The organism is Reichenbachiella sp., from assembly GCF_033344935.1.
In the GTDB taxonomy this organism is placed as follows: domain Bacteria; phylum Bacteroidota; class Bacteroidia; order Cytophagales; family Cyclobacteriaceae; genus Reichenbachiella.
Genome location: NZ_JAWPMM010000001.1, coordinates 3,920,514 through 3,978,184, shown reverse-complemented (window position 1 = coordinate 3,978,184; position 57,671 = coordinate 3,920,514). Strand labels below are relative to the sequence as shown.

The window sequence follows — 57,671 nt, the reverse complement described above, 5'->3', positions numbered from 1 at the left end:
GTTGGCTTGGCCAATAGTAAGAAAATGTTCTTCGATGAAGACGGTATTGATCTGTCCAAGTGGAAAGATTTGCTATTAGGTAGCGATTTGAAAATGTCGAACGACGCCTTCATTCAAGCAATTCAGGACATGAACTTGCGTAATAGCGTATTCGTGGACAACACAGCCAGCGCAGAGATTGCTGGTCTGTACAACGGCATTTTGAATAAGAATATTTCGGTAGTCACTCCTAATAAGATCGCTTGTGCATCTTCTTACGAAAACTATCAAGAACTGAAAAACACAGCGCGTGAGTACAAGTCTAAATTCTACTACGAGACGAATGTAGGCGCAGGTTTGCCAGTCATCACTACGCTACAAGACTTGATTAAGAGTGGTGATAAGGTAAAGAAAATTGAGGCTGTACTTTCTGGCAGCCTAAACTTCATTTTTAATAATTTCAAGCCGGGAGTGAAGTTTGCGGATATCGTGAAGCAAGCCGGTGAGGAAGGATACACTGAGCCAGATCCAAAGATCGATTTGAGTGGTGTAGATGTAATGCGGAAGATTTTGATTTTGATCAGAGAATGTGGTGTAGAAATCGAATTGGATGACATCGTGAGCGAATCGTTTATACCTGAAGCTTGTATGAAGACGGATAATAACAATGACTTTTACGCCAAGTTGGAAGAGCATGATGCCCATTTCCAATCTTTGGTAGAGCAGGCCGAGGCTAACAATGCTCGCTTGAAAGTGGTCGCTTCTTATGACAACGGCAAAGCCTCTGTAGGATTAAAAGAAATTGGAAAATCGCACCCATTCTATAATTTGGAAGGAAGTGACAATATCGTGTTGTTTAATACCCACAGGTACGACGACAATCCACTAGTGATAAAAGGAGCTGGTGCTGGTGCAGCAGTGACTGCGATGGGTATATTTGCTGATATCATGCGAATTGCAAATAGCTAAATTATGCCTGACAAAATTAAAATATTCTCTCCCTCAACAGTCGCCAATGTAGGTTGCGGCTACGACGTATTGGGTTTTGCCCTGGCTGGGATTGGTGAAGAAATGGAAGTCTCCAAAAGAGACGATGGTCAACTGGTGATTGACGAAATCATAGGGTTTGACCTACCCAAAGATCCTACTGTAAATACGGCAACGGTAGCTGCTCAGGCACTGCTAAATGCGGCAGGGAGCAAGCAGGGTTTTTCATTCACGATAAAGAAAACAATCAATCCTGGTAGCGGCATGGGCACTAGCGCATCCAGTTCGGCAGGTGGCGTTTTTGCTGTCAATGAATTATTGGGTAGGCCATTTACTCCTATGCAGCTCGTGGAGTTTGCTATGGAAGGCGAGAAGGTCGTATCGAAAAAAGCACACGCAGACAATGTAGCGCCCAACTTGCTAGGAGGGTTTACCTTAGTGCGTAGCTACGAGCCGTTGGATATTTTGCAATTGCCCGTGCCAGAAGTTTTGTACGTGACGGTGATTCACCCACAAGTGGAAATCAAAACCACCGATGCTAAAAAGATCTTAAAAAAACAAGTGGATCTTTCGATTGCCGTAGAGCAATGGGGCAATGTTGGCGGTTTGGTGTCAGGACTGTACGAGTCGGACTACGATCTCATCGGTCGTTCCATGGTAGATAAAATAGTGGAGCCTGTAAGGAAAATATTGATTCCGCTTTACGACGAGGTGAAAGAGGCCGTACTAGATGCCGGAGCACTGGGATGTAGTATTGCTGGATCAGGCCCCTCTATTTTTGCGTTTAGTAAGGGGGAAAGTACGGCTTTGGAAATTAAAGCATTGATGCAAGCCAAATATGATGAAGTAGGCATATTGGCGTATTCATATATGTCGAAAATAGGGAAAGAAGGCGTAAGAGCCATCTAAGGCCATGTTGTACATCACTCAACTGATCTATATCAAACCTGGAAAGGAAGCGATTTTTCAAGAATTTGAAAATCATGCTATTCCATTGATGGAAAAGTATTCTGGCAAACTGGTGCAAAGACTGCGACCAGAGTCAGCGGCTTATGTCGATGGTGAAGAAAGAAAGCCATACGAAATCCATATTGTCAGTTTTGAGTCGGAAGACAAATTGAAAGAATTTATGAAAGACGATACTCGTCTGAAGTTTAAGCATCTAAAAGAAGAATCTGTAGAATCTATCTTGATGTTTAAAGGAGAAAAAATGTAATCCAATTCTAGCATAGAATTGCATAGAAAGAACACAATGAAATATTATAGCACCAATAAGCAAGTCCCAGAAGTAAGTTTCGAAAAAGCCATTTTTCAAGGTTTGCCCGATGACAATGGCTTGTATATGCCAAAGGAAATAAAGCAGTTGCCTGCTGATTTTTTTAAGAATATTCATGACATGCCATTGCATGACATTGCCTATGAAGTGGCGAAATGTTTCATCGAAGATGAGATTCCTGAAAAGGAGTTGAAGGAAATAGTGGCGGGGACCTTGGCTTTTGATTTGCCTTTGGTAGAAGTGGAAGAAGGTGTTTATTCGCTGGAGCTGTATCATGGCCCTACTTGCGCATTTAAGGATGTGGGAGCGAGGTTTTTGGCCCGATGTCTGAGCTACTTCTCTCGCCAAAGCGACAAGAAAGCTACCATTCTGGTGGCTACTTCGGGCGATACCGGTAGTGCGGTAGCTAGCGGTTTCTTAGGGATGAAAAACATCAACGTGGTGATCCTTTACCCGAAAGGGAAAATCAGCAAAATTCAGGAGCAGCAATTGACTACACTTGGAGAAAACATCACCGCGTGCGAAGTGGACGGCACGTTCGACGATTGTCAGAAGTTGGTCAAAGATTCGTTCTTGAATCTGGAGATGAAGGCCAAGTATAACCTGACTTCAGCCAACTCTATCAATATGGCGCGTCTGATTCCTCAGTCTTTTTATTACTTCTGGACCTATGCCATGTTGGGCGAAGAAAAGGATTTGGCGATCTCTGTACCAAGTGGCAACTATGGCAACTTGACCGCTGGTCTGCTGGCCAAGAAAATGGGCTTGCCGATCAAGCAGTATATCGCTTCGGCTAATGCCAACGACATTGTACCGGCCTACCTGAGATCCGGCAATTTTGAGCCGAGACGATCAGTCGAAACCATTTCCAATGCCATGGACGTGGGCAACCCGAGCAACTTCTATAGAATGAATGATTTGTTTGGTGCCGACCTCGAATCGTTTAGAAAGGAGTTGAAAGGTTATACTTACTCAGATGAGGAAACCAGCGAGACCATCAAAAAGGTGTATGCCGATACTGGATACTTGTTAGATCCGCATGGCGCAGTAGGCTATTTGGGATTGAAGGCTTATTTGAAAGACAATGATGCCGTAGGTGTATTTTTAGAAACAGCCCATCCAGCGAAATTCTTGGACGTGGTAGAGCCTATCATCAAGGAGAAAGTAGAAATTCCACAAAGACTGCAAGACTACATCGATCGCAAGAAAGTAGCCATCGAAATGAATGCCGATCTAGGGCAGCTGGAAGAGGTGTTGAAGACATTATAATATTCATAGGTCAGGGTTTAAACCCTGACCTATGAATTAGTTTAAACATTCCCCTTCCTCATAGTCAATGATGTTGGCACAGGCAGCCATGCATGCATTGCCATAGGTTTTTCCATTACAGCCGCAAACGGGTTCATACTCCTGAGTGCACCCACAGGCAGGGTCAATCTTTTCTATGCATTCCTTTTCATCCTCAGAGCAGGAGAGAATTGAGATACATAGTATTAGAAAAAGTAGGGTCGTCTTCATTAAAATCTAGATTTTTGATTCTGAAGAGAAGACACATCAAATCAAGGAATGGATGGAATGCATGCAATAAGTTTAATTCCTCAAGCCTTCGCCACAAAGAACGCCGGCTGACCTTCGTACACTTCTTGCTTGCCTAACTGCTTGAGCATGTGGAAGTGGCTTTTGACCGCATCACCAAACGAATCTACGGCATAGTACGGCAGCCCAAATTCCTTCGTGGTTTGCTGAACGATAGGAGCAATGGCCGGGTAATGCACATGGCAAATGTCGGGAAAGAGATGGTGCTCTACTTGGAAGTTTAACCCACCAACTAACCAACTCAAGACTTTGTCATTCATACCATAGTTGCACGTTGTCAAGAGCTGATGGGCCGACCAGCTGTGGTCTACCTCTTCACCTTCTATCTCATAAAATGCCGCAGATGGCACTACGTGAGCAGTCTGGAAAATCATGGCGAGCATGATACCAGTTACCCCACTCGATACCAATATCATTACCAAAGTAATCCAAGCAGGAATTGGTACCACTAGCATAGGAACGGCCACGAAGAATATGTAATAGAAAAATTTCCTAAGCACTATCGCTGCAAATTCTTTTCTAAACTCTGCCCCTGGTTTGATCAGACGCATTTTTTTATAATCAAATGCCTTTAAAAAATCTTTGGTAGTCAACCACTCTAAAAGAGGTACACAGTAAAAAATTGGTGCGTAGATGTGTTGGAACCTATGGAACCACATTTTGGGTTGGTTGTTTGAAAAACGGAAGACGAAGCGAGGAAGAATGTCTTCATCCGTGTGTTCGATGTTGGTATAGGTATGATGGATGACGTTATGCTGGATTTTCCAAATCAGAGAATCCACGCCAATGATCATGGCAGATAGGCCCATCCAGAAGTTTACTTTTTTACTATTGGAATAGGAGCCATGCAAAGAATCGTGCATGACTGCAGTACCTATGAATGCTTTCCCCAATCCCATTACTACCCAAAGACTCATCAATATGGGAAGGCTGGTAATTCCAGAAAATATGATAATAAAATAAGGTGTGAGATACCATGTGAAAAGACAGATGGATTTGATCACCATCGTGGAATTAGCATCACGATTTAGGTTGTTTTCCTGAAAATAGTTGTTGACTCTGCTTCGAAGCGTTGCGGTAAACTCCTGATCCTGCTTTTTAGAAAACTTATATCTTATCATAGCTGCTTAATTTTTCTCTGGTTAGGTCAATAAACTTGCCAAAATGGCAACCAAGGAAAAATTTTCCCGTAGGCCAATCGGCAAATCTAATGAGAATTGACCGATCTGCCTAATTCACTGTCCTTGACGAGACATGATTAAGATCACTGGAATTAACTATCTGTTTCTTGATTCTTGCCTTTCATCAAGTCCACTTGTAGGGTAAGGATGAACGCTGTTCCTACTCCAACCTTACTTCTGACATCGATATGACCTCTGTGAGTTTTTATAATATCAGTAGTGATGGACAGTCCAAGGCCAGTACCTTTGCCTGATTCTTTGGTGGTATAGAGGGGTTCGAAAATTTTCTTCTTCACATCTTCTGTCATGCCGCTGCCACTGTCTTGAACAATAGCTCGAACATATTTATTATCGATATTTTGAAGCATGATTTTGATCCAACCTTCTCCTTCAATCGCATCCGAAGCGTTGCCAATAAGATTGATGAAAATTTGATTGAGCTGCCCAGGATAGCAGTCGATCGAGGGGATATTGTTTCCGTACTCTTTGATGATCTGAACGCGGCCTTTATACTTCGACTTAGAAATAAGTAGGGCCGATTCGATAATGTCGCTGAGTTGCGCTTTTTTAAATTTCTTTTCGTCTTTTCTTGAAAAAATTCTAAGTCCATCTACAATTTCAGTAATTCGAGTAGCGCCAAATTTTACATCTTCCAGCAGATCAGCGGTATCCTTTTTTAGCACAGATACACTTTGGTTTTCTGATTTGTGAATATTGTAATTACTCTTGATTTCGTCAATATCATTCAACTGTATGATTTGCTCAAAAGTACTTAGTGTATCAAAGGTCTCAGAAATGTTCTCATCTAATATTTGAAGGCCATTGGACACAAAGCTGATCGGATTATTCACTTCGTGTGCAATACCTGCTGTCAGCATCCCTAAGGCAGACATTTTCTCTGCTTGTATCAAGTTAGCCTGCGTTCTTTTCAATTCCTCATGCGCTTTATGGAGTTTGGCATTTTTCTCCATAATGGTAGAGTTGCTTATTTCCAATTCGACATTTCTTTGATGAATGGTGTCTTGTTGTGATTTCAACAGCTTGTTGAGTTTTCGAATTCTAACATACTCAACACCTAGAATAATAGCAATAAGAAGAAAGGCTCCGCCGATGATTAAATAAATCTGTTGTCTCTTTTCACTGATTTCAGCTTGTTGCTGAAGAATGAGTTTTTCTTCCTCCGCTACTTTTAACTCCAGCTGATGTCTAACCAGACTTTCTTTGTATCTCAGGATTTCAGCCTGTCGTTCTGTGCTTTCGAACTCATGCTGTGCTACCATTAGATCTTGGTGAATGTATTCGGCCTCCAAGGCTGTATGTCCGAGTTCTCTATTGCCTACAAGCGCTTCATGTTCCAAACTTTTCAGTCTGGCTATTTCATCTTTTAAAATTTCTTCGCGTTTATTTTTCTCATCAGCCTCTTTTGCCAGCTGCTCTTCTGTAATAATGGCTCTCGAAGTTTTTTCTAATTCTCTGGCTAGTGTTTCGGCCTCCTCAAGGTCGTCCGGATGATAGCTGGTTTCTGCAGGCAATCTTCTGTCCAACGAATTGAATTGGTTTTGGTATCGATTGGATTCTGCTTTGTTTCCAAGTGCGTCGTAAGCTTTTGAAAACAATTCATAAGTGTGAGCCAATATTTTATTCCCTGCCTGGCCGGTTTGGCCAATGGATTCTGCCTGTTGTAATGATTCTATTGCTTTGTTGTTTTCTCCAGTGTTGAGATAAAGTGCCGCCATTCTATTGTGAGCATTGGCTGCCATCTGCTCACTGCCGCCTTCTGTTTCAATCAAGGATAGATAGGCTTTGCCAGTAGCAATACCTTTTTGGTTGTCCTCAGTTTTTTGATACACCTCCAATAGCCCGTCATGTGCGATCAATTTAAAATAGGCCAAATTGTCTTTTTCAGCTAAGGCCAATAACGTCTTGTAGGAGGCTAAGGCATTTTTAAGGTTGTTGGCGGTAAGATGATTCAGGCTGGCCGCCGCCTTTACCTCGATCATGCCCAGTTCGTAGTCAATTTTATTGAACTGATCGTAGGCTATGGCATAGGTTTCATTAGCCTTGGTAAAAGCACCCATGTGGGAATAGATGTTTGCAAGAGATAAGTACCCATTTGCTGACACACTATAATTGTTGACTTTTTCGGCTTGCATACTCATTTCAAGAAATATGTGAATAGCTTTCTGAAAGTCATTTTGTGTTAAATAGACCTCTCCAATCAGATTTTTTGCCTCCCAGGTCTTCTGTACATCTTCATTTTTTTCTGCCAGATCTAATGCTGCTTGCGCTTGATTGAGTGATGTACCAAGATTTGAACGATTCAGACTGGTTTTAGCATTTGAAAGCAAAGTGTTGATTCTTTCCCTATCTCTCTCATTTCTGTTTTGAGCAAGACACATCGACCCCACAAGCATAAAAGCTAGCGTAAATAGAAGTAGATATCTTGATTTTGAATGAGGTAAATTCATACAGGATTTAGATAAGTGGAATATTTGTTTTGTCCAAAATGTGATTGCATCTGACCAATCAGTTCAAACTAAGCTACTGAAATCATGCAATTCGCCAAAAAAAAATATACGAAAAGAATGGATTATTGCAATTATGAAGCTGAACGACCCTAAAAGTGGCGATTATCGCTGCAATTATTAGTAAATCTTGATACTTTCGTCGAGTTGTTGAAAACTGATTTGGAAATCACCAAAAACATCACCGATCTATCAAACAAAAACACTTTTGAAAAGGTGTTTAAGACCTACTATCAACAACTCTCAGCTTTCGCATTTCAGTATGTAGAAAGTCATGAAATAGCTGAGGAGATAGTGCAAGATACTTTCACAAACGTATGGTCCAAATCTGATCAGATAGAAATCCGAACCGCAGTGAAGTCTTATCTCTATGGTGCGGTAAGAAATGCTTGCCTGAACTACATCAAGCATAAAAAGATAGAACGAAGGTACGAAGAGCAAGAACAGAGGAAACCAGAAGGCTTTGAAACTGACTTTTTGGAGCTGGATGAATTGCAAAAGGAGATAGATGAGGGATTAGCCCAATTACCTGAAAAGTGTAGGCAAATCTTTGAAATGAGCCGTTTCGAGGACAAGAAATATAAGGAAATTGCAGAGGAATTGGGACTATCCATCAAGACTGTCGAAAATCAAATGGGAAGGGCATTAAAAGTGATGAGATCGGCATTGAGTAGGCACTTGCCAAGTTTCATATTTTGGATGATTTCGGTGCTTCAAAAAAACTTGTGGGGGTAAAATGAGAGATAGTTGTCCACATTCTAGGAGAAAATGAGTGAGAAAAACAGACATAGCGTTTCAGAGGAACTTCTGTTCAGATATTTTTTGAATGAGGTGAGTCCTGATGAACAAGGCATCGTATTGTCATGGAAGGCTGAGTCTGAGCAAAATCTAGAAGAATTTGAACGGGTTCGGATGGTGCTATTGGATATTAAAGCCATTACTAGTATTGGAAAGGGCGTTGAGAATTATGATGCGTCTTTGGCTTGGAAGAAATTTCAACAGGTAAATCATGCGCGTAAGACCTCTGGTTTTACCTGGTTGAAAATTGCTGCATCGATCATATTGATTCTAGGGGCTGGCTGGTTCACTTATGTGTCAAATCGAGTAGAAACACTTGAACTAATAGTCCAAAATGAGCAGCAAGCGATAGAACTAGAGGATGGTTCTAAAATTTCATTGAATGAAGGCAGTCAGTTGATTTACCCTGATAAATTCAAAGGGAGTAATCGGAAAGTTCAGCTGAAAGGTGAAGCGTATTTTGAAGTTGCCCATAACCCTGGACAGCCCTTTCTAATAGAGACAGACGAAGTGGAAGTGCAGGTGTTAGGCACGAAATTTAATGTCAATAATACCAACAAGGATAGTGTGGTAGTTAGTGTGGATAGCGGAAAAGTCCGCATGAGTGTTGGTGGAAAAGAAGAGATACTTACTGCTGGCTATCGAGGGGTATATTATAGAAGTACTGAATTGCTTGTGAAGATCGAAACAGCCAATACCGGTATGCATAACTATTGGCGAACCAAAACCCTCGCATTCAAAGGAGCGACAGTTTCAGAAGCCGTTGATGCCATACAAAAAGTTTATGGAGTAAAAGTAAAGCTGTCAAATCCCGAGATCGCAAACTGTAAGATCAATGTTGACTTTGAAGACGAAGAAATCGAGCATGTTTTAGAAATTATAGGAGAGACCTTGAATTTGGTTTGGTCGAATCAAGGAGATTCCTACTTATTAGCTGGCTATGGCTGTCCGCAGTAAAATTATTTTAATTATGCTCCTTTTCTGCGGGGGGTATTCCTTGCTTGGCCAAGAGCTTTCTCAGCAGCGCATTACCATTACCTTTGAGGATGTAACATTAGAGCAAGCGTTAGAAAAAATTAATGCGTTGGAGGATGTCAAATTAGCCTACAATCCTGACCAAATTCCAAAGGATAAAATTGTCAATGAGTCTTTTAAGGAAGAACCGCTGGCAAAGGTTTTAGAAATTTTACTAGGATCAGATTTTGATCTTAAGTTCAGAGGAAGTTACGCCATCATACTTCCCAAAAAGAAGGACGAAAAAAAAAAGCACTCCATTAAGCTCTCCGGATCAGTAAAGGACGCTGAGACAGGTGAAGTGATTAAAGATGCCACCGTTTATGAGGTGAGCAAATTGGATGCTACGCTTACAGATAACAGTGGAGGCTTTGATATCACGGTGCGAGCAAAAACTGACTATCTAACCTTTGCGATAAGCAGAGAAAATTATCAGGATACCATTATTCAGGTAAGGAACGTGTCAGAAATGTCAGTTTCATTGAAACCAATCAAAAAAGAAAAGGTTCGTCTTTCTGATCGGTTTGAAATAGAGACAAAAAAGCTGGTAAAATTCTTCACGCCCGATGAATCCAGAAAAAACGCCAAAAATGTGACCTTGGAAGAAGATCGATTCTTCCAATTTTCTTTAGTTCCGATGGTAGGGACGAATGGGAAATTGAGCGGTCAGGTCAGGAATAGCCTATCTATCAATTTATTGGCTGGATATGCTTATGGTGTGAAAGGAGTAGAACTGGGCGGTTTTTACAATATTGACCGAAGAGAGATGTCAGGTGTGCAGATTGGTGGGTTTGGTAATGCAGTCGGTGGTGAGTCGCATGGCGTCCAACTGGCTGGCTTTCTCAATACCACTAAAGGGTATACCAATGGTGTGCAGGCAGCAGGGTTTTTAAATGTAGTTACTGACGATGTCAAAGGAGTACAAGCAGCCGGATTTGTCAATCTTTCAAAAAAAGTCGATGGCGTGCAAGCAGCAGGATTTGTAAACTTGGCGACTCAAGACATGAATGGCTTTCAAGGTGCAGGTTTTGTGAATATGTCCAAATCGACAAAAGGTGTTCAAACTGCGGGCTTTGTGAATTTGACTAACAAGGTAGAGGGCGTTCAAATAGCAGGCTTTTTAAATATGGCTAAAGAGCTGAAGGGTGTACAATTTGGTGTCTTGAATATGGCCGATACAGTGGTAAGTGGTGTGCCCATCGGGCTGATCAATTTTGTAAAAAGTGGTTTGCATCAATTCGCTATAGAACACAATGAGTTCATGCCCTATCATGCCTATTTCAGGTCTGGAATACACAGGTTTTATAGTGTATTGTCTGCCGGTATTGATCCATCCAAGGATAACTTATGGCATTATGGACTTGGCTTTGGGACACAATTCAACCTGAAGAAAAAGTGGTATGGAAATGTAGAATTGGTGGCTCACAGCATTCAAAATCCAAACAGAGAAATAGAAGAAGATGATTTAAATCTTCTTAATCGATTAAACCTTAATCTTGGATACCAAATAGGCAAACACCTATCCATCAATGCTGGCCCCACATTGAATCTATACCTAACCAAAGTTTATGATTCAGTTACCGATAGGTATGGTGACTTAGATCGTGATGGGTTTTATGAATCCACCACAGACAATGGTGTACATCTATCTGCTTGGGTGGGGTATGCTGTTTCTGTGCGGTTTTAGATGGCTATTGAATAACCACTCCCGCCTTCTCCAAATGATCCCAATATTCAGGATAGGATTTTACAACAACTTCTGGTTCGTGAATGATGCAATCAAACTTCATGGCTAATGGAGCCAAAGCCATGGCCATTCGATGGTCGTCGTAGGTGTCGAATTCAATCACCTCCGTTACTTCCAATTTCTTTGGAGATGTAAGGATCCACAGTCCATTGTCGTGCTCTTTGAGCTTGGCGCCTATTTTAGCTAATTCAGTTGCCATTGCAGCCGTACGATCAGATTCTTTGATTCTAAGACTTTCCAGTCCAGTCATTTCTAAATCTACTCCTAAGGCAGCGGCAGCGGCCATTACCGTTTGTGCCAGATCTGGGCACGATTTGAAGTCGATGACTAATTTTTCTTGAACATCAGTTTTGCTGAGCGTGACAATTTCTCCATCAAAAGTAGATTTCACACCCAATCCTTCCATAATAGAAGCAATGGCATGATCTCCCTGGTTTGACTTTGACCTTAAACCCTTTAAAGTGATTTGAGCTTCATCAGCCAATGCGAACAAACTGTACCAATAGCTCGCCCCAGACCAATCTGATTCAATAGTATAACTATTAGATTGGTAGGATTGATGTTCAACACTTATTTGGTTGTTGTTGAACTCACCTGAAACTCCAAAGTGTTTCATCAAGTTCAAAGTCATTTCTATATAAGGTCGGCTATAAATTTCACCTTCGAGCGTGATAGTCAAACCTTCAGGAAGGGTAGGTGCTATCATCAGTAAAGCAGAAATATACTGACTGCTGATATTTCCCGGAATCGTTAATTGGTTGGTTTTTTGATTGGTGAAGGGCTTGAATAATAGTGGGGGATAGCCTTCTTCTTTTTCATACGCGATTTCAGCACCTAGCTCATTGAGTGCATCTACGAGCAAACCAATGGGACGCTGGCACATTCGAGGTGTACCTGTGATTCTTCTTTCCTTTTTTCCTATGGCCAGAAAAGCGGTAGTAAATCGCATCACCGTTCCAGCATCCAATACGTCTAGAGAGTATTCATCTGATGCCATCAGTTTGGTCATAGTGACTGTATCACGTGCCGTTGAAAGGTTTTTAAGTTCTGAATTACCGCCACCCAACTCATTCAAAAGTAAGGCCCGATTGCTCTCACTTTTCGAAGAGGTCAATGGAACATCGAGGGATAATGTTGTTGTAGGCTTGCTTAATTTGATTGATCCACTCATGTTCTTGATTGCAATTTTTTGAAGTTGCAATATTAAGGCCTAGGCAGGAATTTGAAGCGATTAGACAGGATTTTAATTTGAATATAGGCGTACTTGCTCATACTTAATTGAGGATGAACAATTGATACTTCCCCTAAACCAAAGACTTAAACAAAACAATCGTTCATCTTCAATTTTGTAAATCTATTATTCGGTTTATCCGTTGAAATAAATGAAGCAAAAACTTGAGGGATTAGATCCTTAGAGTTGTTATTACAATAGGTCAGAGAATACGATGATGAAGCAAAAAGCAAACAAAAAAAGAAAAGGAATTTTGAGCAAACTGGTTGCGGGGGCAACTGCTGGAGCAACTGTTGGGTTGGCTACTTATCTCTATTTCAAAAACGACAAAGTTGAAAATAAAAAAGTAGATGAGTTGATCGTTGCGGAAGATTCCAAAGCAGACCTTTTCGTCTAAGAGGCGAGAGGTCGACGCTAAATTGAATTAACAGGTTTGGTTCGTGATGTCACGAACCTTTTTTATGCCTTTTGAAATTTTATTTTACCCTACTTGCTTATTAAAATAGAATAAACTGTCCAGCATATCTGGTGCAGATATGGGCACATTCACTTTACTTTCTCCAATCGAACTCAATAGACTAAACTGAACAACTCCTCCTTCATTTTTCTTATCTTGAAGAGTAAGTCCAATGATTTCATCAAAGAGTGACTTGTCAATACTTACTGGGTTATAAATCTTGATCAAGTAAGCCGTAATTTCATCTAGCTCCTCGGAAGTCAGTCCGGTGAATTTCTGAGACAAATAAGCTTCGCAAATCATGCCTACAGCTATAGCTTCACCATGCAATAAACGTTGATCGGCCTTATCTAGAAAATAAGACTCCACGGCATGCCCCAAAGTATGTCCAAAATTTAGAATCTTCCTCAATCCAGATTCGAAAGGGTCAGCTTTTACCACCTCTTTTTTGATTTCGATCGATCGATCCACTAACTCCGACCAATTGGCATTTTCTAAATCTATCGTCTTCACTTTCATCCAATAAGCTTTGTCGTAGATCAATCCATGTTTGATTACTTCAGCAAACCCAGAACGAAGTTCTCTATCGGGAAGTGTAGCGTAGAAACAAGTGTCAATCAAAACATTTTGAGGTTCGGCGAAGAGTCCAATGTGATTTTTGAATCCATGAAAATCTACGCCTAGTTTTCCACCCACGCTGGCATCTACTTGAGATAGTAAAGTCGTTGGAATGTTTAAAAAGTCCATCCCGCGCTTGTAAGTGCTAGCCACAAAGCCGCCCATGTCACCGATGACTCCGCCTCCCAGGTTGATGATTAGCCCTTTTCGATCGAATCCAGCTTCAGTAAGTGCCATCCAAAGCTTTTCACAAGTACCCAGATGTTTGTTTTCTTCTCCACTGTCAATTTTGAGTAGGTAGTGCTCAGGAAGTGCATCCAAAACCAAAGGCAAACAATGCACTTCAGTATTTTCATCGCAGATGACAGCGATTTTGCTATATTTTTTACCGTCAAGGAAATTACGGATACTTTGGGTAATGTCGTTCGTGATTTCTGTTCGGTGATTTTCCATGATAATAGCTTGTAAGCGGCAAATGTAATCGGGTCAATTTTAAATTCCATTTAATTGTATATCAAAAGCAATTTCATAGGGAATTATGCGAGTCGTGATTCGTGTCTCACGAACCTAAATGAAGAAGGTCTCGTGAGGACACGAGCGTGAGTGACGGTAGCGACACCCAGCAACAATCCTACTTTCATATCTTTTTCGCTAGCTTTGCCATATGGCAGTGAGGCATGAATTAAAGGATTGGCTTCCAATCACTAAGAAGGAGTTGGAAGCGCATGGATGGGATGAATTGGATGTGGTGATCATATCTGGAGATGCCTATGTGGATCACCCTGCCTTTGGAGGTGCTGTCATAGGTAGAATTATAGAATCTGCCGGTTATAGAGTAGGCATTATTCCTCAACCCAACTGGCAAGATGATCTCCGTGATTTTAAGAAGTTTGGCAAACCCAAGTTGTTTTTTGGTGTGACTTCAGGATGTATGGATTCTATGGTCAATCACTATACAGCCAACAAAAGAAAGCGCTCCAACGATGCCTATACGCCAGGTGGAGATGCCGGTTTTAGACCAGATTATGCTACCATCACTTACACTAAAATTCTAAAAGAAATTTACCCTGATGTTCCGGTAGTGATCGGAGGGGTAGAAGCCAGTTTGCGTAGAGTGACTCATTACGACTATTGGTCGGACAAATTGATGCCATCTATTTTGGTGGATAGTGGAGCGGACTTGTTGGTTTATGGAATGGGTGAGCAACCGCTTAGAGAAATCATGAGTTTGTTGGGAAAAGGAGTGCCATTCCATCAACTGACCAATATTCCACAGACTAGCTACAAAGCACCTCGTAACGAAGAAGTGCCTAAGCATAAAGATTGGAAGGATATTGTACTCAATACCCATGAAAAGTGCTTGCGGGACAAGAAGTCCTACGCTTCCAATTTCAAGTTTGTGGAGCAAGAGTCCAATCGACTTCAAGCGGATCGGATCATTCAAGCTGCTGCTGATTATCAGGTAGTGATCAATCCGCCTTATTACACCATGACAGAGCAGGAGATTGACCAATCTTTTGACTTGCCATATACGAGGCTTCCTCATCCCAAATACAATAAACGTGGGCCTATTCCTGCTTACGAAATGATCAAGTTTTCGATCAATATGCATAGGGGGTGTTTTGGAGGCTGTAGCTTTTGTACCATCTCAGCACATCAAGGGAAGTTCATAGCTAGTAGGAGCCAGGAATCAATCATGAAGGAGGTGGATCAGGTAACGAAAATGCCTGATTTCAAAGGATATATTTCAGATCTCGGCGGACCCTCAGCCAATATGTACGGTCTGAAAGGGAAGGTGCAGGAAATTTGTGATCGATGCGTGAGTCCATCATGTATCCATCCGGTGATCTGCAGTAACCTAGATACTGATCATAGCCAGATGACCGAGCTTTACCGAAAGGTAGATAAGCACCCTAGCGTGAAAAAAGCATTTGTTGGTAGCGGCATTCGATATGACTTGCTTACCAAAAGTTATAACAAGGACGCCAACGACAGTATCGACGAGTATATGGAGCAACTGATTACACGTCATGTATCCGGTAGATTGAAGGTAGCACCCGAACACACAGCCGATGATACTTTGAAGATCATGCGAAAGCCATCCTTTAAGCATTTTCACGAGTTCAAAAAGAAATACGACAAGATCAACGAAAAGCATCAGCTCAATCAACAGTTGATCCCTTATTTCATATCTAGTCACCCAGGTTGCAAAGAAGAAGATATGGCGAATTTAGCCGCTGAGACTAAAGATATGGGCTTTAGGTTGGAGCAAGTACAGGATTTTACACCGACACCGATGACAGTTGCTACTGTGATCTATTATTCTGGCTATCATCCCTATACGATGCAGAAGTTGTTCACACCCAAGTCGGAAAAAGAAAAGCGTAATCAGCACATGTTCTTTTTCTGGCATAAGAGCGAGTATCGCAATCGAATCAAAGACAAACTACAAAGCAAGGGGAGGGAAGATTTGATCGAAAGATTACTTTACAGTAAACCTGAGAAAAAGCAGTTTGCACACAAAGAAGATGGTAAGGGTAAAACCTTTGGAAAGAAAAAACCATTCTCTGGTAAAAGGTCAGGTAAGAGTAGAAGAAAGTAACGAGAAATCTGAGGGGCTAATTTTTATGAGCCTCCAACTTCACCGCTACCCCATTCACTGCAGCATTTCCTGTGAGCAGATCTACAAAATTTTCATCTGTAAGCTCATTGATGTTGGTGCCAGGTGAGGTTGATGCTACATCAAGTTTGATTTTCCCTTTATGACCCCAGCCGTGCGGCAAACTGACTACCCCCTGCATAATTTCCTCCGTCGTTTCAAACGGAACAACTACCTGTCCTACTCTTGACGAAACCATGATGCTGTTTTTTTCTTGAAGGCCTAGTTTTTCGGCGTCTTTAGGATGTAAAAATAGCTGGCAAGAATTATTCTTAAGTAAGCGTTGGCTGTTGTGAAGCCAGGAGTTGCAAGTTCTCAGTTGTCGTCTGCCGATGAGTAAAAAATCATCGGGTTTGAAGGTGTCCAGTTTCTGTTTTACGCGCTTTAGGTCTTCTTTTACTTCATTAGGCAATAGATTGATTTTTTTGTCTTTGTGGTAAAGCGAATCAGGCATTTGTGATTTCAATGCACCCAAATCAATACCATGAGGTTGTTGTTTTAATTTCTTAATACTTAAATCATACGGTCCTCTTCTGAGTAAAATGTTGAGCATTTTTTCTGGGGAAAAAAGATGGGCGATGCCAATTTTCAAACGCTTCGACAAGGACATCTTGTTCATTGATTTCAGATAAGTCATTTTCAATGCTCTGAAAACCTCCCAATCATATTTGGCCCCTTCTGCTTTGTCAAAAAGTGCAGTAGAGTATTTGGACGTATTTCTTACCGCCAGCGTATGGAATATAATGTCGTACAAATCCGTTTCTAAACCCGTGGCAGTGGGCAAGATGATATCAGCCAACTTGGAAGTCTCATTGATGTAAATATCAATGGAGACCATAAAATCCAATGACTCAAATGCCTTTTCCAATTGGGCACCATTGGGTGTGGAAAGGACTGGATTTCCAGAGCTTATGATCATGGCTTTGATCTGTCCTTTCCCAGGCGTCAAAATCTCTTCGGCCATCACAGAGGAGGGGAGTTCTCCACCCACTTCGGGGAGGCCGCGAACTCTACTTTTCCATTTACCAATATGCCCTTTAGATATTTGTGGTTTTAAGTCGATGGCCGGGCTGGTAAACATATACCCACCTGGTTCGTCGAAGTGTCCGGTCAGGATATTGAGCACATTGACCAGCCACATGCACATGCCGCCAAACTCTTGGGTGCAGACACCCATTCTGCCGTATAATACAGCCTTTGCTGTATTTGCAAATTGTCTGGTTAAGTCTGTGAGTACATCTGATTCTATTCCAGTAATTTCGGCTGTATTTTCTGGTGAGTAGTCTTTGACCAATTGATGAAGGTCTTCGTAGCCATTCAGATGATTCTCAAATCGTGCTAGGTTTACCAGATTTTCTTCAATAAGAATATGAAGCATGCTCAGCAACATGAAAACGTCGCTACCAGGTCTTATGAACAAATGCTGATCTGACTTGGCAGAAGTCTCTGTAAATCGCGGATCGATATTCACAATCTTTCCGCCTCTATCCTGAATGTTTTTGAGTCGTTTTTTGATATTAGGAGCAGACAGCAAACTGCCATTTGAAATAATAGGGTTCGCTCCAAGAATAACCAAAAAGTCTGTACGGTCAATATCAGGAATAGGGATTTGGAGCTGATGACCGTACATCAGATACGCCATATACTGGTGTGGTAACTGATCTACGCTAGTAGCCGAAAAACGGTTTTTGGTTCTAAGTTCTTTAATGAATTCTGGAGCGGATAAGATAGCGCCCGAGTTATGTACATTTGGGTTGCCACTATACACACCTACGGCATCTGCCCCATGTTGCTTTCTCGTGTTTGCGAGCGCCTGGGCTACTTCTTCAATGGCCTCCTTCCAAGATATTTCGACCCAACCATCTGCCGTTTTTTTTACTGGTTTTTTGAGTCGGTTGGGATCTTCGTATATATCCTTGAGTGCCAGTGCTTTTGGACAGATGTGGCCTTGACTAAATTCGTCGTCTACGTCTCCTTTAATTGAGATTACTTCTTTGCCATCATGCTCGATAGCCAAGCCACACATGGCTTCGCATAGGTTGCAGGTTCGAAAGTGAGTTTGGGACATGCCTAATCTTTTTTAAAAGATAGGGGATTTGTGGTTAATGCACAATGGAAATCATTTTGGACAAATGGAGTGCTATTTTTTGACTGCTCTCGTTGGTGTTGTCACCAACGAGCCGCTTCAGGTTCTGCTCTAAGTATTCAATGTTGTCCGAGACGTCAGATGTTTGTTGGTCAAAAGACCAACAAAGGCAAAAAGGCATTTAGGTTGATTGAGTAATTGAATCAAATTCGATTAGAATTCTAATATTAGATTTCCGCCCAATAGTCAATCAATAGTGTGAGTCCTTCTATGGTTTTGATATCGACCTCATTCTTTTTAATGTAAGCTTCTAGTTTTTTGTAATTTTTTGAGTCGAGTTCTTGGAGGAAGTCTTTGTTAATAAGTTTGTATTTGGGGTTTTCTTTATCTATTTTCTTGGGTTTTTTACTCGAGTATTGGTTTGTTTTTTCGTTGTACGATATGTTGTATTCCGAACTGTTTGCCTTGTATTTGTGGATTTTATCAACTGGTCTGTAAAGAATTGGATATGGTATTGCTCTTTTGTCTAATATGCATATTCTTTCAACAAGTATTTCTCTTTTACCACTATAATGATAACCGTTTTCACTGACGACGGCATCTTCGTAATAAAAATTTTCTATATCGAAACTTAAATTAGCCAGTATAGCTGCTTTTGTATTCTTATGTTTTACAAGCAAAAACTGGTCGCTTTCATTAATAACTTGCTTCCCAAACTGAAGCCTTTCAATATCTCCTTTGACAATATGAGCAATAAACATAGAAACGTATTCTAATTTTTCTCCTTTAGAATTTTGTACAATAAATCTGTTAATGTCCTTTGCCGGGTAAGTCTTGATAGCTTCTCCAATTTTTATTTGAATGCTTTGCGAATTAAAACTGTAAATGATCTTTCCTTCTTTCTTCTCTCCTGAAGTTAAGTACGCGTATCCATCCATCCAGATGTCAGGTTTTTCAGCAAATCTTTTGTCTTGAGAAAAAGCAGAGGAGAATAAAATTATGCTGAAGGCAGTGGTGAAAAATATTTTCAATTTCTGTGCAGTTTGATTTTTAAAACCGCCAATCTAAAACAAAAACAGCTCATGGTTTTAACCCTGAGCTGTTTTTGTTAAGCAACTTTTAAAGTTCGGAACTTTGGAGAAGTTAATTGTTAGCTTATCCCCATCCCATTCTGAGTGACCTCATTGGGTTGGATCAGTCGGAGCTTGCCGTCGTGATCTTCCGCCATCAGGATCATGCCCTGAGATTCGATCCCCATAATGGCTCTTGGAGCTAGATTAAGCAGTACGGTCACTTGCTTGCCAATCATCTCTTCAGGAGAGTAATGTTTGGCGATTCCACTCAAAATCGTACGTTTATCTACGCCAGTATCTACTTTAAACTTCAAGAGTTTGTTCGATTTTGGTACAGTTTCTGCCTCCAAAATGGTTCCTGTACGGATATCCATTTTCATAAAGTCGTCAAAGGTCACTTCAGCTTTTTGTGGGGCTACTTCTACGTCTTCTACTACCGCCGGCTTGTTGGCTTCTGCTGCTTTTAATTTTTCCACTTGTTCTTCTACTAATTTGTCTTCTATTTTTTCAAACAATAAGGTTGGCTTTTCGATGTTTTGTCCAGCCAAAAGGATGCTGGCAGATCCTGCTTCATCCCATTTTTCACCGTCCATGTTGAGCATGGTGGCTAGTTTCTCTGATGTTCTTGGCAAGAATGGCTCACAAAGAATAGAAAGGTTGGCCGCAATCTGAAGGGCTACATTCAGAATGGTAGCAGTACGCTTTTCATCCGTTTTGATGAGTTTCCAAGGCTCTGTATCTGCTAGATACTTATTGCCTAACCGAGCCAAATCCATCAAGTGGGCTAGAGCCTCTCTGAATCTATATTTCTCTATGCTCTCTGAGATTTTAGCAGGAAAAGCAGCTAATTCTTTGATAACGGCTTCATCTTCTCCTTGCAAGGCGGCCGCAGGCAAATGCCCATCAAAATACTTGTGTGTAAGCACCACCGCACGATTGACAAAGTTTCCGAATATGGCTACTAATTCGTTATTTACTCTGGCTTGGTAGTCCTTCCAGGTAAATTCGCTGTCTTTCGTTTCTGGTGCGATAGAGGTTAAAACATATCTCAACTCATCTTCCTTACCGGGAAATTCATCCAGGTATTCGTGCAACCAGACAGCCCAGTTTCTTGAGGTCGAAATCTTCTCTCCTTCTAGATTTAAGAATTCGTTGGCCGGCACGTTTTCTGGTAATATGTAACCGCCGTGCGCATGCAAGATTGCTGGGAATATGATACAATGAAATACAATGTTGTCTTTTCCGATGAAGTGAATCAAACATGAGTCATCTTCATCCTTATCTTGTTTTTTCCAGTAGTCTTCCCAGTTTTTGTTGTTCTCCTTTGCCCAGTCTTTAGTAGCTGAGATATAGCCGATCGGTGCATCGAGCCATACATACAATTTCTTCCCTTCAGCTTTTGGTAAAGGTACATCCACACCCCAGTCGAGGTCTCTGGTCATAGCACGAGGCTGTAGTCCTTCTTTCAACCATGAGCTGCATTGTCCATAGACATTAGATTTCCATTCGCCTTTTTTGCCTTCTATCAGCCACTGCTCCAGCCAAGGTTGGTATTTGTCCAATGGCAAGTACCAATGTTTGGTGGTTTTTAGAACAGGTGTTTTACCACTTAATGTGGAAATGGGATTGATCAAATCTGTGGCATTGAGCGACGTTCCACACTTTTCACATTGATCGCCATAAGCTGCCGGGTGACTGCATTTTGGACAAGTGCCTGTAACATATCTATCAGCCAAGAATTGTTTGAATTCTTCGTCGTAAAACTGCTCAGATTCTTTTTCTGTGAATTCTCCTTTTTCGTACAAATTCAAGAAAAATTCCTGTGACGTCTTGTGGTGAATTTGTTCTGAGGTCCGATGATACATATCGAAAGAAATCCCGAATCGCTCAAAAGTATCTTTATTGATCTGATGATACTTGTCTATAATCGTCTGTGGTGTAGTATTTTCTTTTTTAGCTCTAAGCGTAATAGCAGCGCCGTGCTCGTCGCTACCACATACATAGGCGACTTCTTTTCCTTTGGCTCTAAGGTAGCGTACATAAGTGTCGGCAGGCAAATAAGCACCTGCTATATGACCAATGTGTAAAGGGCCGTTCGCATACGGAAGGGCAGAGGTGACGGTGTATCTTTTAAACTCTTTTTGCACGGATTTTTTTTCGGCAAAGATAGAAATATTCGAAAGCTAGGAGACGTAATTCGTACATATTTAAGTTGGCAAAGGGGTAGGTGAAAAATTATTGGTAACTTATGCGAAACCAACATCCTGTAAAATGAAACGAGAATTAATTCAGACTTTGGGTAAAAACGGTTATCGTGTTTATCAGAACGAGAATTGTTTGATTATTAGAACCAAAATTTTTGGCTCGTGGGGGCTATTGATTCTATTTTCTATTTTAGGTTTCACATTTACCATGCTTGGATTATTGATTCTTGTACTCGCGGGAAATTGGGAGGGGTTGCTCGCGTTGGGTGTCGGGATAGTATTGCTCATAGCCCCATTTTTTAATTATCTCACCGCATCCTATCGCAGTTTAGTTATTGACCGAAGTAATAAGACTATTCTATTTAGGGCAGGGCATTCGAGAGCGTATTTATTTACTGATGTAAAGGATGTTAAGTTGGAAGTTCAAGCCAAGCAGGCCGATGCTAATGCTTTTTCAGAATCAAATCAGGAATTTCAGTATACCATAACCGCATATATGAGACGGGGCGACTTAGAAGAACTCATTACCCTAAAATTCAGAAATGAAGAGAGCGAACGCTTGATGTTCGATCTCAAAGATTATTTTCAGACCATGCTTACTTATTCTTAGTATTTAAGCGTTAGGTTTTTTCGAGTCAGTACTAGAATTATGAATTCTGGGTCTTCATGTGTAATTGTTATCAGAATGTAGCTCCCACCTTGGGGTATTACAATGGCTCCACGATTTCCTTTGTGCCCATACCAGAATTTAAACTTTTTACCTTGGCTGATATTGATATCTTTATCTCCGACAAATTCTTGAATTTTTACTCTCACCAAGTCTGTAGTTAATGGTTGACCTGATGTTGACAATTGAAAACAATTTATTTTTTCTTTATAGTCATTTTCTAAGGATAAAAACAAATCAGACGGGGATTGAGTGCCGTCGTTTGTAATGGTGAAGCCATCTGGGATATTCATTCGAATGCCTAAGCCTTCATTTTCATAGACTGGGTTTTCAAAGTAGTAGGGTAAAACCTGACTAGAAACAGCGTGCTTCTTGCCCCTGAGCGTGAAGGATTGAACTTGGAGGCTTGTGATTTTCGGTATAGGCTTTAATACAAAATCATTGAAGGGTCCTCCTGACTTGCTTTTGTGTATTGCAATTCTTAAGGCAGAATTGGGTAGAATTTCAGTAGTAAGATCTATGTTCTCCCAGTAGCCATTTATCGCTATATCCACCCAGTTTCTTGGTGACCAAAACCATTGATTGTAAACATAACCACAGACCATTCGAGCCGGAATACCGGCTACTGATGAAAGCTCTAATAGGGCTAAATTTGGATGGCTTTGAATTTTCGAAAAAGACTTGATTCGCTCGATCTTATTATGGATTTGGAGTGTGTCAATACCTAATGAATCCAAGATCACCCTGGCTTTTGTACCACTCCATAACAACTTGGAGAGAGAACGATTTGTAGTATTCGAATCGAGGTACGGTTCCTTCTTTTGTTCTACAATAAGGATCAAAGTATTGCTATCCCGAAGGGTGATTTTTTGATTGTAGTGTTTGAATGTTGCAGAAGACAAACTGTCCACGCCTTCAATTTTTAGTTTAATCGTATTGATACCATTTGGGTCAGGAAATCTGATGTTTGAAAGAATATTCTCTTGTTCGAAGTAGTTGGGTTCAAAGAACTGAGGTGGGGCAGTTTTGTTTGTTCTAATCAACCTAATTTCACCAAATGGCGATGGGCTTTTGGATTCGACTAAATAGAATTGATTGTCGAATTTGTTGATCGCTGATTTGGCACCGATCGTTTCTTTCACGACTCTTAATTTTTGTGCCTTTTCTATAGAAAATCTGACGAGCTCCCTAGATACTTCTATTGTTTGATTAAGCTCGGGAGAATAAGTAGGGTAGCAAATAGAAGCTCCAATTGTATCCAATCGTTTAATGCTTAACTTCCTGATTTTCTCTGGGCCATAGGCTAATGTGTCTTTGCTAAACGTTAACGTAAAGTTTAGAGTATCCTTAAAAACCTGCGTCCATTCCACAGATTTTAAATAGCCAGAATCTGATTCAACAAAATGTACTTCTGAAAAATATTGGAGTGTATCGTTTAGGGTTAGAATTTGGAAGTCTAGTGAAGAGAAAGTGTGAGTGTTTTGATCGATCTCCACACTTTGTTTGAGACTGCCTGCCCGGTGATCGTTTATTTCAACCTGATACAGAAGGTTTTGAGCGAAGGTGAGGTGGCTAATGGATAGTATTAAAAAAAAGAAAAAGGACTTCCTCATCAATAAACTTAATTGCAAATAGTTGGTCAATATAAATAAAAAAAGAGCACTGATATGGCCAGTGCTCTTTCAATAAATGTCTTTAATGAATTAAAAAATGGTTTGTACGATGTCGTTGAAGAAGGCAAATACCATCAAACTCAATAGGATAACCATGCCTACTTTTTGCGCATTTTCTAAAAATTTGTCTGAAGGTTTTTGACCAGATACTATTTCGTAAGTCAAGAATACCACGTGTCCGCCATCTAAAGCTGGAATAGGCAAGAAGTTCATGAAGGCTAAAACCATAGAAAGTAATCCGGTCATATTCCAGAATTTGTTCCAGTCCCAAGTACCGCCAAACATTTGAGCGATACGTATGGGACCACTCAACGATTTCGAAACAGCCACATCTCCTGAGAAGATTTTGCCCAACCCTTTGATATTGGCCCAAACTACATTGAATGCTTGGGTCGTTCCAATCGGAATAGCTTCGCCAAATGTATATTCGTCATGCTGATAGTTGATCAATGGACGCGGCTGGAATCCGATTGTGCCTTCTGAAGAAACTTTGAATGTCAATGTTTCAGTAGTATTGTCAGCTCTTTTAACAGTAGCTACAACATTCGAGTCAGCATTGGATGTTAATATTTCTTTCAATTGATCAAAATAGAGGGCTGGCTCATTGTTGATTGTTAGAATTTTATCTTTTGCTTTCAATCCACCGTCTGCCGCTGCAGTACCTGCGATTACCTGTCCCACTTCATAAGGGAACCTAGGCGCAATAAACCGATCCTTGTACTTTTTATCAGTTAGCTTGTTTAAAAAGCCTTCTGGGAAAGCCAAATCAAAAACTGAGTCTCCTCTTTGCACTTTGTAAGTAGGCTGATCCGCAAACAACACATCCATGCTTCTTAGATCCGAGAAACGATCGTAGTCCTTGCCATTTACTTTCAAGATGACGTCGCCAGACTGAAGACCAATTTCTTGACCAAGCTCATAAGCAACAATGCCATGTTTGTTAAGTTCTTCTTTTGGCACAAAAGAATTTCCATTGCTATACACCAAGAAAACGAAGATGATGATACCAGTGATTACATTCACAATGATACCGCCCATCATCACGATGAGTCTTTGCCAAGCCGGTTTTGCTCTAAATTCCCATTCTTCAGGCTCTGCAGACATGCTTTCGGTGTCCAGAGACTCGTCTATCATACCGGATATTTTTACAAATCCTCCCAAAGGAATCGCGCCAAATGAGTATTCCGTTTCGCCATATTGAAATCCCCAGATCTTTGGGGGAAAACCAATCGAATATTTTTCTACCCTCATGCCGAAGGCTTTTGCGGCAATCAAATGCCCAAATTCGTGCACACCCACCAAAATGGATAATCCCAACAAAAGTTGGGCTGTCATTATTAGTCCTTCCATCAATTAATTAATTCTGTTGCTAATATTCGAGTTTCTTTATCAGTCTCTACGTAATCGTCAAAATTAGGAGTGGAGATATACGAGATTTTATTCAGACAGGATTCTACCACATCAGACATCTCCAAGAAGCCTATACGGTCTTCCAAAAATTTTGATACCGCAATTTCGTTAGCTGCATTCAATATACAAGGCTGATTGCCGCCTTTTTTTAGCGCTTCAAACGACAATGCTAAGTTTTTGAATGTTTCCATGTCTGGTTTTTCAAAGGTCAACTCTGGATAGTCCATAAAGTTGAACCTTGGAAAGTCGTTTTTAAGTCGGTCAGGGTAGGTTAGCGCGTATTGTATGGGGAGCTTCATGTCAGGCAACCCCATTTGCGCCTTAATTGACCCGTCTTCAAATTGTACCATCGAGTGGATGATCGATTGTGGGTGTACCACTACTTCGATCTGTTCGTCGGTCAAGCTGAAAAGCCACTTGGCTTCGATTACCTCCAGACCTTTGTTCATGAGTGAAGCGGAGTCAATGGTGATTTTGGCTCCCATGTCCCAGTTAGGGTGCTTGAGGGCTTGTTCTTTTCTGACATTCGTCAAAAAGTCACGATCCTTTCCTCTAAAGGGCCCACCAGATGCCGTCAATATTATTTTCTCAATTGGATTTGCATATTCGCCCGTCAGGCATTGGAAAATGGCCGAGTGCTCAGAATCCACCGGTAGAATAGGTACTCGTTTCTTTCGGGCCAAAGTGGTAACCAATTCACCAGCGACTACTAAGGTTTCTTTGTTGGCGAGTGCAATGGCCTTACCTGCTTCTATGGCTCGGAGTGTTGGCTTCAAGCCTGCGTAGCCTACTAATGCAGTCAATACCACATCCACCTCTTCGAGTTCGGCCGCATGGCAAAGCGCATTTTCTCCAGCATAAACCTTGATATCCAAATGATCGAGTGCATCGAAGACCTGTTGGTACTTGTCTTCATTGGCAATGACTACCAGGTTGGGCCTGAACTGAATCGCCTGCTTGATCAACAAATCGGCGTTTTCATTGGCCGTGATGGCTTCCAACTCAAAATGATCTGGATTGGCTTCTATGACCTCTAAGGCTTGTGTGCCAATAGAGCCGGTAGAACCTAGAATGGATATTTTCTTTTTCAATATTGGGTGTGTTTCCTCTTTCAAAAAGTAAAAAGCAGCTGCAAAACTATAAAGAATAGTCGAACCGAACTTTCCAAAAGTTTCAAACTTTGGAAATGTTAGAGTCTGAGCTTAATTAGCTCATCAGCAATCTTTCGGTCATTAGACAAACGAGGTACTTTGTTTTGCCCGCCGAGCTTGCCTTGAGATTTCATGTAATCAATGAATGCATTCTTTTTGAGCGAAATGATTTCCAGCCTTTCCAAAATATTGCCAGCAATCAAATCATCATAGTAGGAATTTAATACTCTCAATTTTTGATCAATTGTATTGGCAAATCGCTCCATATCCTCGGGCTGATGCCCAAACTCTACGAACCATTGATGTTTGGGCAATCCTGAATCTGGTGTCACTTGTGGCGCTACAGTAAACTCCGTGATTTCTGTCTGACTTTGTTCTTGAACGGCAGCATTCATGGCTTTTTCTACTTCTTGCCCAATGACGTGCTCTCCGAAGGCCGAGATAAAATGTTTGATTCGGCCTGTCACCACAACACGATACGGATCCGTGGAAACAAACGACACGGTATCCCCAATCGAATAGCCCCAGAGCCCCGCATTGCTGTTGATTATGAGGGCGTAGTTGACGCCTGTTTTTACTTCACCGATACTGAGTCGGGTAGGATTTTCATCAAAATATTCATCCGCGGGAATGAATTCGAAGAAGATGCCAGAATCTAATAGAAGCAACAAACCTTCTTGGTCCAACGTGTCTTGATAGGCGATAAATCCTTCTGAGGCTGGATAGGTTTCTACTGAATCAATGGTTTTTCCGATGCTTTCAAACAACTTGCCTTTGTAAGGCTCGAAATTGACGCCGCCATACACGAAGAGTGAAAAGTCCGGAAATAAATCCTTGATGGCTTTTCCTGTTTTGGCTGTTAGTCTATCAAAATACATTTGTACCCAGGGCGGAATGCCTGAGATCAGCGTCATGTTTTTTTGATAAGTTTCTTCTACAATCTGATCTACCTTCTGCTCCCAATCTTCGATGCAATTCGTCTCGTAAGACGGCATCTGATTCGATCGCAAATAACCAGGTACATGATGATTGACAATGCCGGAAAGTCTGCCGGTATGGATGCCACTGGTTTGTGTCATGATAGGACTCCCCGAAAGAAATATCAGATTGCCATCCAAAAATTGACTATTACCAGAGTTATGCACATAGTTCAGGAGCGCATTTCTGGCACTATTGATATGATTGGGCACGGAGTCTTTGGTAATGGGAATGTACTTGGTGCCTGAAGTGGTTCCTGAGGTCTTGGCGAAATAGGAGGGTAGTCCCGGCCAAAGCACATCAGGTTCGCCTGTTTTGATGCGGTCTACATACGAGCGCAGCGCTTCATAGTCACCAATGGGAACAGCTTCCTTAAATTCCTGATAGGATCCAATATCCTTGAACTTGTGGTCTTTTCCAAAGGCTGTATTCGCAGCCTTTTTAGTGATCTCAGATAAAATTTTGTCTTGTGCTTCTTTGGGATTCGAAGCCCATTTGTTTTGTTGGTTGATGATGTATTTGGCGAATGGCTTGCTCAGTACCGATCGGATGCCCATGTTTATTGGTATTTGCTTTGTGCAGTTTCTAACTCTTCGTCTGTCAGTGGTTGTAGTCCCACTTCAACTCTTTTTTCATTCACCGAATTTACATCTTCCAATGGAAATAGCATCGATTTGTCATCAACATAATTCCACTGGGTACCATAGACCTGTGGTTGTTTTTTGTTAACCAAAATTTTGTCCTTCATCGTAGCCATTTGCGCCAAGCTTGATTCTCCTCTTTTGGCGGAAGCCTCAAGCATCGGAAAGTAACGTTCTCTCACTTGATCTCGAGGCGCTTGTTGTATGGCCAGGAAAATAGAGATGTTGGCTTTTTTACCAATGACTGAGGTACCCAACCACCCATGCTCAGCAAGCACAGCTACCACATATTGAAGATGCATAGAATCTCTAAAGCTAATCAGTTGATTGAGTGAATCCATTTGATAGGATTCAAATCCAAACTCCTGTGCAGTAGGCATTACCGCTTCTCGTACTTCGATACTTTGATCAACGAAATGCTCCAGATTTGTACGCAAGTTGGAATACTCTTGTGCAACACTATTGAATGAAATAATAGATAAAATGAAAATTATTTTTTTCAAGTCCAGCTCCAGTTATAGTTGTGAATGTTTTCTAAGGCAGCCACCGTCAAATCGATGGACGCCTGTATATCGTCTTTATCGGCCATTTCGATCACCTGGTGCAAATGACGAGTGGGGATGGAAATTGCACCAGATATAGCGCCATTCTTTCCTTTCTGTTGAATGCCTGAAGTATCTGTGCCGCCAGCTACCAGGATTTCATTTTGCCATTTGATCTTATGATCGTCGGCAGTTTTTCTGAGGAAACTAACCATTCGTGTGTCGCAAATCGTCATGGCATCTAGAATTTTGATGGCCGTGCCTTTGCCCAATTCAGTCACATATTCATGTGGCTGAGCACCGGGTAGATCATACGCGATGGTGGTGTCTAAGGCAATCCCAAAATCAGGGTTGATACTATGTGCGGCCACATTGGCGCCACGGATACCGACTTCTTCCTGCACGGAGAATACGGCGTATACATCGTGTACATTGCTTTTCAGTTGCTTCAAAGCCTCAATTAAAATGAAAACAGATACTCTATTGTCTATGGATTTACAATTGACGCAGTTGCCCATCTCGATCAAATCTCTTTCTCTGGTTACCGGATCGCCTACGGCTACAATTTTCTCCACTTCTTCCTTCGGCATGCCCAGATCGATGAAATAATCTTCTTTCTTGGCCGGTTTTTCTCTCTCCGCTGGAGACATCACATGAATGGGTTTGCTACTCATTACTCCGATAATGTCTTTTTTGCCATGTACGACCACTCGCTGTGCGGTAAAAGTTTTAGGATCGAATCCACCCAGCGTTTGAAATCTCAAAAACCCGTTGTCATCGATGTGATTGACAATGAAGCCGATCTCGTCCATGTGTGCGGCGAGCATCACCTTTTTAGGTTCGTCTCCCTTGCCTCTTTTGATGGTAATCAGGTTGCCCATGTTGTCGATGTGGTACTCGTCCACATGCTTTTTTACTTCTTCGATCACCAGATTTCTGATGCGGGATTCGAAGCCAGGTGCACCAGCGATTTCACAAATGTTTTTGAGTAGTGGAATATTAAGAGACATATGATTTGATTATAAATTCTTGATTTAAGATGCGAATTTAAGAATTGACAATATCATTCGATCTAATTAAGGAAGTAATATTAGATATTCTATGAAGAAGAGCCGGTGCAATCTATTTGCTGTGGTGTGTTTGTTGGTCACAAGACCAACAAAGACGGGAAATTTTGAAAATTGTGCGCACGAGAAGATTCGAACTTCCACGGGATTGCTCCCACCACCCCCTCAAGATGGCGTGTCTACCAATTTCACCACGTGCGCATTTGTAAGTGATGAGCCCAATTGATTTGGGATTGCAAAAATAGAAGGATTGTTGAAAAATCATTGCAATCCCATTTAAAGTTTGAAAATCTATTAGTCTTTAATCTCCCAAATAGAATCTACAAAATACTTATTCGAATCGAATAGATCGATTTTGACTTTGAAGCCGGCATTGTTAGCCAATTGATGCAGTTGCTTCAGTGAATATTTCCTCGATATCTCTGTGTGGATTGGCTCCCATTTGGCGAAGTGAAAGGTTTGATCATCTATGGCTACTTCTTGATCTATTTTGCTGAGTAAGGCGCTTTTGCATTCGCCTGTAACGGGATCGTAGGTTGGGTGATGCTCAAATTGATCGATGTCGAAATTTCCGCCTAGTTCTCGGTTGATTCTGCGCAAAAGATTGTAGTTGAATTCGGCAGTGATACCGGTTGGGTCGTTGTACGCTAAAAGGATTTTTCTTGGGTCTTTTTTTAAATCCACTCCTATGAATAGCAAATCGCCTGGGTTCAGTTTGCCGCTGATGTTGGACGTAAAAGAAAGAGCTTCTTCGTTGGTGAAGTTACCAATGTTAGAGCCTAAGAATAGGATAACATTTCTTTTGTTATTGTCTTCTTTGAGTTTGTTCAAAACATCAAAATAGTCTCCTTGTATACCTTTGAAAGAAAGATCTGGCATTTCTTTAGTCAACGATTTATTCAGCTGATCCAACGCATTTTGGGAGATGTCGATCGGTATGTAATCGAAGGGTATCTCATGATTGAGTAGCTCTTTTAGTAAAACCTTAGTCTTCATACCATCACCCGCTCCGAACTCGATGAGATTGAACGGTTCCTTCTCAGGAGAGAATATTTTGGCGATTTCACACTTATGTGTTTGGAAGATGTCCAATTCAGCATCTGTGAGGTAATACTCATCCATGTGCATGATTTGTTGGAATATGGCGTCCCCTTTTTTGTCGTAGAAGTACTTCGACGAAATATGCTTGGAGTCAGCCGAAAGGCCTTCAATCACATCGTTTAAGAACTGCTTATTTTTTACTATTTCTTTTTCTATGGTTTCAAACATGTTGTGCCAGGCGAATTCCAGTGAAGTGCCATTTTAAATGAGGATGAAAAAAGTTTCTATAGCTGGGTCTAATGTGGTCTTTGGGTGTGGCAAAAGATCCACCACGCAGTACCATTTGATTGATCATGAATTTGCCGTTGTATTCACCTATGGGACCTGTTTCTGTTTTGAAATAAGGGTAAGGCAAGTAGGCCGAATTGGTCCACTCCCAGGCATCTCCGAAAAACTGAAAATGATCTTTTTCCGCTGTCCGGGTGGAAAGTGCCGCGCCTTCTACGAAGTTGGCTCGTTTATGAAGAGTAGACTCATAATTATTGCAAGCTACTTCCCACTCAAACTCAGTAGCCAATCGCATACTTTTCCATTGTGCGTAGGCTGCTGCTTCGTACTGACTGATGTGCGTCACCGGTTCATGGAGGTTTAGTTTTTGCAAACCAAAAAAGGTGTATTGATACCATTCGCCATCGATTTGGTGCCAGTGCATAGGGGCTGATTCCTTATTTTCTTGAACCCAAGCCCAGGCTTCCATGTACCAATATTTGAAATTTTGATAACCTCCAGCATTCATAAACTCTAGGTATTCGCCATTAGTCACTAGCCTGTCGGCGATTTCAAAATCGTGCAAATACACTTGGTGCACACCCAGCTCATTGTCGAAACAAAAGCCTTCCTGCTGATGACCTATTTTATAATTGCCTCCAGCAATGGATAAAAAGCTGAGTGCTCTACTTTCAATAGACGAAATGATTTCTTTCTTGTTGTAAGCTGGGAATAGAGGATTATTGCCGAGGATGTATTTGATGTCATATACTAGCAGCTCCTGATGCTGCTGTTCGTGTTGAAGTCCTAATTCTAGAAGATCAGAGACATTTTTAGGGAGCTCGGTGAGCTTGTCTAGAAAGTGAGCCATTTGTTCGTCGACGTAGGCTCTGTACTTATACACTTCCTCCGTGGTTGGTCGGGTGAGATTGCCGCGGTCTGTTCGTAGTACACGTTTGCCTATACTTTCATAATAGCTGTTGAATACGAAGTTGTACTCTGGATGATAAACCTGATAACCTTTGAAATGTTCTTCTAAGATCATTTTCTCAAAAAACCAAGTAGAGTGACCCAGGTGCCATTTTGGAGGGCTTACATCTACGATCGGCTGGACGACCATGTCTTCTTTTTCGAGCGGAGCGCAGAGATGTAACGATTGATTTCTTACCCTTTTAAACTTTTCCTTGAAATAGGAAATTTGAGAGGTTTGGGAATTTGATTGGGTGAGGGTTGAGATAATGCGTTCAGTTTTTGTTTTACCTAAATTTAAAATTTCTTACGCACAATTAGTACGAAAGTTGAACTAATTGGAGAATTCGTCAATCAAAAGACGGATTTTCCAGCGTCATCAAGAATGACTTTAGCTCTTCCTTTTCTTTGTCAGAAAACTTAATTAGGCTAACAAGAGAGTCTTGGTTTTGGTTCAATGTATTTTGGTTTTGATAATGCACTAAAACCTCATCTAAATTGGCAAATCTTCCATCATGCATATAGGGGGCAGTGTATTTTAAATTTCTGAGTGAGGAAGTTTTGTATTTGCCCAAATCAAGAGAATCTCTGGTTATTCTAAATCTTCCAGTAGTTAGAGATAGATTGTCTAATGAGTAAACCTGATCGATACCATTGTGATGAAATCCAAAGTCGGTGAAAAGTGGGGGAGTATGGCAAGAAGCACAATTTTTTAAGAACACCCTTTCTCCTTCCTGTTCTTCGTTGTTGTATTGAGTCAGTCCGAGTTGAACACTGTCGTACTTGGAGTTAGCAGACACCAATGTGCGCATATATTGAGCAAGGGCTCTACTTATATAAGCTGAAGTCACGGAATCAATTCCAAAGGCCGTTTTGAATGCTTCTTTGTAGTGTTTGTCTGTATTCAGTTTTTGACATAGATCAGTTAAATCAACCCCCATTTCATCCGGATTCATTAGTGCTGCAAACGAAAGGGACTCTAAATTTTTCACTCCACCATCCCAAAAGAAAGATTCTGACCAGGTCAAATTGAAAAGAGGAGGCGTATTTCTTTTTAAAGTGATTCCGCTATGTCCCACACTAAACTTTGTACGATCCCCGAAGGCGTAATCAGGTTGATGACAACTGGCGCATGATATTTGCTCATTGGCAGAAAGACGTGGATCAAAAAAAAGATCTTTACCTAAAGCAACACCCGCTTGTGTCATAGGATTGCGCTCTGGTGCGGGTACTGGCTCAGGAAAATGAACAGGGAATTCAAGTTGTAATTTTTTTGTTGAATTTGAGTTAGTATTACAACTCCATGCTATGATAGTATAAGTAATGAGCGATATGAGAAATCTTGGTTTCAGGGCCGTTGCTTTTGTCTGGTCAAGATAGTGGAATTCATATTTTTTAGTGTTGAGTAAAGGATGAAAATAAGATTGTTGATAGGATGGATTAGTTTGATGCTCTTGGTAGCATGCACTGATGACACGACAATTAGGAGCCCTACGCCTTACCAATTTGAACCGCCAATCCTATTTGGGGATGGATTTGAGATTCCAAATGATAACCCATTTACCGAAGAAGGAATAGCTCTAGGTCGCAACTTGTTTTACGAGAAAATGCTCTCTCGAAACAATCAAATTTCTTGTGGGACTTGTCATCAGCAGTCGAAGGCTTTTACTGATGGGGCAGCTTTTAGCACCGGATTGGATGGTGCGCTAACGAGCAAGAGCTCCATGTCTCTGGTCAATCTGCATTGGCAATCAAAGTTCTTTTGGGATGGGAGAGCGCTGAGCTTGGAAGCGCAAGCCTTGCAACCGATTCAAGATCACATCGAAATGGACTTGCCGATCGAAGAGGCGGTGAGTCGATTAACAGAGTCAAATACTTATAGAAAGCAATTTGCTGCTGCCTTTGAAACGGAAGAAATTTCTGGAGATCTCATCGCCAAAGCACTGAGTCAATTCATGCGAACGCTGGTTTCATCTAATTCCAGATACGATCAGCACTTGCTAGGTGAAAATGTGTTGACTGACCAAGAGAAACTAGGCATGGACTTGTTTTTCACGCATCCTGTGGCAAATACAGGTTTAAGAGGTGGAAATTGCGGGGACTGTCATAAGACTATTCTTACATCCGGAGATCGTAAAGATTTTTTGGGATTCAATAATAACGGGCTTGATGTCGACGACAACTTAGAAGACGGCCTAATGGCAACGACTGGTAAGCCTGAAGATAAAGGCAAATTCAAGGCGCCGAGTCTAAGAAATATCGAATTGACAGCACCCTATATGCATGATGGTAGATTTGCCACTTTAGAAGAAGTATTAGATCATTATAATAGTAATGTTCAGACGAGTTCGACTCTAGACCAGCAGATCGTGGAAGCAACTAATCTTCCTGAAGCTGTGTTACCAGTCAAACTGGGATTGACCGAAGAAGAGAAGGAAGCAATTATCGCTTTTTTACATACCTTAACTGATGAAACATTTATTACGAATGAAAATTTTTCTGACCCTTTCGAAAATTAGCGCTGCTGTTTTATTGCTCTTGTTGGGTGCCTGTGATAGTGACGAATCTAAAGACACCAGTAGTTTGATTTTCAAGTTTACCGCGAAAGCGGAGGATGAATTATTAGTTTTTGGATCGAAAAAATACACTACTCCACTGCAACAATCTATCACCATCGAAAGGTTGGATTTTTATTTGAGTAATATCCAGATTAAGGATGCTAAATCGGATACCTACTATTCTGAACCTGATAGCTATCGGCTTTTAAGTTTTGACCAAGATCAAGCCACTGTAACTTTTATGGTTGAAAACATCCCAGCTGACTTTGAAATATCGGAAATCAAAATGGCGATTGGAGTAGATTCAGAAGCCAACACTTCAATAGATCATGTAGGCGACTTAGATCCTACGAATGGCATGGCCTGGGACTGGAACACAGGCTATAAATTTCTATCGCTGGAAGGAAGGTATTTTGATGGGAATAATGAGTTGGGTCAAGAAATAAAAATGCACATCGGTACCGATAAAAATTACGCCCCTGTTAGCTTAACGTTCGACGAACCATTCAAAATTGTGGGAGCATTCACATTGGTCTATGCCGTAGATGCATTAGCGCCTTTTGGTACTGTTGATCTGGAGGAAGGCACTGTATTTATGAATGACGAAAGAGGCGATCAGGTCGCTCTGGATTACCGAAACCATCTGCTACTAATAGAAGAAACCTTTGGGTTTGTTAAATAATTAAGACACTACTGTCTCACTTATAGCCCTTTTCCGCTAGCTTTATTTCCCTATTCAAATGGAGTAATTAATGGAAATTGAAAATATAGAATTGACCTATTTGACCCTTGGCGATTACAAGGAGTTGAAGAAGGCAATGATTGAGGCATATAGCAGCATACAAGACGCTTATTGGAAGGTGGACGAGATCAAGTCCCTGATTGATAAATTCCCTGACGGTCAAGTCGTGATCAAGGTTAATGGTCAATTGGCAGGTTGCGCGCTGTCGATCATTGTGAAATACAATCAGTTCGATGAGCATCATACCTATAAAGAAATTACAGGAGATTATACTTTCGATACGCATACCGACGAAGGCGATGTTTTATATGGGATTGATGTATTTATCAAATCTGAATATAGAGGATTGCGATTAGGTCGTCGTCTTTATGATTACCGGAAAGAACTATGTGAACGTATGAATTTACGTTTGATAGCATTCGGTGGACGAATTCCCAATTATCACAAATTTGCCGACGAGATTTCACCTAAAGAATATATTGAGCGAGTCAAAAGAAAGGAAATTGATGACCCGGTGTTGAATTTTCAAATCTCCAATGATTTTCACCCCTCCAAGGTACTAACGGGATATTTAGAAGGTGATGAAGCATCTAGTGAATATGCCGTATTGTTGGAGTGGGATAATATTTATTATAAGAAACCAACCAAAAAAGCTGAGACCAAAAAGAAGATCGTGCGTCTTGGGCTGGTACAATGGCAAATGCGATTGTATAAAGGTATGGAAGAACTCATGCAACAAGCAGAGTATTTTGTGGATGCGGTATCTGGTTATCGCTGCGATTTCGCTTTGTTTCCAGAGTTTTTTAACGCGCCACTGATGGCGGAGAACAACCACATGTCCGAGCCTGAGGCGATTCGAGAATTGGCTACGCATACGGAGGAAATTGTCCGACGATTTTCAGAATTAGCTATTTCCTATAATATCAACATCATCACAGGTAGTATGCCCGAGATCAAGGATGACTTGCTGTATAATGTAGGTTACTTATGTCGTCGAGATGGAACTACTGAGCGATATGAGAAAATCCATGTAACACCAGATGAGTCAAAAGTTTGGGGTATGCAAGGTGGCAATGAAATCAAAGCCTTTGACACGGATTGTGGGAAGATTGGAGTATTAATTTGTTATGATTCTGAGTTTCCAGAATTGAGCCGTCTATTGGCAGATGAAGGAATGGATATCTTGTTTGTACCATTTTTGACAGATACTCAAAATGGCTACTCAAGAGTGAGGAATTGTTCGCAAGCACGTGCCATTGAAAACGAATGTTATGTGGCTATTGCGGGTAGTGTTGGTAACCTTCCGAAGGTCCACAATATGGATATTCAGTTTGCACAGTCTATGGTGTTTACTCCGTGTGATTTTGCCTTCCCGACTAACGGCATCAAAGCGGAGGCTACCCCTAATGCTGAAATGATATTAATCGCTGATGTGGATGTCGATTTATTGAGAGAGTTGAATCAGTTTGGTAGTGTGCAGAACTTGAGAGACCGAAGAAAGGATATCTTCGACTTGAAGAAAAAGAGATTGAAGAAGTAATAAAAAAGCCTGTCTCAAAAGTATTGAAAGCGTCATCACGAGTGCAACGAAGTGATCTTAAAGTTTGATTACTGATCTGATTTTAAGATTGCTTCACGTTGTTCGCAATGACGGATAACTTTTGAATCAGGCTCCCTGCTTAATAAAGACTATAGCTTATTTCGCAGCAGCGAAACGCTTGTTCACTTCTTCCCAGTTGATTACATTGAAAAATGCATTGATGTAATCTGGACGTCTGTTTTGATAGTTTAGGTAGTAAGCATGTTCCCAAACATCAAGCCCTAGGATAGGAGTGCCTCCACATCCAACGCCAGGCATCAAAGGGTTGTCTTGGTTGGCCGAAGAGCAAACTTCCAACTTGCCTTCTTTTACACAAAGCCAAGCCCATCCAGATCCAAATCTGGTAGCACCAGCTTTAGCGAAAGCATCTTTGAAGGCGTCGAATGAACCGAAGGCCTCATCAATTGCTCCAGCAATATCACCAGTAGGGTTGCCACCGCCATTTGGGCTCATTACAGTCCAAAACAAAGAGTGATTGAAATGTCCACCGCCATTGTTTCTTACAGCAGGTACATCTGAATGCTCCGCACATAGTGCTTCGATAGACTTGCCTTCCATTTCAGTACCGGCAATCGCTCCATTCAAATTAGTTACGTACGCATTGTGGTGCTTTCCGTGGTGGATTTCCATTGTACGTTTGTCGATATGTGGTTCCAATGCATCGTGTGCATAGGGTAATGATGGTAATTCAAATGCCATGATAAATCTATGTTTATGTTTAAAAAATTCTTGAGAGTAAAGTTAATTGTAAATCTAAAATAAACGGAATCAATTGATCATTCTATTCTATACTGATATAGAATGATTGTATGAAATCACGAAACCTCAAGATAAGTCAAAATAACAGTGTGTTAAGCACCCCTATCCCGCATGCGCTTAAAAAAATCTGTAACCAAGGTACTGCACTCGTCAGCCAATATGCCTTTTGTGATTTTAGCTTTTGGGTGAATGGCTTTTGGTGCTAGATGAGCATAACCTCTTTTCTCGTCGCTCGCGCCATAGATTACCTCATCCAATTGAGACCAATAGGTGGCTCCAGCGCACATGGTGCAAGGTTCGAGCGTTACGTACAATTTACAGCCAGCGAGGTATTTCGTACCTAGGTAGTTTTCGGCCGCCGTTATAGCCAATATTTCCGCATGTGCTGTTACGTCGTTGAGCTTTTCTACTTGATTATAGGCTCGCGATATGATTTTGTTTTCACATACTACTACAGCACCCACTGGTACCTCATTCTCTTCGAAGGCGTATTGGGCTTGCTTCAGGGCTTCTTTCATGAATGCCTCATCGCTATGAAGTCCAGGGATCATTTTTTCTTTTTAATAAATTCGACGCTATCCATGATATCCGCCAATTGTGGTTGCCATTCGTTTTGCAGTTGGATTGGACTCGTAAAGTTGAATACCCAAGAGTGTTGGCCTACGATCATGTACTGTATGTAAGTATATTTTTTAACTGCACTTTGTGATCTAAAAGATTGGGTGCTATTGTCTGGCTTTACTGTAGACACAAATTCGAAATAGGCTGCTTTTTTTCCATTTACTTCTTTCATGCCCTGGCTGATCATTTCTATCTCATCATAAAAATTGTAGATGTTGGATTTTTGAAAACTTACCATAATTTCCAAATCGTCAGCACTCCATTGAGTTACTGATTTATTTACACCTAGATCAATCGTGACAGATTGGTCGGTGTAGATGGCTACTGGCCTTTTGGTAGAAAAGTATCTGCTGGCAATTTCGTCGTCAGTCATCAGTCTGAATTGACTTGGAATCATCATAGTGATCTCTTCGGTTACGTTGACTTTTGTCAGGTCGTTAGCCGGAAACGTTGAAAAAATCAGATTAAAAAATAAAAAGACACCCATGATTTTGCGAATTTTTTAAAGCTAGTGAAAAATCAAAATTAAACTACCTTGTGATGAAGCCCAAAACAAGACAATGATTAAATTTGCGCCTTCATTTTTTATAATACGAATATTATGCTGAGAACGCAGACTTGTGGCGAATTGAGACTGGCGGATGCCGGAAAGGAAGTGACACTATGTGGATGGGTACAAAAAGTACGCGATAAAGGAGGAATGGTTTGGATTGATCTTAGGGATCGATACGGAATTACTCAATTAATATTCGAGGAAGGGCAGACGCCTACAGAATTGCTGGAAAAAGCAAAGACGGTGGGTCGTGAATTCGTGCTCAAGGCGACCGGAGAAGTGGCTGAGCGCTATGCTAAAAATGATAAAATACCTACAGGAGAAATTGAAATAAAAGTTCAGAACTTAGAAGTATTAAACCCATCTAAGGTTCCTCCATTTATTATCGATAATGATACTGATGGTGGAGAAGAGCTAAGAATGAAATACAGATACCTCGACTTAAGAAGAGACGAGGTTAGAGATAAATTAATGCTTCGTCATAAGATGTTGCAAGCCACTAGATCTTACCTGTCAGATCAGAGTTTTATGGAGGTAGAAACTCCAGTGCTGATCAAGTCTACCCCAGAAGGAGCAAGAGACTTTGTGGTGCCTTCTAGAGTGAATAAAGGAGAGTTTTATGCTTTGCCTCAGTCCCCACAAACGTTTAAGCAGCTGTTGATGGTATCTGGGTTCGACAGATATTTTCAGATTGTGAAATGTTTCAGAGATGAAGATTTGAGAGCGGATCGTCAGCCAGAGTTTACACAAATTGATTGCGAAATGTCATTTGTAACTCAGGAAGACATCTTGAATACTTTCGAAGGGCTGACTCGTCACTTATTCAAACAAGCACTTGATGTAGAAGTGGGTGAGTTTGTACATATGCAGTATGATGATGCCATGAAACTCTATGGCTCTGATAAGCCAGATGTAAGATTTGGTATGCCTTTCATTGAGCTTAATGAAGTTGCACAAAACAAAGGATTCAATGTTTTTGATCAAGCCGAATTAGTGGTTGGAATTTGTGCTGAGGGATGTGCTGATTGGACCCGAAAACAATTAGATGCTTTGACCGATTTTGTAAAGCGTCCTCAAGTAGGAGCTAAAGGATTGGTATATGTGAAGTGTAATGAAGATGGTTCATTCAAGTCGTCTGTAGATAAGTTCTATACCCAAGAGGATTTGAAAGCCTGGGCGCAAAAAGCCGAGGCTAAGCCAGGAGATTTGATCTTGGTACTATCTGGAGATCTGAATGCTACAAGAAAGCAAATGTGTGAATTGAGATTGCACATGGGAGACTTGTTGGAGTTGAAAGATCCAATGAACTTCAAGCCACTATGGGTGTTGGACTTTCCTCTTTTAGAATGGGATGAAGAGACTGAAAGGTATCACGCGATGCACCATCCATTTACCTCGCCTAAGCCAGATGAAATACCACTTCTCGATACAGACCCTGGTAAAGTTCATGCCAATGCCTACGATTTGGTCATTAACGGTGTTGAAATTGGTGGTGGTTCTATTAGAATTCATGACCGTGCTACGCAGGCGATGATGTTTAAGCATCTTGGTTTTTCTGACGAAGAAGCACGTGAACAATTTGGATTCTTAATGGATGCCTTTGAATACGGTGCACCTCCTCATGGTGGAATTGCTTTTGGATTTGATAGATTATGCTCTATGTTTGGCGGCTCGGATTCTATCAGAGACTTTATAGCCTTCCCTAAAAATACTTCTGCGCGCGATGTAATGATAGAATCACCTTCTCCGATTGCAAAAGATCAACTGGATGAGTTGGGACTGGATCTATTGCCTGCTGAATAACTAGATGAGGAAAAATCTGATTTGTTGTTTTCTATTATTGTGCTCGTTCTTTAATGGACGTGCACAAGAGCAGATTGCTGTCCAAAAAGACTCTTTACAGCAAGACTCTGTTCAAGAGAAACGAATCAAATTTGCAATCTACCCGGCGTTAGGATACTCCCCTGAGACCAAAGTCAATATAGGTACCATTGCATTTTTTGTATTTAATACCAAATCAAAAAATCCTACTTTTCATAGACCGTCGAGCATTACTCCTTATATAGTATTTACTACTAATAAACAGGTACTGATAAAGTCGGATTTTGATTTATTCTTTGGGAATGGGATGAATCTGAACATGGAGGCCAGGGTCTTTGATTTTCCTGATAACTATTACGGTATAGGGAGCGAAACTGATCCGGATGTGGTGGAGCAATATACGGACCGTTATGTGGCTATGAGTGGTACGTTGCTGAAACCAGTTACTCCCCAGTGGTTTGGTGGTATTCGTTTTGATTTTCAGTATAATAACATAACTGATTTGCTCGACTCTGGTCTATTGGAAACGGATGTGCCTGTTGGGATAGAAGGTGGAAGGAATATGGGGCTAGGTCCAGCATTTAGAAATGACACACGAAATAGTACGTTGTGGCCAACACATGGAAGGTTTATAAATGCTAGAGCTGCATTCTATGGCAAAGCATTTGGAGGTGAGTACAATTATGGAAGTTTTCTTTTTGATTATCGTCAATACTTTGAATTCTTGGGTCCAAAGAGTGTTTTAGCCATTCAGTTCAGAATGAACCTGACATCTGGTGATGCACCGTTTTATAAACTGCCCAAAATGGGCGGAGGAGGGAGGCTCAGAGGAATCGAGCACCGAAACCTTTACAGGGATAGACAGTTGATGTATTTTCAAGTAGAAGCCAGACAAGAGCTTTTTTGGAGATTTGGAGGCGTGATTTTTGCAGGTGTAGGAGAGGTATTCGATAGCTTTAGTGAATTTGGGACAGATAAAATAAGAGCGGTTTATGGTCTTGGAGGTCGTTTTAGGGCGCTAAAGGATGAAAAGCTTAATTTCAGAATGGATTTAGGTTTTACGGATAATGGGCAACACGCGTTTTATCTATCAGTTCGTGAGGCCTTTTGACACACGTCATAAATTGTTATAATAATTTTGTATTTTGCATAACCAGTTAAGGAAAAAGAGAAAGAACGATTAATTATGGCAGATAAGATCAAATTGCTGTATGTGGATGATGAAGCAGCTAACCTAAATGTTTTCAGAATTGCCTTCAAAAGAAGGTACAATGTCACTACATGTGAAAGTGCAGCAGAAGGACTCAAACTAATGGAAGAAGATAAGTTTGATGTAATTATATCTGATCATCGCATGCCTGAAATGACAGGTGTGGAGCTACTTGAAAAAGTGGGTGAGCTATATCCTGATATGGTGAGAATTATCATTTCTGAATATGTAAATGATGAGATCATTCGAAACGCAATCAAAAAATTTGGTTTTACTGGAAGCGTAGGAAAACCATGGGATGCGGATGAGTTGGTCGCTCTTATCGAAAATAAATAATCCCTATTTTGCAGTTAGAAATCTCTACACCGGCCCTATTGTTTCCGGCGATTACGCTATTGCTGCTGGCTTACACCAATCGATTCTTGGCGCTGGCCACGCTTATCAGAAATCTGCATGCAAAATATCAACAAACTAAAACTCAACATGTGCTTGTTGGGCAAATAAAAAATCTCAGGGTACGGTTGAATATGGTTCGTCGGATGCAGGCTTTTGGTGTGCTAAGTTTTCTTCTTACTGTGGCCTGCATGTTTGCTTTATTTAGAGAAGGCTTTATCTTGGCCAATTACCTTTTTGGTGGGAGTTTGCTTTCACTCATCACTTCACTCATCTTTTCATTGATAGAAATTCAGATGTCTACTAAGGCACTCAATATAGAATTGAGTGATATGGAGGGATGAATGATATGAATGTGAAATATTTCATAGGTTCGCTATTCACTTTGCCTTTATTACCAATATTATATCTCCAAGGAAGAAGGGTTAAACAGACAATTCCAGACTTACCAGAAGCCATAGAGCCAGCAGGGGTCAGTGGGTTGACATCGGATCAATGTATTGAGGTTCTAGTTGTGGGAGAAAGTACAATGGCAGGGGTGGGAGTAGAGACGCATCGAGAGGGGTTTGCTGGAACATTAGCTCATGAGTTGTCTGATAGACTTAATCTATACGTCAAGTGGAGGGTGCAAGCCAAAAGCGGAATCACGGTAAGTAGAGTTTCAAAAGAATTGCTGGCAGAGCTAGATGAAAATAATTGGGATTTGGTGGTTATTGGAATTGGCGGTAATGATGCCTTCAAACTCAATAACCCTGTTCGTTGGAAGGCGCAAACCCGGTCTCTCATTCAGGATTTGAATGGCAAATTTGGTAACGTACCTATAGTGTTTACAAACATGCCTCCTATTAAAGAGTTTCCTGCTTTTACTCCGCTGATGAAGTGGACGATCGGGAATCTGGTGGAAATATTAGGCGAATCATTAAAACAGGTAGTTGCTGAATTTGAAAACGTGTACTATTCTTCTGAGATTATTAGCATTGAGACTTGGTCCAAAAAATACAACCTGTCTGAAGATATTGGACTTTACTTTAGTGATGGTGTACATCCTTCAAAATTGACTTACCAAACGCTGGCGAGACAGTCGGCTGAGTTTATTGAGAAAAATGGAATTTTGAAATTAGAATCTGTAAATTCAACGAATCAGTAAATTGTCAGTGCTTCCACAATAGTTTTTTCCGAAAACCTATTCTGTTAGGGTGATGTTGCTATAATAAAACGCAATAATGTCTTCAGCATCTTTAATTTTATACAGTACATCTTCTAACTCTTCTGTGTTTTGATGTCTGATATTCAGCGCAACTTTTAAGACTCTTTCGAGATCAGCTTTGGCTTTTTCTTCTGTGATCAGCTTCTTTTTTAGCCCTTTGAGTACGTATTTGTTTGTTTTTTTTACGGAGTAGTAAATTGCAGATTTTTGTATGAATTTGGTTGTTGTGCCAGAAACTTTACTTGTCTCTTCATAGACGTAGTATTCATTTAAGAGCTGCATCATGTTAGTGAACGGCGGCCCGAACCGATGAGGAGAAAGCGATTCTATATAAGCTTCATCCAGCTCCATTTCTTGGTATTGGAATTCAAAAACTTTTGATTGAGCGGATAGAGTGAAGTAACTAGAAAAAACAATTATGAAAGCAGATAAGAATCTCATTTTGACGGTTGATAATTAAATTTCAAGGGCTGCGAATTAATAAAATTAAGATAATGAAATCCTATCATTTAAATTGCAATCAACTAATAATTCTGAAAGTAACTTGCTCAAAGAGTGATAGTGTTTTGAAATAGATAAAGACAAGTATAAAATGAAATTTCATACAAGAAAGTGGGTAAAGCCCGAAGACCTAAACCCAAATCAAACTTTATTCGGTGGTAAACTTCTAGCCTGGATTGATGAGGAAGCGGCTCTTTATGGAGCGATACAGTTAGAAAATCAAAAAGTGGTGACCAAGTTTATGTCAGAGATCAACTTTTTAAGTTCGGCACGCCAAGGAGATATAGTTGAAATTGGGATTGAGCCTATCAAGTTTGGTCGGACGTCGCTTGAACTTAATTGTGAAGTGAGAAACAAGATGACTCGGGAGACAATTATTACTGTAGAAAGGATTGTCCTTGTGAATATTGGAACTGACGGCAAGCCAACTCCTCATGGAAAGACTGAAATCGAATATGTGAAGGATCGTTTGGCTGAAGGTTGATCCCTTTATTGAGTTTACTTTTTCACAAACTTGGTTAGGATCACGATTTGCTGACCGTTTACTTTTCCTTCAATTTGTTCAGCATTGTCATAAACTAAAGAGATATTACGAACGGCAGTGCCTCTTTTGGCTGTGAAATTAGCTCCTTTTACGTTCAAGTCTTTGATAAGCACTACGCTGTCACCTGCCTCCAAAGTAGCCCCATTGCTATCTTTATGTATGATTTTATCCGCTTCGTCTTCTCCTTCGTCAGTAGCTCTGGCCCAGGATGCTGTACTTTCGTCCAAGTATAGCATATCCAGCAGATCTTGAGGCCAGCCTTCTCCTTTCAGTCTTGAGAGCATTCGCCAGGCCAAAACCTGAACGGCTGGATTGGTATTCCACATGCTGTCGTTGAGACATCGCCAGTGATTGGTGTCAACCTCTGTTGTTCTATTTATTTGTGACTGGCACACATCGCATAAATAAGCGCATTCTTCCGCGTGATCGCCAGATTTAGGTTCTACAGTATAAGGAGCTAAATTATTGGCTGCGCTACACAACTCGCATTTGGAATCGCTTCTTTTCTGAAGCTCTTTTTCGATACTCATTGTCTGAATTAGTCGAATTTTTTTCTTTTGGTAATAGCCATGGCCTTCAATATAAAGCCAGGAAGAGGTTTGTGTGGGTTTCTGTTTTTCAATTTAATACTCCAGTTGAGTTTTTTAATCAGCGGAACTTTATGAGTTTCTACAAATTCCACAAGAGTACCATCATTATCTTCAATATAACCCCAATGGCCGTTGGCATCTCCCATATCAAAATGCTCAGAACTTAGCACCTGAAAAGGGTAGTTCTTTTCTTTACATTCTTCTACCAGAGCATTCATGTTTCTAATATCAAAACACAAATGAATAAATCCGATATCTCCCCAGAATCTTCCTTCAAATAGTTTCTTTGGCGTGCGGTCCAAGGCTTGAATGAGCTCAATCTGTCCGTCTCCCAGCAAAGGGTAAAATCCACCTGTTCGGTCTTTGATGTGTGTGAGCAATACCCTTCTGAACTTTCCTTCTCCGTTGTTCAAGCCTTTAAGGTCATTAAATGTCCCTGTTTCGTCGTAGATCACTTGATTGTAGCCGAGAATATCTGCGTAGAGTTTCAGTGATTGATCTATGTCGGACACGCCAAGAGTAGCTCCGCAAATGCCACCTACATCAAATTTTGATTTTTTGAGCCATGAATCAAATTCTTTGATATGAAGAATGTTGTCCCACGGGTCTTTGATATAAAATCCTTTGGATCCATCCGGCTCCTCATTTATTTCAGTACATACTGTTACTCCTTTAGCCTTTAATCGGTCATAGCTCTTTTGAATATCCTGAGATTTTATCTTGGCTATGTTGATTCCCAAATCACCAATCTGCACCGGTTCTTCTATGGTGAGTGGTGTTCGGCCTGTGTGTTGCCATATTTCATAGCCACTGCCACCTTGAGCATTCATGGCGAGAATGGCTCTTTTTTCACGGGGTTCTCCGCCCATGTATTTGGCCATAAAGGTGGCTTCATTGTCATCATCAAAAATACATAGATCGGCACCCAAGGTTTTAGCATACCATTCAAAACCTTTTTCAGCATCATCTACACCTACACCAATCTGCTGAATTCCATAAATCAACTTTCCGTCCATCGACCTTTGTATTAAATTAATTTCAAAAAATGAATAGGCAAATTAGGAAAAAAATCTGGTTTGCAGGGTGGATTTAAGTGTAGCCTTGAAAAATAATGTGAATACAGAGTCGGGTCAGGAAAGCATGAATATTCCTGTATGCTTGAATGATAAAAGTTTTATAAAGGATGTTATATTTATAGTGCTTAACCAACTTTAGTCTTTATGTCAGGTATCTCAATTATCGATGAGAACGAGGAAATCATCATTTTTACTGATCTACGGAATGTGAGCGCTGAGGATGCTCCAAGTATTATGGACGAAGCAGCAAAAGTTATTTCTCAATATCCTTCAAAATCAGTGATGTCATTAGTCGATATGACCGATATGCGGTTTAATAAGGTGGTTATTGCCAAAGTCACAGAAATAGCCAGAATCAACGAGCCTTATGTAAAAGTGACTGCCATTGTGGGGTTAAATTCTGTGGCTAAGCTCATTGCCAAGTCCGTGATTAAATTGACAGGAAGGAATACTGTATTGTTCGATGAATTAGAAGAGGCTAAAAATTGGTTGTTGGAAGAAAGTAGCTGATCAAGTACATAAGCTAGTTTAAATAGAATTTGGTCATGGGAATTATAAAAAAAGATTAATTGATAAGAAGAATATTATTGCTTTCGGTGGGGTTAGGATGGATCTTTGACGTTAGCGGGCAGGTGGATAAAGCCGAAAATAACTATGTGGTCAAATCCATTAGTATTATTATTGAAGGCAAGACAAATGTTAATAAATTTAGTTGCAAACTAAAGAAGTACGTTGCCAATGATACGCTGAAGATTAATGGCATTTGGAATGGGAAGTCTGTGGAGTTTGATGGACTGTACTTACAGGTACCTGTAGATGGCTTTAATTGTGGGCTTCCCCTTATGACTTCAGATTTTAGGAATTTACTCAAATCCGAACAACACCCTCTGCTATCCATGGAGATTAGTGAAATTTATCTTCCCCCTTCACCAAATTTGAGTGCGTTAGAAAATATGACAGCCAATACGTTACTAACCATTGGTGGTACAAAACAGACAGAGGAGATTTACGACAGTTACCTAAATGAAATGGATAATGAATTGATTCTTGGCGGAAAGCATGAATTGAATATGCGAGCGTATCAAATTGAACCACCAAGTAAATTCTTCGGTACTATTGTCGTTCAAGAGCAATTGGATATTGAGTTTGAAGTGACACTTCAATTAGTAGAATAAAAAAAGCGAATACCACTGGTATTCGCTTTTTGATTATTGTTTTTATTCTTTAGAAGCTAATGGCCGCTTCGATAACGAACCCATTGAATTCTAATCCTTCAAACTGTGCATTACCAGCGTAGCCGTCGCCACCGTAGGTTTGTTTTACATATTCCAATTTGGTCAATACATTTTTGGTTAAGAACCATCCACCACCTACGTTGAACCTGTTGATTTCTATATCAGGAGCACCATCAACTTGATTGCCTTTTACCGTATTGTAACGTCCTCCAAGATAAAATTGATCTTTTTGTCCTAGTCTATAAAGTGCTTCTCCTGCTACTTGTGTGAAAGAACCTTCTCCATCTGCACTACCTCCGGCGATCTCATAGATTCCAAAGAACTCTAGGCCTTTGTACTTTACAAATGGGTTAATTTGAATAGCTGTAAGCTCTTTGAATCTTGCTCTCAATCTTCCAGAGAAATCGTCAGAAGCTGTGACAATGTTTCCTGTTCCGTCATCATACATGTAATCACCGACGTGATAATACCTGCTTCCAGATCTATCGCCACTGTATAGCCAGGTGCCAGTAGTGGTTCCTTTATTGATGTACCAAGATCCTGTCAGTCTGAGTCTAAGGTCATCATTGATTTGATTGTCATAACCTAGTTTACCAAAGAAAGAGATTTTGTTGTCAGAATTGTCGTTTACAGTCACGTTCTGGTTCAACTTACCATTAGTTATACCAACCACACCAATCAGACCATTATTTTGAAGAGTCACTTCCATGAAGGCCTCAGTAGAAAACGCGTCCATGATGTAGTTGCCCACAAACGGGTTGTAAATGGCTCTGGCGTTATCAGTTCTGCGGAAGTGCGCATCGCCGTAGTTGAATTCATCCATACCTACTTTGATGGTAGCTACGTCCATGAAACCAGATAAGAACCCGTCGCTAATGAAATTCAGATTGTCCATTTGTAAATAACCTCCTTTTACCCAAGCTTCTTCGTGGTGTCTAGAAGATAGATATGTGCGAAGATGCATTCTTACTCCGTCTTCGAGCTGTACATCTAGGTTAAGGTTTGCAGTTGGTAGATTTAGGTTAGAGCCTAATTCTACTAAATTGTCTGCATCGTTTGATTGGTTTAGACTTTGAAATTGCATGGCAAAGTCACCTCCAATTTTCACTTTCAATCCGTCATATTCAACGGTGTCTGTTTTTGATGTCTCAAATATATTCAGGCCATCCTGACTGTCAGGCCGATAATATTGCATTGGCGTCTGAGCGATTCCTTCGAATGCCCACATCATTGCTAATGTTAGTGCAATGGGTTTGATTATTGAATTGAATTGAATTTCATAACTGTAATTGTTTAAGTGTTCTTTAGCGTAAAATTGAATTGAATAGTAACCTCATCTCCTGTTTTGATGGTACCAAACACTGCAGTTGGTGGAGTTACTCCATAATCGGTCATTTTTAATTTGATACTTCCTTTGACCGAAGCTTCGGAAGCATTAGAAAAGGTTAGATCGATGGGTATTTCATTGGTTTTTCCGGCAATAGTCAATTGACCTTTTCCCACTAGTTGATTTCCTTTTATATCCAGTTGATCGGCTTTGAAAGTAATCTTCGGATATTCCTTTTCGTTCAATGCTTTGTAGGTATTGCCATCCATTCCAGACTTTCCACTTTTGATAGATTTCACAACAGCTTCGAATCTAATCTTAGATACCTTGCCTTCATTTAAATCCGCATTGGCTTGAAATTCTTCTACTTTTGAGACCCAATCATGCAACGATGAAGTGCCCGAAATTTCCAAATTACTCTTGTTTTTATCCAGTGTCAAAGGTTGACTCCATGCCGTAGTTCCCAAAAGGAAAAATGACAATATGGTGAATGCTTTTTTCATGATTTCATTTGTTATCTGACTCTAATAATTGAGTTTTTTTGTGCTTTGTTTACAAGACAAATCAAGCACAGGAAATGACCATATCCGAGGTTGTACATCACATGAAAACATGATAAATATCATATCTAAAACAAGAGGGTTTTTATCATTGTATAGACAGGACAGTACCTTTATTTGACCAATCGTGTAATAAATGAGACCATTGAGATACTTGTACTAGGTGACTGGTCATTTAGATGGTTATGTTTATAAATTCATAAGGAAAACTCAAAATAAACTCAAATGAAAAAATTACTATTAGTAGTGATGGCTATGTCTATTGGATTAGCCTCACAAGCTCTTCCCGATGATCAATACGTTTATACTTTAGATCTCACCATAGTTAAAAACGATAAAGTACAGGTTGTTCTTATACCTCCTAAAATCAAGGAGTCGGAGATCACTTTTTATATGCCGAAGATTATTCCAGGTACGTATTCTGTCGCAGACTATGGTCGCTTTATTGAAGACTTTAAAGCGTTAGATAAAAAAGGGAATGAATTGAAAGTAGAACGAACTTCTGATAATTCCTGGAAAATCTCGAAGGCCAATAAGATGAGCAAAGTCACTTATTGGGTGAAAGATTCTTACGACAATGATGTAGATGGCCCCGGGATATTCGAGCCAGCTGGAACTAACATCGAAGAAGGAGAAAATTTCGTCATCAATTCGGCTGGCTTTTTTGGCTATTTCGAAAACATGACTCGGCAGCCATTTAAATTCAATGTGATCCGGGATTCAAAGATGTATGGTTCAACTGGCTTAATAGCTTTGAGCACTGGACAATCGATGGAAACCAGCCTTGATATGAGCGAAATCAAAACAGAAAATAAAGAGGCTGAAGTAGATACTTATCTGACAGAAAGTTACGATCATCTGGTGGATAATCCTTTGATGTATTGCGAGCCAGATACCAGTATCATTAACGTAGCTGGTGCTGAGGTGCTTATCTCTTCTTACTCGCCAGGACAAGTGGTGAAGTCAGAAGAAGTGAAAGGAGCGATAGAACAAATATTGATGGCCCAAAAAGAATATTTGGGAGGGGAATTACCAGTGGATAAGTATGCTTTTATTTGCTATTTCACTGAAAGACCTGTGCGATCGATTGGTGCTTTAGAGCATTCTTACTCTTCACTGTATTCTATGAGAAATCAACCCATTGAGTCAATGATTGGTATGTTTAATCGTTTTGCAGCTCATGAATTTTTTCATATCGTTACTCCATTGAACATCCATTCACAGGAGATTCACCAGTTTGATTTCAACGAACCTAAAATGTCGAAGCATTTATGGTTATACGAAGGGATTACGGAGTTTTTCGCTGGCAATGTGCAGGTGAAGTACGGGATCATATCCCAAGAAGAGTATTTTCTAGCGTTGCAAGACAAAATGGTGAATGCAACTACCAGATTCAATGACTCCCTGGCATTTACAGATTTGAGTAAATATACACTGGACAAATACCCGGACCAGTATGGCAATGTTTATGAGAAAGGGGCACTCATAGGCATGTGTTTAGATCTGAAGCTCAGAAGTCTATCAGAGGGTAAATATGGTGTTCAGAATATGATGTTCGATTTGGCAGAGAAATTTGGCAAGGATCAGGCTTTTGATGACGAAGAATTATTCGACATTATTGCGGCCATGACTTATCCAGAAATTAGAGAGTTTTTCACGACTTATGTCGAAGGCACAACGCCATTGCCATATGCTGAATTTCTCGAATTGGCCGGTGTAGACTATAAATATTCTGAAACAAGGAAGGAAGTGAACTTGGGATTGACGCCAGGTTCGTATGGGTACAATCCAGAAACCAGCCGCGTTTTTATAGCGAATGCAGAAGGATTGAATGATTTTGGAAAGGCATTTGGATTAAAAAATGGTGATGTATTGGTGGGTATTAATGGAAATGAGATACCTTTGAGAGGAATCATGGCATTCACTCAAGGTGTGAGAGAAGAAATGAAGGTAGGAGATGAGTTTACCTATTCCGTGATGAGGCAAGGAGAAGACGGTTCGGAATCAAAAGTAGATTTGACCGCAGAAGTAGTAGAAGTAGATGTAGAGTACTATCATATACTTTCGTTGAAAGAGGAGCCTACCGAATCACAACTAGCCGTCAGAAATGGCTGGCTATCCAAAGACGAATAACCTCAATTTACCATAAGCACTGAACTTTATAGTTTGGTGCTTTTTTTATTTCTTGATTTTATGGACGGTAAATTCCACTCTTCGATTTAGTTTCCGTGTCTCCGCGCTGGCATTGCTCGCAATAGGCTTTGTGCCTCCAAAACCCTTCCCTGAAATTCTCCTTTTGTTCACTCCCTGAGCCACTAAGTATTTCATTACCGTTTGCACTCGGTCTTCACTAAGAGCTATGTTCAAAGAGGCTTTACCTTGATTGTCGGTGTGGCCTGATAAGAAAATAGAAACGTCAGGATTGTATTTCATCATCTCGACTACCAGGTCGAGCTCTTTTTCGGATCCTTGAATTAAAACAGCCTTGCCTTGCTCAAACAATACATGGTCTAATGTTACTGTGTTGCCTTCTATGATAGGTTCAAGACTAAAAGTTAACTGCTCGTTGTTTAGTAACGAGGCATCCGTCACCACAGCTTCAGCCGATAGGTACCGAAAGGCTTTCACTTTTACGATATAGTTATTTCCCTCATCTACGGTCAGATTAAATGCTCCTTGAGAATTAGTTAAAGTTTTGAATTCTTTGTTTAGAGGTTCTGTAGTTACGTATACCTCAGCGCCTATAATTGTCTCATTTGTCTTTTTGTCTTTGACTATCCCGCTAATCGCAATGATTTTCTCTTCTTCTACTATGTCGATCACTTGAACAGTATCTTCTATAATTTCAATTGGAGAAATCTCCGGAGCAATTTTCACTTTCTTAATATCGCCGTAACCATCGCTGTTTTGTGTACTGGACAAATAAGCGTATTCATCGTCTAAAAGAAAAGTGAATGATCTTTCTCGGCCTTTGGTGTTGATTTTAGGCCCTAGGTTTACTGGTTTGCTCCATTTTTGCCAAGTATCATCGAGCCTGGTAGACATAAATATGTCAAAACTACCCTCACCTTCATGGCCATTCGAAGAAAAGAAAAGTGTTTTATTGTCTGCTGCAAGAAAGGGAGTGATTTCTTGATTTTGTGTGTTTATCGCAGCGCCTAGATTCTTCGGACTTGTCCAAGAGCCGTCTGGCTTCATACGCGAAAGATATAGGTCTTCAACCCCATAATTGCCAAAGGATTCCATGCCGAAGAGTATATGTTTGCCATCAGCTGAAACACTAGCCGTGAGCTCTTTGGATTTAGAGTTCAAATACGGGATGTTGAACGGTTTGGGAGTGGTCCATTGGCCATTGTTGAAATAGGTAACTGCTAATTTATTGTCATTGCTAAGAAGCAATGTTCTACCAGAGTCTAGAAATCCAATGATGTGATTGCTTCGCTCGTCATTAATTTCTTTGAGGTTATAAGCTTGGGTCCATGCTCCATTTTCATTTTTTTCGCTCATCCAGATGTCTCCCTGATCTTTGCTGCCTCCGGCATTGTGTGGGTGGTTCTTTCTCGTGAAATAAAGAGTCTGTCCATCTGGGCTTAATACTACATTGGGTTCGTCAGAAGTGCTATTAATGATCGAATCAAGAGAAATTTGCTCGGAGAATATTTCTATTTGACAGAATGAGTTAAAACTGATAACAAAGAAAAAAAGAAATAGCGCGTTTTTTATATTCATACAGCTGGATAATTCAGACCGTAAATTTGATGTGCTTAATTATGAATTGCAACCTATTGCATTTCATTCGTTTTCTTCAACTAACAAACCATATACCAAATCGTGTATTCTAGGTCTAATATTTAATTGATAGATTTTTCTGTTGGTTCTAGAAGGGTACACTCTGTTGGCTAGAAAAATGAACAAAAGTTGATTGTCTGGATCAGCCCAGACTAATGTGCCTGTGTAGCCAGAATGGCCATAACTATTCGGGCTAGCGAGCTTGGCGACACTGGTTTTGATGCTGTCATACTCTATCAGAGGTTTATCAAAACCCAATCCTCTGCGATTATCCTTTTCGCAATATTGGCATCTGGTGAACTCGAATATCGTTTCTGGTTTTAAATACTGCCTATTACCATAGATCCCACCATTGAGTAGCATTTGGTAGACTTTGGCCAAATCATAGGCATTGCTAAAGAGTCCTGCATTGCCGGATACGCCTAGCATGACAGCAGCACCTTCATCGTGCACCACACCATGAAGTTTGTTCATACGAAAGAAAGTATCCACTTCGGAAGGAACAATTTCGTTTAAATCATATCTTTTCAAGGGGTCAAATCCTAGACTTTTTGCGCCTATGGGTTTGTAAAAATTGTCGACTAGATACTGTTCGAATGAAATACCCGAAAGTCTCTCGATCAATTCTGGAAATAGATAAAAGGCTAACCCCGAATAGACATAATCTTCCTTATCGTACAGATCAGATTTTCTGATCATCTTGTAAATTCTATCTTCTTTGAAGTCTTTGTATAGGAAAAGGTCGGAGCCCGGGATGCGATAAGGGAACGCTGCAGAAGAGTCTGCAGCAATAGTTTTTCTTTTGTACTTGCCATTTCTTCGTTGAGATTCCGAATAATAAGGAATCCAGTTTTTGAGTCTGGACTGATGGGCGAGGACTTTTCGAATAGTCAGGTCAGCCTTGTTAGATTTAGCTAAATAGGGGAAATAGAACCCCAGGGTCTGGTCTAACTCCAGCTTACCTTCTTCATATAGTTTCATCAAAGCCAATGTGGTAGCTGTGATTTTGGTAATAGAGGCTAGATCGTATAAGTCTGTGTTTCTTACCTTTTGGATGCTGTCGTAAGTGTGATAGCCAAATGATTCGTAATAAAAGATATGACCTTCTTTGGCCAGAAGAATTTGACATCCTGGAAATGCATTGGAGTCAAGTGCTTGGGTGATGATTGAATCTATGCCAGCATAGAGTTGAGCTGAATCCAGATTGAGTTGGGTAGGAGAGATGTAATTCAGTGTGTCACTTTTTTGCTGTTGAGATACGAGTGTGAATGGCGTAGCCAGCGAAATAAGGAATAAAAAAAACAAACGACTCAAGCTCATTGGTTCTTGTACAGATATGATTAACAATTTAGCAGCATATTTACAGTAAAACTGGCTTATATGCCATTCAAAAGCTTTCTTAATTTATTTAATAGATTGTATTTGTATTTATACATAATAGCTCTAAATTTGCAGTCCGAAAAAAAGAATATAACATTTTAGAGAATGGCGAATCATAAATCGGCTTTAAAGAGAATCAGATCAAACGAGGCTAAAAGGCTAAGAAACAGGTATCAGCACAAAACAACTAGAACTTTCATCAAGAGATTGAAGGATTCTACGAACAAGGCTGAGGCTGAAGAACTATTGAAAAAAGTAGTTGGGATGATCGATAAGTTGGCTAAAAACAACATCATCCACAAGAACAAAGCAGCTAACCAAAAGTCAAAACTGACTAAGTTAGTAGCTTCTCTATAAGCCAGAGTCTCTTATTAAGATATAGATCGCTCCCTTTTTCAAGGGAGCTTTTTTTGTTTAAGCCCTTCTCGTTTCAGTTGCTTTTACTTACTTTCGATTTAGCACAAACAGAATCTCTATGTATAGTTCAGAAAGTCTGTCCATCAAACAATGGGCGGAAGAAGACAGGCCTAGAGAAAAATTAATTATAAAAGGCAAAGCATCGCTTTCAGAAGCTGAATTGATTGCCATATTGATAGGTTCAGGTACTCCGAAAATCTCAGCAGTCGACCTGGCCAAAACCATATTAGCAGCCACAGGTAATGATTTGAATGAATTGGCTAAGCTTTCTTTAGCTGACTTGAAGAAATTTAATGGCATTGGCGAAGCCAAAGCGATTGCGATCATCAGTGCCCTGGAATTGGGGCGGAGGAGGAAAGAAACTGAGGTGGTCAAAAAGCCCAAAGTAAGTTCGTCTTCTGATGCTTATCATTACCTCAAACCTCATTTGATGGACTTAGATCATGAGCAGTTTTGGGTGCTCTATCTAAATAGGGCTAATCAAATTATTAAACCTGAAATGATTAGCGCCGGTGGTGTGTCAGGAACTGTTGTGGATGCCAAGCTTGTATTTAAAAAGGCCCTGGAAGTACTGGCCTCAGGTGTGATCTTAGCTCATAATCACCCATCAGGAAACTTGCAACCCAGTAATCAGGATGTCCAGTTGACGAAAAAAATTAAAGCTGCCGGTCAAACATTAGATATTCCTGTTCTTGATCATATTATTTTCACTGATGACGGCTATTTTAGCTTCACGGATGAATCTATGATGTGATGAGAAACAAAACCTATTTTTTGGCAGTATGTATGCTGGTTTTGGTGGCATGTGAGCCAAAACAAAAATCTTTATCCTATGAGGAGTTTATCACCAACGATCGTAATGAAACGCATGAGTTTATGAATGAGTCAGAGGATTCTCCTTTTGCAGGAGCGGACTCTACAATTCGGTTGAATTATTATCCCCCCAACGTTTCATTTAAAGTCATTGCTGAAATTGAAAGAATAGAAAAAGGCGGTCAGTTGACTTTAGGAACTTCTGATGGTGTACCAAGGATATATAATAAGCACGCTTTTTTAAATTTTGAGCTGGATCAGGAACCTCTGCGATTGTTGGTGCTGAAAGGTGAAGATAATGATGGCCTATTTTTAGGTTTTGCTGATTTGACTAATGACGACACCACCTATGGCGGCGGTCGATACATCAACCTCAACTTCTCAGATCAGGCAGATAAGATCACTTTAGATTTCAATTTGGCTTACAATCCATATTGTGAATACAATGCGAAGTATTCTTGCCCTTTGCCGCCAGTAGAAAATTATTTAAAAGTGGCTATTGAAGCAGGAGAAAAGCTGTATAAGTAGATCACACTACTCTAGTGCCATTTTTCCAAACGCCATCTGGCTTAATCTTACCTTGTTGGTAGAATATCTCTCTGTGGTCGTTGACAGGAAATGATATCAAGTCAGCGATTTGACCGGTTTTAATTCTTCCTCTATCTGATAGGTTCAATGCCTTGGCAGCTCTAAAAGTGATGCCAGCTATGCACTCTGGAATCGATAGTTTCTCGGCGGCTCCCATCAATGCCGTTTGGATTAATAAATCGCCCATCGGAGCTGATCCTGGGTTCCAGTCGGTGGCAATCGCCAAACAACAACCGGCATCCAACAGCTTGCGTGCCGGGGAGTAGTGCATGCCTAGTCCAAGGGACGCACCGGGCAATACGGTGGCCACTGTTTCTGAATTGGCCAATAGTTTTACATCCTCATCTGAGGTGGCTTCTAGGTGGTCAGCACTGACTGCGCCAGCTTTTACAGCTACTTGCGTACCACCAGAAGTAAACTGATCTGCATGGACGGTGATTTCAAAACCCGCTTCTTTGGCTTGCGTTAAATACTTGGCAGATAGATTAGTGTCGAAAGCACCATCTTCAGTGAAGATATCAATTCGATTGGTCAGGTCTTTTTCTTTCAGTATTGGGAAGAGGTTTTCAACTATGTGATTCAGATAAGCTTCGTGGTTGTCGAATTCTTTAGGGCAAACATGAGCCGCCAGACAAGTAGAGATCAGATCTGCTGGAACCAGTGTATTAGCCGACTGAATCGCTTGCAGCATTTTTAGTTCTTCGTCTACGGAGAGTCCATAGCCACTTTTTACTTCAATAGTAGTTACCCCTTCTTCTAAATGCCTTTTAGCTCTCATTTTGACTAGGTCAGTCAACTCTGATTCGGAAGCGGCTCTGGTCTTATTTACTGAATCATGAATGCCTCCTCCATTTTTTAGAATCTCCTGATAGGTTTTGCCTGCTACGCGCTGAGCGTAGTCGCCCGCTCTGGAACCGCCAAAACAAATATGGGTATGACTATCAATCAATCCAGCCATTAAAATGTGGTCACCTTTGATTAATTCAGTTTGGTCAGCTTTATTTTTAAGACTTTTGTAGTCTCCAACTTCGAGTATTTGACCATTTTCTATTAAAACCCCACCTTTTTTTATCAATCCAAGGGCGTCTTCAGCGAGTGCTCCTTTCTGAGAAGCTTCTGTCATAGTGATGATTTCTTTGAAAGGGCCGATGAGTCGTTTTTGGGGTCGTTTCATGGGTATGTTGTTTTGGTTGTTACCAATCGTGGTCTAATTGGGTTTGGGCTTTTTCTTTTTTGGCTTCGAAGGCAAGTTCATAAACCTGGAAATCTTCTTCAGGCAAAATATCAATTAGTTTGATTAAGGTGTCTTCAGCGAAATCAATCAGTCCGGTGGCCAAACAATGATCGATATATGTCTTTATCAATACTTCCGAATACTTATTGACAGTAATAGCTTCTCTCAAGATCTGATAAGCCATTTCTTCATCTGTTTCCTTAAAGTATTTAGCCGCAGCTAGCACGCCTTCTTCAAAGAATGGGTTGTCGAGTCCAAGGTGTTCAAATAACAATCTTTGGTCGGCTCCTGCGGCTTCTGCTTGAGCCAGCATTCG

Annotated in this window: 54 protein-coding genes and 1 tRNA gene (2 of these 55 cut by a window edge); 25 read left to right on the top strand and 30 right to left on the bottom strand. The window is 40.6% G+C overall.

The genetic code is table 11. The annotated features are described in order from the left end of the window. The 4 genes in view from thrA to thrC are tightly spaced (at most 36 nt apart) and all read left to right on the top strand, a layout consistent with a single transcriptional unit that may run on beyond the window. A protein-coding gene (gene thrA, locus R8N23_RS17010; RefSeq protein ID WP_318172811.1) for a bifunctional aspartate kinase/homoserine dehydrogenase I crosses the window boundary here: on the top strand, positions 1-948 show its end. Its footprint begins 1,497 nt before the window's first position; the window shows 948 of its 2,445 coding nt (coding positions 1,498-2,445); its start codon lies off the left edge, out of view; it ends in the stop codon at positions 946-948. Between the two features lie 3 nt (positions 949-951). Continuing rightward, on the top strand, positions 952-1,875 hold the full coding sequence (locus R8N23_RS17005) for a homoserine kinase (RefSeq protein WP_318172810.1): 924 nt from the start codon (positions 952-954) through the stop codon (positions 1,873-1,875). A gap of 4 nt (positions 1,876-1,879) precedes the next feature. Next, positions 1,880-2,182, top strand: coding sequence for a DUF1330 domain-containing protein (locus R8N23_RS17000; RefSeq protein WP_318172809.1), 303 nt, complete (start codon positions 1,880-1,882; stop codon positions 2,180-2,182). A 36-nt stretch (positions 2,183-2,218) separates the two neighbouring features. After that, positions 2,219-3,511: a threonine synthase gene (thrC, locus tag R8N23_RS16995; protein WP_318172808.1), complete on the top strand. Its 1,293-nt coding sequence runs from the start codon at positions 2,219-2,221 to the stop codon at positions 3,509-3,511. Positions 3,512-3,547: 36 nt separating this feature from the next. On the opposite strand, the gene R8N23_RS16990 is transcribed toward thrC, so the two are convergent. The 3 genes from R8N23_RS16990 to R8N23_RS16980 form a co-directional block, all read right to left on the bottom strand. Continuing rightward, a complete protein-coding gene (locus R8N23_RS16990; protein ID WP_318172807.1) occupies positions 3,548-3,760 on the bottom strand; it encodes a Kazal-type serine protease inhibitor domain-containing protein in 213 nt (70 codons plus the stop codon). An 80-nt stretch (positions 3,761-3,840) separates the two neighbouring features. Further along, a complete protein-coding gene (locus R8N23_RS16985) occupies positions 3,841-4,959 on the bottom strand; it encodes an acyl-CoA desaturase (protein ID WP_318172806.1) in 1,119 nt (372 codons plus the stop codon). Positions 4,960-5,111: 152 nt separating this feature from the next. Then, positions 5,112-7,487, bottom strand: a complete 2,376-nt coding sequence (locus R8N23_RS16980) for an ATP-binding protein (protein ID WP_318172805.1) — start codon at positions 7,485-7,487, stop codon at positions 5,112-5,114. A 219-nt stretch (positions 7,488-7,706) separates the two neighbouring features. Here R8N23_RS16980 and R8N23_RS16975 point away from each other — a divergent pair, with 219 nt between their 5' ends. The 3 genes from R8N23_RS16975 to R8N23_RS16965 are packed head-to-tail and all read left to right on the top strand — an operon-like array spanning position 7,707 to position 11,043. After that, on the top strand, positions 7,707-8,279 hold the full coding sequence (locus R8N23_RS16975) for an RNA polymerase sigma-70 factor (RefSeq protein ID WP_318172804.1): 573 nt from the start codon (positions 7,707-7,709) through the stop codon (positions 8,277-8,279). Positions 8,280-8,312: 33 nt separating this feature from the next. Further along, the gene (locus R8N23_RS16970) at positions 8,313-9,299 is read left to right on the top strand and encodes a FecR family protein (protein ID WP_318172803.1); all 987 of its coding nucleotides are present in this window, start codon (positions 8,313-8,315) and stop codon (positions 9,297-9,299) included. 13 nt (positions 9,300-9,312) lie between these two features. Next, on the top strand, positions 9,313-11,043 hold the full coding sequence (locus R8N23_RS16965) for a hypothetical protein (RefSeq protein WP_318172802.1): 1,731 nt from the start codon (positions 9,313-9,315) through the stop codon (positions 11,041-11,043). Between the two features lie 4 nt (positions 11,044-11,047). Here the strand turns inward: R8N23_RS16965 and R8N23_RS16960 are convergent, their stop codons facing one another. Next, entirely contained in the window at positions 11,048-12,274 is a 1,227-nt protein-coding gene (locus R8N23_RS16960) for a 3-phosphoshikimate 1-carboxyvinyltransferase (RefSeq protein ID WP_318172801.1), read from the bottom strand. A 277-nt stretch (positions 12,275-12,551) separates the two neighbouring features. Between R8N23_RS16960 and R8N23_RS16955 the strand changes: the two genes are divergently transcribed. After that, positions 12,552-12,731: a hypothetical protein gene (locus tag R8N23_RS16955; RefSeq protein WP_318172800.1), complete on the top strand. Its 180-nt coding sequence runs from the start codon at positions 12,552-12,554 to the stop codon at positions 12,729-12,731. 84 nt (positions 12,732-12,815) lie between these two features. Here the strand turns inward: R8N23_RS16955 and aroB are convergent, their stop codons facing one another. Further along, on the bottom strand, positions 12,816-13,862 hold the full coding sequence (gene aroB / locus R8N23_RS16950) for a 3-dehydroquinate synthase (RefSeq protein ID WP_318172799.1): 1,047 nt from the start codon (positions 13,860-13,862) through the stop codon (positions 12,816-12,818). Between the two features lie 211 nt (positions 13,863-14,073). On the opposite strand from aroB, the gene R8N23_RS16945 reads away from it, so the two are divergent. Continuing rightward, positions 14,074-16,011 (top strand): YgiQ family radical SAM protein, encoded by a 1,938-nt coding sequence (locus R8N23_RS16945; RefSeq protein WP_318172798.1) that lies wholly within the window; start codon positions 14,074-14,076, stop codon positions 16,009-16,011. Between the two features lie 16 nt (positions 16,012-16,027). On the opposite strand, the gene R8N23_RS16940 is transcribed toward R8N23_RS16945, so the two are convergent. From R8N23_RS16940 to metG, 3 genes are all read right to left on the bottom strand, one after another. Then, positions 16,028-18,136: a molybdopterin-dependent oxidoreductase gene (locus R8N23_RS16940; protein WP_318172797.1), complete on the bottom strand. Its 2,109-nt coding sequence runs from the start codon at positions 18,134-18,136 to the stop codon at positions 16,028-16,030. 245 nt (positions 18,137-18,381) lie between these two features. Then, positions 18,382-19,185 (bottom strand): hypothetical protein, encoded by an 804-nt coding sequence (locus R8N23_RS16935; protein ID WP_318172796.1) that lies wholly within the window; start codon positions 19,183-19,185, stop codon positions 18,382-18,384. Positions 19,186-19,304: 119 nt separating this feature from the next. After that, positions 19,305-21,395, bottom strand: a complete 2,091-nt coding sequence (gene metG / locus R8N23_RS16930) for a methionine--tRNA ligase (protein WP_318173584.1) — start codon at positions 21,393-21,395, stop codon at positions 19,305-19,307. A 103-nt stretch (positions 21,396-21,498) separates the two neighbouring features. On the opposite strand from metG, the gene R8N23_RS16925 reads away from it, so the two are divergent. Then, positions 21,499-22,041, top strand: a complete 543-nt coding sequence (locus tag R8N23_RS16925; RefSeq protein WP_318172795.1) for a hypothetical protein — start codon at positions 21,499-21,501, stop codon at positions 22,039-22,041. Here the strand turns inward: R8N23_RS16925 and R8N23_RS16920 are convergent. From R8N23_RS16920 to R8N23_RS16875, 10 genes are all read right to left on the bottom strand, one after another. Beyond that, complete coding sequence (locus tag R8N23_RS16920) at positions 22,038-23,711, bottom strand: hypothetical protein (protein WP_318172794.1); 1,674 nt, start codon at positions 23,709-23,711, stop codon at positions 22,038-22,040. The genes R8N23_RS16925 and R8N23_RS16920 overlap by 4 nt on opposite strands. 90 nt (positions 23,712-23,801) lie before the next feature. Then, positions 23,802-25,121: an RIP metalloprotease RseP gene (gene rseP, locus R8N23_RS16915; RefSeq protein ID WP_318172793.1), complete on the bottom strand. Its 1,320-nt coding sequence runs from the start codon at positions 25,119-25,121 to the stop codon at positions 23,802-23,804. Continuing rightward, the gene (locus tag R8N23_RS16910) at positions 25,121-26,275 is read right to left on the bottom strand and encodes a 1-deoxy-D-xylulose-5-phosphate reductoisomerase (RefSeq protein ID WP_318173583.1); all 1,155 of its coding nucleotides are present in this window, start codon (positions 26,273-26,275) and stop codon (positions 25,121-25,123) included. The genes rseP and R8N23_RS16910 overlap by 1 nt, the downstream gene beginning before the upstream one ends. A 95-nt stretch (positions 26,276-26,370) precedes the next feature. Next, the gene (locus R8N23_RS16905) at positions 26,371-27,867 is read right to left on the bottom strand and encodes a GH3 auxin-responsive promoter family protein (protein ID WP_318172792.1); all 1,497 of its coding nucleotides are present in this window, start codon (positions 27,865-27,867) and stop codon (positions 26,371-26,373) included. Between the two features lie 2 nt (positions 27,868-27,869). Continuing rightward, positions 27,870-28,454: a DUF6624 domain-containing protein gene (locus tag R8N23_RS16900; protein ID WP_318172791.1), complete on the bottom strand. Its 585-nt coding sequence runs from the start codon at positions 28,452-28,454 to the stop codon at positions 27,870-27,872. Continuing rightward, positions 28,451-29,503: a M42 family metallopeptidase gene (locus R8N23_RS16895; protein WP_318172790.1), complete on the bottom strand. Its 1,053-nt coding sequence runs from the start codon at positions 29,501-29,503 to the stop codon at positions 28,451-28,453. Before R8N23_RS16895 ends, R8N23_RS16900 begins: the two co-directional genes overlap by 4 nt. A 174-nt stretch (positions 29,504-29,677) precedes the next feature. Further along, positions 29,678-29,761, bottom strand: a tRNA-Leu gene (locus R8N23_RS16890). Between the two features lie 93 nt (positions 29,762-29,854). After that, complete coding sequence (egtD, locus tag R8N23_RS16885; protein ID WP_318172789.1) at positions 29,855-30,829, bottom strand: L-histidine N(alpha)-methyltransferase; 975 nt, start codon at positions 30,827-30,829, stop codon at positions 29,855-29,857. Further along, positions 30,822-32,066 carry an ergothioneine biosynthesis protein EgtB gene (gene egtB / locus R8N23_RS16880; protein WP_318173582.1) on the bottom strand — a complete coding sequence of 415 codons (1,245 nt, stop codon included), beginning with the start codon at positions 32,064-32,066 and terminating at the stop codon, positions 30,822-30,824. The genes egtD and egtB overlap by 8 nt, the downstream gene beginning before the upstream one ends. Before the next feature lie 121 nt (positions 32,067-32,187). After that, positions 32,188-33,045 (bottom strand): cytochrome-c peroxidase, encoded by an 858-nt coding sequence (locus R8N23_RS16875; RefSeq protein WP_318172788.1) that lies wholly within the window; start codon positions 33,043-33,045, stop codon positions 32,188-32,190. Between the two features lie 204 nt (positions 33,046-33,249). Between R8N23_RS16875 and R8N23_RS16870 the strand changes: the two genes are divergently transcribed. From R8N23_RS16870 to R8N23_RS16860, 3 genes are all read left to right on the top strand, one after another. Continuing rightward, entirely contained in the window at positions 33,250-34,356 is a 1,107-nt protein-coding gene (locus R8N23_RS16870) for a cytochrome-c peroxidase (RefSeq protein ID WP_318172787.1), read from the top strand. After that, positions 34,325-35,077, top strand: a complete 753-nt coding sequence (locus tag R8N23_RS16865) for an MbnP family protein (RefSeq protein ID WP_318172786.1) — start codon at positions 34,325-34,327, stop codon at positions 35,075-35,077. Before R8N23_RS16870 ends, R8N23_RS16865 begins: the two co-directional genes overlap by 32 nt. Before the next feature lie 70 nt (positions 35,078-35,147). Next, entirely contained in the window at positions 35,148-36,677 is a 1,530-nt protein-coding gene (locus R8N23_RS16860; protein WP_318172785.1) for a carbon-nitrogen hydrolase family protein, read from the top strand. Between the two features lie 156 nt (positions 36,678-36,833). On the opposite strand, the gene R8N23_RS16855 is transcribed toward R8N23_RS16860, so the two are convergent. From R8N23_RS16855 to R8N23_RS16845, 3 genes are all read right to left on the bottom strand, one after another. Beyond that, on the bottom strand, positions 36,834-37,436 hold the full coding sequence (locus R8N23_RS16855; protein ID WP_318172784.1) for a superoxide dismutase: 603 nt from the start codon (positions 37,434-37,436) through the stop codon (positions 36,834-36,836). A gap of 152 nt (positions 37,437-37,588) precedes the next feature. Further along, on the bottom strand, positions 37,589-38,047 hold the full coding sequence (locus tag R8N23_RS16850; protein WP_318172783.1) for a nucleoside deaminase: 459 nt from the start codon (positions 38,045-38,047) through the stop codon (positions 37,589-37,591). Then, positions 38,044-38,604 carry a hypothetical protein gene (locus R8N23_RS16845; RefSeq protein ID WP_318172782.1) on the bottom strand — a complete coding sequence of 187 codons (561 nt, stop codon included), beginning with the start codon at positions 38,602-38,604 and terminating at the stop codon, positions 38,044-38,046. The genes R8N23_RS16850 and R8N23_RS16845 overlap by 4 nt, the downstream gene beginning before the upstream one ends. 114 nt (positions 38,605-38,718) lie before the next feature. Between R8N23_RS16845 and aspS the strand changes: the two genes are divergently transcribed. From aspS to R8N23_RS16820, 5 genes are all read left to right on the top strand, one after another. Continuing rightward, positions 38,719-40,473 (top strand): aspartate--tRNA ligase, encoded by a 1,755-nt coding sequence (gene aspS, locus R8N23_RS16840; RefSeq protein WP_318172781.1) that lies wholly within the window; start codon positions 38,719-38,721, stop codon positions 40,471-40,473. Positions 40,474-40,477: 4 nt separating this feature from the next. Beyond that, positions 40,478-41,602 carry a BamA/TamA family outer membrane protein gene (locus R8N23_RS16835; protein WP_318172780.1) on the top strand — a complete coding sequence of 375 codons (1,125 nt, stop codon included), beginning with the start codon at positions 40,478-40,480 and terminating at the stop codon, positions 41,600-41,602. A gap of 75 nt (positions 41,603-41,677) precedes the next feature. Next, positions 41,678-42,037 carry a response regulator gene (locus tag R8N23_RS16830; RefSeq protein ID WP_318172779.1) on the top strand — a complete coding sequence of 120 codons (360 nt, stop codon included), beginning with the start codon at positions 41,678-41,680 and terminating at the stop codon, positions 42,035-42,037. Positions 42,038-42,045: 8 nt separating this feature from the next. Next, the gene (locus R8N23_RS16825; RefSeq protein ID WP_318172778.1) at positions 42,046-42,438 is read left to right on the top strand and encodes a DUF2721 domain-containing protein; all 393 of its coding nucleotides are present in this window, start codon (positions 42,046-42,048) and stop codon (positions 42,436-42,438) included. Between the two features lie 11 nt (positions 42,439-42,449). Continuing rightward, complete coding sequence (locus tag R8N23_RS16820; protein ID WP_318172777.1) at positions 42,450-43,241, top strand: SGNH/GDSL hydrolase family protein; 792 nt, start codon at positions 42,450-42,452, stop codon at positions 43,239-43,241. 36 nt (positions 43,242-43,277) lie between these two features. Here the strand turns inward: R8N23_RS16820 and R8N23_RS16815 are convergent, their stop codons facing one another. Then, positions 43,278-43,742: a hypothetical protein gene (locus tag R8N23_RS16815; protein ID WP_318172776.1), complete on the bottom strand. Its 465-nt coding sequence runs from the start codon at positions 43,740-43,742 to the stop codon at positions 43,278-43,280. A gap of 151 nt (positions 43,743-43,893) precedes the next feature. On the opposite strand from R8N23_RS16815, the gene R8N23_RS16810 reads away from it, so the two are divergent. Then, on the top strand, positions 43,894-44,286 hold the full coding sequence (locus R8N23_RS16810; protein ID WP_318172775.1) for an acyl-CoA thioesterase: 393 nt from the start codon (positions 43,894-43,896) through the stop codon (positions 44,284-44,286). Positions 44,287-44,300: 14 nt separating this feature from the next. On the opposite strand, the gene R8N23_RS16805 is transcribed toward R8N23_RS16810, so the two are convergent. Together R8N23_RS16805 and R8N23_RS16800 are read right to left on the bottom strand one after the other, a co-directional pair. Then, positions 44,301-44,876, bottom strand: coding sequence for a PhnA domain-containing protein (locus R8N23_RS16805; RefSeq protein WP_318172774.1), 576 nt, complete (start codon positions 44,874-44,876; stop codon positions 44,301-44,303). Between the two features lie 8 nt (positions 44,877-44,884). Continuing rightward, positions 44,885-45,952 carry a VOC family protein gene (locus tag R8N23_RS16800; RefSeq protein ID WP_318172773.1) on the bottom strand — a complete coding sequence of 356 codons (1,068 nt, stop codon included), beginning with the start codon at positions 45,950-45,952 and terminating at the stop codon, positions 44,885-44,887. 204 nt (positions 45,953-46,156) lie between these two features. On the opposite strand from R8N23_RS16800, the gene R8N23_RS16795 reads away from it, so the two are divergent. Together R8N23_RS16795 and R8N23_RS16790 are read left to right on the top strand one after the other, a co-directional pair. Next, entirely contained in the window at positions 46,157-46,522 is a 366-nt protein-coding gene (locus R8N23_RS16795) for a hypothetical protein (protein WP_318172772.1), read from the top strand. A 59-nt stretch (positions 46,523-46,581) separates the two neighbouring features. After that, positions 46,582-47,187 (top strand): hypothetical protein, encoded by a 606-nt coding sequence (locus R8N23_RS16790; protein ID WP_318172771.1) that lies wholly within the window; start codon positions 46,582-46,584, stop codon positions 47,185-47,187. 49 nt (positions 47,188-47,236) lie between these two features. Here R8N23_RS16790 and R8N23_RS16785 read toward each other — a convergent pair whose 3' ends face one another. Together R8N23_RS16785 and R8N23_RS16780 are read right to left on the bottom strand one after the other, a co-directional pair. Continuing rightward, on the bottom strand, positions 47,237-48,478 hold the full coding sequence (locus R8N23_RS16785; protein WP_412071654.1) for a hypothetical protein: 1,242 nt from the start codon (positions 48,476-48,478) through the stop codon (positions 47,237-47,239). A gap of 62 nt (positions 48,479-48,540) precedes the next feature. Beyond that, entirely contained in the window at positions 48,541-49,077 is a 537-nt protein-coding gene (locus R8N23_RS16780; RefSeq protein ID WP_318172770.1) for a YceI family protein, read from the bottom strand. A gap of 282 nt (positions 49,078-49,359) precedes the next feature. Here R8N23_RS16780 and R8N23_RS16775 point away from each other — a divergent pair, with 282 nt between their 5' ends. Then, positions 49,360-51,267 (top strand): peptidase M61, encoded by a 1,908-nt coding sequence (locus tag R8N23_RS16775; RefSeq protein WP_318172769.1) that lies wholly within the window; start codon positions 49,360-49,362, stop codon positions 51,265-51,267. Between the two features lie 45 nt (positions 51,268-51,312). Here R8N23_RS16775 and R8N23_RS16770 read toward each other — a convergent pair whose 3' ends face one another. Beyond that, positions 51,313-52,863, bottom strand: a complete 1,551-nt coding sequence (locus tag R8N23_RS16770) for an OmpA family protein (protein WP_318172768.1) — start codon at positions 52,861-52,863, stop codon at positions 51,313-51,315. A 63-nt stretch (positions 52,864-52,926) separates the two neighbouring features. Continuing rightward, on the bottom strand, positions 52,927-54,237 hold the full coding sequence (locus tag R8N23_RS16765; RefSeq protein WP_318172767.1) for a serine hydrolase domain-containing protein: 1,311 nt from the start codon (positions 54,235-54,237) through the stop codon (positions 52,927-52,929). Between the two features lie 171 nt (positions 54,238-54,408). On the opposite strand from R8N23_RS16765, the gene rpsT reads away from it, so the two are divergent. From rpsT to R8N23_RS16750, 3 genes are all read left to right on the top strand, one after another. After that, positions 54,409-54,660 (top strand): 30S ribosomal protein S20, encoded by a 252-nt coding sequence (gene rpsT / locus R8N23_RS16760; RefSeq protein WP_318172766.1) that lies wholly within the window; start codon positions 54,409-54,411, stop codon positions 54,658-54,660. 118 nt (positions 54,661-54,778) lie between these two features. Next, the gene (radC, locus tag R8N23_RS16755; protein ID WP_318172765.1) at positions 54,779-55,474 is read left to right on the top strand and encodes a RadC family protein; all 696 of its coding nucleotides are present in this window, start codon (positions 54,779-54,781) and stop codon (positions 55,472-55,474) included. Continuing rightward, positions 55,474-56,061 carry a DUF1684 domain-containing protein gene (locus R8N23_RS16750; RefSeq protein WP_318172764.1) on the top strand — a complete coding sequence of 196 codons (588 nt, stop codon included), beginning with the start codon at positions 55,474-55,476 and terminating at the stop codon, positions 56,059-56,061. The genes radC and R8N23_RS16750 overlap by 1 nt, the downstream gene beginning before the upstream one ends. A 1-nt stretch (position 56,062) precedes the next feature. Here the strand turns inward: R8N23_RS16750 and hutI are convergent, their stop codons facing one another. Beyond that, on the bottom strand, positions 56,063-57,295 hold the full coding sequence (gene hutI / locus R8N23_RS16745) for an imidazolonepropionase (RefSeq protein ID WP_318172763.1): 1,233 nt from the start codon (positions 57,293-57,295) through the stop codon (positions 56,063-56,065). Positions 57,296-57,314: 19 nt separating this feature from the next. Continuing rightward, a protein-coding gene (locus R8N23_RS16740) for a hypothetical protein (RefSeq protein ID WP_318172762.1) crosses the window boundary here: on the bottom strand, positions 57,315-57,671 show its end. The gene runs 2,331 nt beyond the window's last position; 357 of the gene's 2,688 nt are visible here — the last part of the coding sequence; its start codon lies off the right edge, out of view; it ends in the stop codon at positions 57,315-57,317.

Coding starts and splice junctions, on each gene's coding strand:
- R8N23_RS17005 (WP_318172810.1), top strand. CDS start 952: ATGCCTGACAAAATTAAAATATTCTCTCCCTCAACAGTCGCCAATGTA.
- R8N23_RS17000 (WP_318172809.1), top strand. CDS start 1,880: ATGTTGTACATCACTCAACTGATCTATATCAAACCTGGAAAGGAAGCG.
- thrC (WP_318172808.1), top strand. CDS start 2,219: ATGAAATATTATAGCACCAATAAGCAAGTCCCAGAAGTAAGTTTCGAA.
- R8N23_RS16990 (WP_318172807.1), bottom strand. CDS start 3,760: ATGAAGACGACCCTACTTTTTCTAATACTATGTATCTCAATTCTCTCC.
- R8N23_RS16985 (WP_318172806.1), bottom strand. CDS start 4,959: ATGATAAGATATAAGTTTTCTAAAAAGCAGGATCAGGAGTTTACCGCA.
- R8N23_RS16980 (WP_318172805.1), bottom strand. CDS start 7,487: ATGAATTTACCTCATTCAAAATCAAGATATCTACTTCTATTTACGCTA.
- R8N23_RS16970 (WP_318172803.1), top strand. CDS start 8,313: ATGAGTGAGAAAAACAGACATAGCGTTTCAGAGGAACTTCTGTTCAGA.
- R8N23_RS16965 (WP_318172802.1), top strand. CDS start 9,313: ATGCTCCTTTTCTGCGGGGGGTATTCCTTGCTTGGCCAAGAGCTTTCT.
- R8N23_RS16960 (WP_318172801.1), bottom strand. CDS start 12,274: ATGAGTGGATCAATCAAATTAAGCAAGCCTACAACAACATTATCCCTC.
- R8N23_RS16955 (WP_318172800.1), top strand. CDS start 12,552: ATGAAGCAAAAAGCAAACAAAAAAAGAAAAGGAATTTTGAGCAAACTG.
- aroB (WP_318172799.1), bottom strand. CDS start 13,862: ATGGAAAATCACCGAACAGAAATCACGAACGACATTACCCAAAGTATC.
- R8N23_RS16945 (WP_318172798.1), top strand. CDS start 14,074: ATGGCAGTGAGGCATGAATTAAAGGATTGGCTTCCAATCACTAAGAAG.
- R8N23_RS16940 (WP_318172797.1), bottom strand. CDS start 18,136: ATGTCCCAAACTCACTTTCGAACCTGCAACCTATGCGAAGCCATGTGT.
- R8N23_RS16925 (WP_318172795.1), top strand. CDS start 21,499: ATGAAACGAGAATTAATTCAGACTTTGGGTAAAAACGGTTATCGTGTT.
- R8N23_RS16920 (WP_318172794.1), bottom strand. CDS start 23,711: ATGAGGAAGTCCTTTTTCTTTTTTTTAATACTATCCATTAGCCACCTC.
- rseP (WP_318172793.1), bottom strand. CDS start 25,121: ATGGAAGGACTAATAATGACAGCCCAACTTTTGTTGGGATTATCCATT.
- R8N23_RS16905 (WP_318172792.1), bottom strand. CDS start 27,867: ATGGGCATCCGATCGGTACTGAGCAAGCCATTCGCCAAATACATCATC.
- R8N23_RS16895 (WP_318172790.1), bottom strand. CDS start 29,503: ATGTCTCTTAATATTCCACTACTCAAAAACATTTGTGAAATCGCTGGT.
- egtD (WP_318172789.1), bottom strand. CDS start 30,829: ATGTTTGAAACCATAGAAAAAGAAATAGTAAAAAATAAGCAGTTCTTA.
- R8N23_RS16875 (WP_318172788.1), bottom strand. CDS start 33,045: ATGACACAAGCGGGTGTTGCTTTAGGTAAAGATCTTTTTTTTGATCCA.
- R8N23_RS16870 (WP_318172787.1), top strand. CDS start 33,250: ATGAAAATAAGATTGTTGATAGGATGGATTAGTTTGATGCTCTTGGTA.
- R8N23_RS16865 (WP_318172786.1), top strand. CDS start 34,325: ATGAAAATTTTTCTGACCCTTTCGAAAATTAGCGCTGCTGTTTTATTG.
- R8N23_RS16860 (WP_318172785.1), top strand. CDS start 35,148: ATGGAAATTGAAAATATAGAATTGACCTATTTGACCCTTGGCGATTAC.
- R8N23_RS16855 (WP_318172784.1), bottom strand. CDS start 37,436: ATGGCATTTGAATTACCATCATTACCCTATGCACACGATGCATTGGAA.
- R8N23_RS16850 (WP_318172783.1), bottom strand. CDS start 38,047: ATGATCCCTGGACTTCATAGCGATGAGGCATTCATGAAAGAAGCCCTG.
- R8N23_RS16845 (WP_318172782.1), bottom strand. CDS start 38,604: ATGGGTGTCTTTTTATTTTTTAATCTGATTTTTTCAACGTTTCCGGCT.
- aspS (WP_318172781.1), top strand. CDS start 38,719: ATGCTGAGAACGCAGACTTGTGGCGAATTGAGACTGGCGGATGCCGGA.
- R8N23_RS16835 (WP_318172780.1), top strand. CDS start 40,478: ATGAGGAAAAATCTGATTTGTTGTTTTCTATTATTGTGCTCGTTCTTT.
- R8N23_RS16830 (WP_318172779.1), top strand. CDS start 41,678: ATGGCAGATAAGATCAAATTGCTGTATGTGGATGATGAAGCAGCTAAC.
- R8N23_RS16815 (WP_318172776.1), bottom strand. CDS start 43,742: ATGAGATTCTTATCTGCTTTCATAATTGTTTTTTCTAGTTACTTCACT.
- R8N23_RS16810 (WP_318172775.1), top strand. CDS start 43,894: ATGAAATTTCATACAAGAAAGTGGGTAAAGCCCGAAGACCTAAACCCA.
- R8N23_RS16805 (WP_318172774.1), bottom strand. CDS start 44,876: ATGAGTATCGAAAAAGAGCTTCAGAAAAGAAGCGATTCCAAATGCGAG.
- R8N23_RS16800 (WP_318172773.1), bottom strand. CDS start 45,952: ATGGACGGAAAGTTGATTTATGGAATTCAGCAGATTGGTGTAGGTGTA.
- R8N23_RS16795 (WP_318172772.1), top strand. CDS start 46,157: ATGTCAGGTATCTCAATTATCGATGAGAACGAGGAAATCATCATTTTT.
- R8N23_RS16785 (WP_412071654.1), bottom strand. CDS start 48,478: ATGATGTGGGCATTCGAAGGAATCGCTCAGACGCCAATGCAATATTAT.
- R8N23_RS16780 (WP_318172770.1), bottom strand. CDS start 49,077: ATGAAAAAAGCATTCACCATATTGTCATTTTTCCTTTTGGGAACTACG.
- R8N23_RS16775 (WP_318172769.1), top strand. CDS start 49,360: ATGAAAAAATTACTATTAGTAGTGATGGCTATGTCTATTGGATTAGCC.
- R8N23_RS16770 (WP_318172768.1), bottom strand. CDS start 52,863: ATGAATATAAAAAACGCGCTATTTCTTTTTTTCTTTGTTATCAGTTTT.
- rpsT (WP_318172766.1), top strand. CDS start 54,409: ATGGCGAATCATAAATCGGCTTTAAAGAGAATCAGATCAAACGAGGCT.
- radC (WP_318172765.1), top strand. CDS start 54,779: ATGTATAGTTCAGAAAGTCTGTCCATCAAACAATGGGCGGAAGAAGAC.
- R8N23_RS16750 (WP_318172764.1), top strand. CDS start 55,474: ATGAGAAACAAAACCTATTTTTTGGCAGTATGTATGCTGGTTTTGGTG.
- hutI (WP_318172763.1), bottom strand. CDS start 57,295: ATGAAACGACCCCAAAAACGACTCATCGGCCCTTTCAAAGAAATCATC.